Annotated in this window: 53 protein-coding genes (1 of these 53 running past the window's edge); 22 read left to right on the top strand and 31 right to left on the bottom strand. The window is 41.7% G+C overall.

The genetic code is table 11. The features are described from left to right. A partial coding sequence (locus tag AC4E92_RS07075; RefSeq protein ID WP_490239897.1) for a MurR/RpiR family transcriptional regulator occupies positions 1-527 on the top strand: 527 nt, incomplete at its 5' end. Then, positions 517-1,914, top strand: a complete 1,398-nt coding sequence (locus AC4E92_RS07080) for a xylulokinase (protein WP_490239898.1) — start codon at positions 517-519, stop codon at positions 1,912-1,914. The genes AC4E92_RS07075 and AC4E92_RS07080, both read left to right, overlap by 11 nt. Here AC4E92_RS07080 and AC4E92_RS07085 read toward each other — a convergent pair whose 3' ends face one another. From AC4E92_RS07085 to AC4E92_RS07120, 8 genes are all read right to left on the bottom strand, one after another. Then, complete coding sequence (locus AC4E92_RS07085) at positions 1,915-2,880, bottom strand: histone deacetylase family protein (RefSeq protein ID WP_490239899.1); 966 nt, start codon at positions 2,878-2,880, stop codon at positions 1,915-1,917. Continuing rightward, positions 2,877-3,314: a ribose 5-phosphate isomerase B gene (rpiB, locus tag AC4E92_RS07090; RefSeq protein WP_490239956.1), complete on the bottom strand. Its 438-nt coding sequence runs from the start codon at positions 3,312-3,314 to the stop codon at positions 2,877-2,879. Before rpiB ends, AC4E92_RS07085 begins: the two co-directional genes overlap by 4 nt. A 6-nt stretch (positions 3,315-3,320) precedes the next feature. Then, positions 3,321-3,674, bottom strand: coding sequence for an STAS domain-containing protein (locus AC4E92_RS07095; RefSeq protein WP_490239900.1), 354 nt, complete (start codon positions 3,672-3,674; stop codon positions 3,321-3,323). Then, a complete protein-coding gene (gene lexA / locus AC4E92_RS07100) occupies positions 3,667-4,266 on the bottom strand; it encodes a transcriptional repressor LexA (protein ID WP_490239901.1) in 600 nt (199 codons plus the stop codon). Before lexA ends, AC4E92_RS07095 begins: the two co-directional genes overlap by 8 nt. Continuing rightward, positions 4,263-4,640, bottom strand: coding sequence for an archease (locus AC4E92_RS07105; RefSeq protein WP_490239902.1), 378 nt, complete (start codon positions 4,638-4,640; stop codon positions 4,263-4,265). Before AC4E92_RS07105 ends, lexA begins: the two co-directional genes overlap by 4 nt. Beyond that, positions 4,625-7,051, bottom strand: coding sequence for a DNA gyrase subunit A (gene gyrA, locus AC4E92_RS07110; RefSeq protein ID WP_490239903.1), 2,427 nt, complete (start codon positions 7,049-7,051; stop codon positions 4,625-4,627). Before gyrA ends, AC4E92_RS07105 begins: the two co-directional genes overlap by 16 nt. A gap of 12 nt (positions 7,052-7,063) precedes the next feature. After that, positions 7,064-8,947 carry a methionine--tRNA ligase gene (gene metG, locus AC4E92_RS07115; protein WP_490239957.1) on the bottom strand — a complete coding sequence of 628 codons (1,884 nt, stop codon included), beginning with the start codon at positions 8,945-8,947 and terminating at the stop codon, positions 7,064-7,066. A gap of 268 nt (positions 8,948-9,215) precedes the next feature. Further along, positions 9,216-10,775: an MBL fold metallo-hydrolase gene (locus AC4E92_RS07120; RefSeq protein WP_490239904.1), complete on the bottom strand. Its 1,560-nt coding sequence runs from the start codon at positions 10,773-10,775 to the stop codon at positions 9,216-9,218. 159 nt (positions 10,776-10,934) lie between these two features. On the opposite strand from AC4E92_RS07120, the gene AC4E92_RS07125 reads away from it, so the two are divergent. Genes AC4E92_RS07125 through AC4E92_RS07135 form a run of 3 tightly spaced genes read left to right on the top strand, consistent with a single transcriptional unit; the run spans position 10,935 to position 14,009 of the window. After that, positions 10,935-12,236 carry an ABC transporter substrate-binding protein gene (locus AC4E92_RS07125; RefSeq protein ID WP_490239905.1) on the top strand — a complete coding sequence of 434 codons (1,302 nt, stop codon included), beginning with the start codon at positions 10,935-10,937 and terminating at the stop codon, positions 12,234-12,236. A 51-nt stretch (positions 12,237-12,287) separates the two neighbouring features. Next, a complete protein-coding gene (locus tag AC4E92_RS07130; protein ID WP_490239906.1) occupies positions 12,288-13,169 on the top strand; it encodes a carbohydrate ABC transporter permease in 882 nt (293 codons plus the stop codon). A gap of 3 nt (positions 13,170-13,172) precedes the next feature. Continuing rightward, positions 13,173-14,009, top strand: coding sequence for a carbohydrate ABC transporter permease (locus AC4E92_RS07135; protein ID WP_490239907.1), 837 nt, complete (start codon positions 13,173-13,175; stop codon positions 14,007-14,009). Positions 14,010-14,013: 4 nt separating this feature from the next. On the opposite strand, the gene AC4E92_RS07140 is transcribed toward AC4E92_RS07135, so the two are convergent. Both AC4E92_RS07140 and AC4E92_RS07145 read right to left on the bottom strand, forming a co-directional pair. Beyond that, on the bottom strand, positions 14,014-14,361 hold the full coding sequence (locus tag AC4E92_RS07140; protein ID WP_490239908.1) for a hypothetical protein: 348 nt from the start codon (positions 14,359-14,361) through the stop codon (positions 14,014-14,016). Between the two features lie 3 nt (positions 14,362-14,364). Next, a complete protein-coding gene (locus tag AC4E92_RS07145; RefSeq protein WP_490239909.1) occupies positions 14,365-15,597 on the bottom strand; it encodes a DUF1576 domain-containing protein in 1,233 nt (410 codons plus the stop codon). A gap of 99 nt (positions 15,598-15,696) precedes the next feature. Between AC4E92_RS07145 and AC4E92_RS07150 the strand changes: the two genes are divergently transcribed. Both AC4E92_RS07150 and AC4E92_RS07155 read left to right on the top strand, forming a co-directional pair. Then, entirely contained in the window at positions 15,697-16,125 is a 429-nt protein-coding gene (locus AC4E92_RS07150) for a 4Fe-4S binding protein (RefSeq protein ID WP_490239910.1), read from the top strand. Further along, positions 16,109-17,875 (top strand): aldehyde ferredoxin oxidoreductase N-terminal domain-containing protein, encoded by a 1,767-nt coding sequence (locus AC4E92_RS07155; protein ID WP_490239911.1) that lies wholly within the window; start codon positions 16,109-16,111, stop codon positions 17,873-17,875. The genes AC4E92_RS07150 and AC4E92_RS07155 overlap by 17 nt, the downstream gene beginning before the upstream one ends. Positions 17,876-17,908: 33 nt before the next feature. On the opposite strand, the gene AC4E92_RS07160 is transcribed toward AC4E92_RS07155, so the two are convergent. The 9 genes from AC4E92_RS07160 to AC4E92_RS07200 all read right to left on the bottom strand — a co-directional run bounded on the left by AC4E92_RS07160 (position 17,909) and on the right by AC4E92_RS07200 (position 27,726). Beyond that, a complete protein-coding gene (locus AC4E92_RS07160; protein ID WP_490239912.1) occupies positions 17,909-19,165 on the bottom strand; it encodes a glycerate kinase type-2 family protein in 1,257 nt (418 codons plus the stop codon). Positions 19,166-19,197: 32 nt separating this feature from the next. After that, on the bottom strand, positions 19,198-20,529 hold the full coding sequence (iscB, locus tag AC4E92_RS07165) for an RNA-guided endonuclease IscB (RefSeq protein WP_490239913.1): 1,332 nt from the start codon (positions 20,527-20,529) through the stop codon (positions 19,198-19,200). Between the two features lie 264 nt (positions 20,530-20,793). After that, positions 20,794-21,387 (bottom strand): DUF2238 domain-containing protein, encoded by a 594-nt coding sequence (locus tag AC4E92_RS07170; protein ID WP_490239914.1) that lies wholly within the window; start codon positions 21,385-21,387, stop codon positions 20,794-20,796. A 59-nt stretch (positions 21,388-21,446) separates the two neighbouring features. Continuing rightward, positions 21,447-22,409, bottom strand: a complete 963-nt coding sequence (locus AC4E92_RS07175) for a TRAP transporter substrate-binding protein (RefSeq protein WP_490239915.1) — start codon at positions 22,407-22,409, stop codon at positions 21,447-21,449. A gap of 58 nt (positions 22,410-22,467) precedes the next feature. Then, on the bottom strand, positions 22,468-23,649 hold the full coding sequence (locus tag AC4E92_RS07180) for a Gfo/Idh/MocA family protein (RefSeq protein ID WP_490239916.1): 1,182 nt from the start codon (positions 23,647-23,649) through the stop codon (positions 22,468-22,470). An 11-nt stretch (positions 23,650-23,660) separates the two neighbouring features. Further along, complete coding sequence (locus AC4E92_RS07185; protein WP_490239917.1) at positions 23,661-24,758, bottom strand: M24 family metallopeptidase; 1,098 nt, start codon at positions 24,756-24,758, stop codon at positions 23,661-23,663. Further along, positions 24,755-26,251 carry a tripartite tricarboxylate transporter permease gene (locus tag AC4E92_RS07190; protein ID WP_490239918.1) on the bottom strand — a complete coding sequence of 499 codons (1,497 nt, stop codon included), beginning with the start codon at positions 26,249-26,251 and terminating at the stop codon, positions 24,755-24,757. Before AC4E92_RS07190 ends, AC4E92_RS07185 begins: the two co-directional genes overlap by 4 nt. A gap of 12 nt (positions 26,252-26,263) precedes the next feature. After that, a complete protein-coding gene (locus AC4E92_RS07195) occupies positions 26,264-26,713 on the bottom strand; it encodes a tripartite tricarboxylate transporter TctB family protein (RefSeq protein ID WP_490239919.1) in 450 nt (149 codons plus the stop codon). A gap of 44 nt (positions 26,714-26,757) precedes the next feature. Continuing rightward, positions 26,758-27,726 carry a tripartite tricarboxylate transporter substrate binding protein gene (locus AC4E92_RS07200; protein ID WP_490239920.1) on the bottom strand — a complete coding sequence of 323 codons (969 nt, stop codon included), beginning with the start codon at positions 27,724-27,726 and terminating at the stop codon, positions 26,758-26,760. A gap of 357 nt (positions 27,727-28,083) precedes the next feature. Here AC4E92_RS07200 and AC4E92_RS07205 point away from each other — a divergent pair, with 357 nt between their 5' ends. Genes AC4E92_RS07205 through amrB form a run of 8 tightly spaced genes read left to right on the top strand, consistent with a single transcriptional unit; the run spans position 28,084 to position 36,554 of the window. Beyond that, a complete protein-coding gene (locus AC4E92_RS07205) occupies positions 28,084-29,277 on the top strand; it encodes a type II secretion system F family protein (RefSeq protein WP_490239921.1) in 1,194 nt (397 codons plus the stop codon). 6 nt (positions 29,278-29,283) lie between these two features. Then, positions 29,284-29,685 (top strand): hypothetical protein, encoded by a 402-nt coding sequence (locus tag AC4E92_RS07210; RefSeq protein ID WP_490239922.1) that lies wholly within the window; start codon positions 29,284-29,286, stop codon positions 29,683-29,685. Between the two features lie 4 nt (positions 29,686-29,689). Then, the gene (locus AC4E92_RS07215; protein ID WP_490239923.1) at positions 29,690-30,676 is read left to right on the top strand and encodes a hypothetical protein; all 987 of its coding nucleotides are present in this window, start codon (positions 29,690-29,692) and stop codon (positions 30,674-30,676) included. After that, a complete protein-coding gene (locus AC4E92_RS07220) occupies positions 30,648-31,226 on the top strand; it encodes a hypothetical protein (RefSeq protein ID WP_490239924.1) in 579 nt (192 codons plus the stop codon). The genes AC4E92_RS07215 and AC4E92_RS07220 overlap by 29 nt, the downstream gene beginning before the upstream one ends. A 2-nt stretch (positions 31,227-31,228) precedes the next feature. Next, positions 31,229-31,693 carry a hypothetical protein gene (locus tag AC4E92_RS07225; RefSeq protein WP_490239925.1) on the top strand — a complete coding sequence of 155 codons (465 nt, stop codon included), beginning with the start codon at positions 31,229-31,231 and terminating at the stop codon, positions 31,691-31,693. Next, entirely contained in the window at positions 31,690-32,160 is a 471-nt protein-coding gene (locus tag AC4E92_RS07230) for a hypothetical protein (protein ID WP_490239926.1), read from the top strand. The genes AC4E92_RS07225 and AC4E92_RS07230 overlap by 4 nt, the downstream gene beginning before the upstream one ends. Before the next feature lie 12 nt (positions 32,161-32,172). After that, the gene (locus AC4E92_RS07235) at positions 32,173-35,718 is read left to right on the top strand and encodes a type II secretion system protein GspD (RefSeq protein ID WP_490239927.1); all 3,546 of its coding nucleotides are present in this window, start codon (positions 32,173-32,175) and stop codon (positions 35,716-35,718) included. Continuing rightward, positions 35,715-36,554 (top strand): AmmeMemoRadiSam system protein B, encoded by an 840-nt coding sequence (amrB, locus tag AC4E92_RS07240; protein WP_490239928.1) that lies wholly within the window; start codon positions 35,715-35,717, stop codon positions 36,552-36,554. Before AC4E92_RS07235 ends, amrB begins: the two co-directional genes overlap by 4 nt. Here amrB and murJ read toward each other — a convergent pair. The 6 genes from murJ to AC4E92_RS07270 are packed head-to-tail and all read right to left on the bottom strand — an operon-like array spanning position 36,535 to position 43,310. Further along, positions 36,535-37,977 (bottom strand): murein biosynthesis integral membrane protein MurJ, encoded by a 1,443-nt coding sequence (gene murJ, locus AC4E92_RS07245; RefSeq protein WP_490239929.1) that lies wholly within the window; start codon positions 37,975-37,977, stop codon positions 36,535-36,537. The genes amrB and murJ overlap by 20 nt on opposite strands. A 3-nt stretch (positions 37,978-37,980) precedes the next feature. Further along, positions 37,981-39,174: a pyridoxal phosphate-dependent aminotransferase gene (locus AC4E92_RS07250; protein ID WP_490239930.1), complete on the bottom strand. Its 1,194-nt coding sequence runs from the start codon at positions 39,172-39,174 to the stop codon at positions 37,981-37,983. A 5-nt stretch (positions 39,175-39,179) separates the two neighbouring features. After that, positions 39,180-40,337 carry a class I SAM-dependent rRNA methyltransferase gene (locus AC4E92_RS07255; protein ID WP_490239958.1) on the bottom strand — a complete coding sequence of 386 codons (1,158 nt, stop codon included), beginning with the start codon at positions 40,335-40,337 and terminating at the stop codon, positions 39,180-39,182. Further along, positions 40,333-41,421 carry an iron-containing alcohol dehydrogenase family protein gene (locus tag AC4E92_RS07260; RefSeq protein WP_490239931.1) on the bottom strand — a complete coding sequence of 363 codons (1,089 nt, stop codon included), beginning with the start codon at positions 41,419-41,421 and terminating at the stop codon, positions 40,333-40,335. The genes AC4E92_RS07255 and AC4E92_RS07260 overlap by 5 nt, the downstream gene beginning before the upstream one ends. Positions 41,422-41,433: 12 nt before the next feature. Next, entirely contained in the window at positions 41,434-42,114 is a 681-nt protein-coding gene (gene nfi / locus AC4E92_RS07265; RefSeq protein WP_490239932.1) for an endonuclease V, read from the bottom strand. Further along, entirely contained in the window at positions 42,114-43,310 is a 1,197-nt protein-coding gene (locus AC4E92_RS07270; protein WP_490239933.1) for an LCP family protein, read from the bottom strand. Before AC4E92_RS07270 ends, nfi begins: the two co-directional genes overlap by 1 nt. Positions 43,311-43,371: 61 nt before the next feature. On the opposite strand from AC4E92_RS07270, the gene AC4E92_RS07275 reads away from it, so the two are divergent. The 6 genes from AC4E92_RS07275 to AC4E92_RS07300 are packed head-to-tail and all read left to right on the top strand — an operon-like array spanning position 43,372 to position 48,332. Next, positions 43,372-43,767 carry a hypothetical protein gene (locus AC4E92_RS07275; RefSeq protein WP_490239934.1) on the top strand — a complete coding sequence of 132 codons (396 nt, stop codon included), beginning with the start codon at positions 43,372-43,374 and terminating at the stop codon, positions 43,765-43,767. Continuing rightward, the gene (locus AC4E92_RS07280; RefSeq protein ID WP_490239935.1) at positions 43,764-44,240 is read left to right on the top strand and encodes a restriction endonuclease; all 477 of its coding nucleotides are present in this window, start codon (positions 43,764-43,766) and stop codon (positions 44,238-44,240) included. Before AC4E92_RS07275 ends, AC4E92_RS07280 begins: the two co-directional genes overlap by 4 nt. Before the next feature lie 17 nt (positions 44,241-44,257). Beyond that, positions 44,258-45,514: a lysine 2,3-aminomutase gene (gene kamA / locus AC4E92_RS07285; RefSeq protein ID WP_490239936.1), complete on the top strand. Its 1,257-nt coding sequence runs from the start codon at positions 44,258-44,260 to the stop codon at positions 45,512-45,514. After that, entirely contained in the window at positions 45,502-46,389 is an 888-nt protein-coding gene (locus tag AC4E92_RS07290) for a hypothetical protein (RefSeq protein WP_490239937.1), read from the top strand. The genes kamA and AC4E92_RS07290 overlap by 13 nt, the downstream gene beginning before the upstream one ends. A 3-nt stretch (positions 46,390-46,392) precedes the next feature. After that, a complete protein-coding gene (gene dnaN, locus AC4E92_RS07295) occupies positions 46,393-47,493 on the top strand; it encodes a DNA polymerase III subunit beta (RefSeq protein ID WP_490239938.1) in 1,101 nt (366 codons plus the stop codon). A gap of 2 nt (positions 47,494-47,495) precedes the next feature. Next, the gene (locus tag AC4E92_RS07300) at positions 47,496-48,332 is read left to right on the top strand and encodes an ABC transporter ATP-binding protein (RefSeq protein ID WP_490239939.1); all 837 of its coding nucleotides are present in this window, start codon (positions 47,496-47,498) and stop codon (positions 48,330-48,332) included. Here AC4E92_RS07300 and AC4E92_RS07305 read toward each other — a convergent pair. From AC4E92_RS07305 to AC4E92_RS07325, 5 genes are all read right to left on the bottom strand, one after another. Further along, positions 48,310-49,041, bottom strand: a complete 732-nt coding sequence (locus AC4E92_RS07305) for an amino acid ABC transporter ATP-binding protein (RefSeq protein WP_490239940.1) — start codon at positions 49,039-49,041, stop codon at positions 48,310-48,312. The two genes, AC4E92_RS07300 and AC4E92_RS07305, sit on opposite strands and share 23 nt — an antisense overlap. After that, on the bottom strand, positions 49,038-49,757 hold the full coding sequence (locus AC4E92_RS07310) for an amino acid ABC transporter permease (RefSeq protein WP_490239941.1): 720 nt from the start codon (positions 49,755-49,757) through the stop codon (positions 49,038-49,040). Before AC4E92_RS07310 ends, AC4E92_RS07305 begins: the two co-directional genes overlap by 4 nt. A 16-nt stretch (positions 49,758-49,773) precedes the next feature. Further along, positions 49,774-50,532, bottom strand: a complete 759-nt coding sequence (locus tag AC4E92_RS07315; RefSeq protein WP_490239942.1) for a transporter substrate-binding domain-containing protein — start codon at positions 50,530-50,532, stop codon at positions 49,774-49,776. A gap of 238 nt (positions 50,533-50,770) precedes the next feature. Further along, a complete protein-coding gene (locus AC4E92_RS07320; protein WP_490239943.1) occupies positions 50,771-52,102 on the bottom strand; it encodes a TldD/PmbA family protein in 1,332 nt (443 codons plus the stop codon). Then, the gene (locus tag AC4E92_RS07325) at positions 52,099-53,487 is read right to left on the bottom strand and encodes a TldD/PmbA family protein (RefSeq protein WP_490239944.1); all 1,389 of its coding nucleotides are present in this window, start codon (positions 53,485-53,487) and stop codon (positions 52,099-52,101) included. Before AC4E92_RS07325 ends, AC4E92_RS07320 begins: the two co-directional genes overlap by 4 nt. Positions 53,488-53,579: 92 nt before the next feature. Here AC4E92_RS07325 and AC4E92_RS07330 point away from each other — a divergent pair, with 92 nt between their 5' ends. Further along, on the top strand, positions 53,580-54,653 hold the full coding sequence (locus AC4E92_RS07330) for a THUMP domain-containing class I SAM-dependent RNA methyltransferase (protein WP_490239945.1): 1,074 nt from the start codon (positions 53,580-53,582) through the stop codon (positions 54,651-54,653). Between the two features lie 21 nt (positions 54,654-54,674). On the opposite strand, the gene AC4E92_RS07335 is transcribed toward AC4E92_RS07330, so the two are convergent. Continuing rightward, positions 54,675-57,671: the 3' portion of a DNA-directed RNA polymerase subunit beta' gene (locus AC4E92_RS07335; RefSeq protein WP_490239946.1), read on the bottom strand. Its footprint extends 1,956 nt past the window's final position; only the last 2,997 of its 4,953 coding nucleotides appear in the window; its start codon lies off the right edge, out of view; its stop codon occupies positions 54,675-54,677.

Genomic DNA, 57,671 nt, shown 5'->3' on the forward strand with positions numbered 1-57,671 from the left:
TTCAGCTTGTGAGTGAAGATCAAATAAAAAATGCGGCGGAAACGATTCTAAAAAGCAAAGTGATAGAAATTCTCGCTTATGGATTCGATGGTGTTGCGGGCAAGGATCTGTTTTTGAAACTGAAGGAGTTTGGTTTTCAGGTGAATTTCTTTGACAACCCATTTTTGCAGAGTATTTCCGCTGCACATCTTGGCAGTGATGGATGTGCCGTGGCAATATCGAGCAGCCATTCTTCAACTGATCTTCTCGATTCTATGAACTACTCAAAAAGCTCCGGCGCAAAGGTTATAGCAATAGCATCGCCCGCTTCAAAAATTGCACAGGCGTGCGATATACTATTACCCACTTATGTTGAAACTGAAGTCCTATCAGAAGGCGGTTTTTTGACACGATATTTACAATTGTTCGTCGTCGATCTTTTGATTTTAAAGATGTTCGAGCTGGATGAAGCAAAACTGGAACAAAAATACAGGGATTTCGAACGGATACTGGCTTACAAACGAAGGGGAGATAGAGGTGTCTTCTGAGCTGTTTGCAGCCATAGACATAGGCACAACCAATGTAAAAGTGGCGGTTTTCGACCAGAATGGCACTGAATTGTTCAGTTTCCAGCAAAGATGTGCCCAGTCTTCGAAAAACGACCTGCACGAAATAGACCCGGAAAGATGGTGGAAGGCTGTTGTTCAGGCTTTCCACGCTATGGACGACAGTTTAAGAAAAAAGATCGTCTCGATCTGCACAACAGGGCAGGGACCGACGATCGTATTGGTTGATGAAAACGGCAAAACCGTGAGAAAAGCCATTACATGGCTTGACAAAAGAGGACTTGAACACATGAACTCAATAATTCAAAAAGGTATTGACGAACAAATCGCCACAGTCATCTGTCACCTTCTTGCCGTTAAAGACACTGTAAAAAAGGCTTATCTCATTCAACCGAGTGATTATGTAATTTTGAAGCTGACCGGATCCATCGTGAACGCAACCTTTCCATTCCAGGGATACCTGCCGTGGGATCGCAGAACCTTTGAGCTCTTTGATCTATCCAAAACTTTTCTCATACCAGAATTGATACCAGCCGGGACTTTAATCGGCAAAATCAACAAAACGGCTTCAAAAATTCTGCAAGTGAACGATCACGTTCAAATCATCGCCGGATCACCGGATTTTGCCATGGCGCTCATCGGTACAGGTGTTCTTGAAGATGGTATGCTGTGCGATCGCGGTGGGACATCGCAGGGCTTAACGCTGTGCAGTAAAGACAAATTTTGCTGTCAGGGTCTTATGATAACGCCCTTTTTCATAGAAGATCACCACAAGATCAGTGCTGTCATGACGACAACGGGAAAATCATACGAATGGTTCTCAAGATATGTAGCTCGAACAAGACTGGTCGAACTTTCACAGCTGATTGCGGTGAAAAGACCAACAGGTGTGATTTTTTTGCCTCACCTGAATGGTGAAAGAAGTCCGTACTGGAACAAAGATCTCAAAGGAGTATTCTTTGGTTTGTCTTTGAGAGACGACTGGAAATCGCTCTTAGTATCTGTCATAGAAGGTGTTGCTTATGCGATGAAAAACATCATCCAGATAATGGAATCATGCGGATATAAAATAAAAACCATCAGGTCAACAGGCGGTCAGGCAATGAACGATCTGTGGAATCAAATAAAAGCCGATGTACTGGGAAGGGAAATTGAAATACCACAGGTCTTTGATTCAGAATTACTTGGCTGTGCAATAATTTCGATCTCAGCTCTGACAGGTGAAAACTTTGTCGATCTGAGCAGAAAAATTGTCAGAATTTCAAAGATATTTTCTCCACTGGCTTACAGACACGATGAATACGAAAAATACTTTTATGTGTATCAGCAACTGCACGAGCGCAACATGGATCTTTTCAGCAAACTCTGATCATTCAATGCTTGAAAAGAATTTCACAGCCGCTGAAGCATTTGATTTTGGATTGTATCCTCCTTCTTGAATAATGAGCATTGGCAGTTTGAGCTTTGAGATCTGTTTTGCCATTTTTGCGTAGTCTTCATCGTTCAGATTGAATTTTCCAACCGGATCTTCCGCGTGCGTATCAAAACCAAGGGAAATTATGAGTACATCAGGATAGTAATCTCTTATCTCTCTGATTGCGTAGGAAAGCGCCTGAGAATATTTCTCCCAATCTGCGTGGGGTGGTAAAGGCAAATTCAAATTGAAACCTTCACCCGGACCTTCTCCAACCTCGCTCTCTTTACCGCTTATCCAGGGATAAAAAATTCTCGGATCACCGTGAATCGATATGTAATAAACAATATCGGTGTCATAGAAGATCTGCTGGGTACCATTACCGTGATGAAAATCAAGGTCGAGTATGACTATTTTTTCTGCTCCTCTTTTTATAAAGTAGCTCGCGGCTATTGCGGCGTTGTTGAAATAGCAGTAACCTCCACACAGATTCTGCGTTGCATGATGACCGGGCGGTCTTAGTAGTGCATAAGCCATGCCAGCACCTGATTCCACAATCGATGCGGCTGTTAATACAACATCCACAGCCCTTTTTGCGATTTCAAAAGTGTTGTGAAGAATCGGTGTTCCCGTATCAAAACACATATCATAGCCGAAGACTTCAGTTATATACTCTTCATTTTCCGGCACAGAGGACGATTTTGTCTTCAACCATTCGACGTACATTTCATCGTGAACCATGTAAATGTAGTTCACGGGATATTTACCCGGTGGGACAAGATTGTCAAAACCGTGCAAAATCAGCGCTTCTTTTATCGCATCCACTCTTTCTGGTTTTTCAGGATTTTCTATGAATCTCCCATTGTCAATTTCCTTGGTTGGTTTATAAGTCGAGTGAAATGAATCGTAGACTATTTTCACCCGCCCATCTCCTCGATCTTTTTCACGCGTTTCTCATGCCTTCCGCCTTCAAATTTTTCGCTCAAAAACACTTCAGTTATCCACTGTGCCAGTTCGACGCCTATGAATCTACCGGGAAGTACGAGTACATTCGCATCATTGTGTGATCTTGCCAGTTTCGCCATCTCTGGAAACAAACAGAGTGCGGCACGTATGCCTTTTATTCTGTTTGCCGCTATGCTCATACCAATACCTGTACCGCAAACCAGTATTCCAAAATCCGCATTTTTGGTTTTTATGTCTTCTGCCACCTTTTTTGCAAAATCCGGATAATCAACGGCATCTTCGGAATAAGTCCCTTCATCAAGGACTTTGAAATTTCTGGATACCAAAAACCCTTTCAGCGCCTCTTTAAGCCTGAACCCGGCGTGATCTGACCCAAGGGCGATTTTCAATCGCAATCACTCTCCCAAAAACACTTTTAACGCTTCCTGAACATTTTCACGAATGGAGAAAATCGAATCCAGCGATGTCATTTTAAAAATCCTTCTCAAGTTGCTCTCAAGACCGCAGAGTACAAGAGCACCACCGTTCATTCTACATGATCTCTGAAGGCTTATCAAAACACCGAGTGCCGTACTGTCCATGTAATTAACCTGAGATAGATCAAGAATGATGTTCACTTTACCTTCCTGTACAAAGTTATTTCTCATATCCTCTTTAAAATCCATGGCGTTGCTCATATCAATTTCTCCGGTTGGACGAATTATCCAGACATTTTTGATATTGGTCACGTCATAAAGTTTTTTATCCATAGATTCTTATCACTCCCACTATCTTTCCGATGATTTTCACTCGCGTCGAATCTAACTCTAAGGGCTTCAATTTGGAATTTGCAGGCTGAAGAATCACCTTTTTCTCCTCAAAATATACCCTTTTCAGAGTGCTTTCAGTGTTATCTATCAATACAGCCGCTATATCACCGTTTTCAACAAATTCCTGTTTTCTAACGACTATATAATCTTTGTCGATTATGTGTTCTTCTACCATGCTGTCGCCTTTCACTCTGAGCAGAAAATGCTCAAAACCGCTCTTCACCATACTGATAGGAACTTCAACAAGTTCAGTTGGATTTTCTATCGCTTCGATTGCAGTTCCTGCGGCAATGGTGCCTATCACGGGTAATCTGACTGATTCAGATCTACTGAGAATTCTTATGCTTCTTGCTCTTCTGCCTCTGGTGATATAGCCCTTTTTTTCCAGCGCATCAAGGTGAATCATCGCACCTCTTGGAGTTATACGAAAAGCCCTTGCGACATCTCTGACACTTGGAGGGTATCCATGTTTATCTACATAGGAAACAACAAAATCGTAGACCTTTTTTTGCCTTTCTGTCAATTCCTTCATGTATCAAACACCACCTTCAGGATTATCTTACCTTCTTTTTGTGCAACTTTCAATTCGTGATACGTGAGAGCTTTCAATTCTATGCCGTGAAGTTCAGAAAAACCGACAAAGTCACAGTACAAAAGATTGCCGATTCTGCAGTTATTTGGAAAGAGTTTTCGTGCATCGATCATGTATATCCAGTCATTGACTGTGTCAAAAACCATATCTTCAATTTCTTTGATCGGATACTCTTTTTGAAAAAAAACATCTTTTTTGAGCACCGGTCTGTAGTTGTCCTTTAAGATCTCTATCAGGTCAGTAAAAAGCGATTCGAAACTGTCGCAGATCAACTCGTATCTAAGGTCCGCCGTGTGATCTAATTCTCTGTACATGATTCTACCACCGCGAAACGGGAAACTTCATCTGATTCTGAAAGTTCAACTATTTTGACTCCTCTGGCTGTTCTGCTCAGCAAACTCACCGTTGAAACCTTGAATCTTATAGATTGACCATTTTTGGTCATTACTATCACATCGGAATCTGGATTGGTTACCACATCTATACCGCACAAATAACCAGCCTTTTCCACACCCGGCATTGTTTTTATTCCAACACCGCCTCGAGTCTGAACCCTGTACTCACTCAGTTTAGAACGTTTTCCGAAACCTCTCGCCGTTATGGTGAGAATCTCGCAGTTTTGATCAGAAACATTCACCATACCAACCACTTCATCTGCTTCTCTGAGTTTGATACCTGTAACACCCATGGCACTTCTACCCATCTGCCTGACCTCTTTGAGCTGGAATCTTATGGACATTCCGTGTTTTGTCGCAAGGATTATGTGATCGTTCTCGTCTTTCGACAGTCCCGCAGCGACAACTGTATCGCTGTCCTCAAAGGTTATTGCTCTGATACCGCGACTTGTAACATTTTCAAATTCTTTCAGCGGTGTTCTTTTTATCTTTCCATTTTTGGTCACCAGAACCAGATCACCCAGCCATTCGTCAAAAGAGATCATAGTCAGCACAGATTCATCTTCTTCCAGATTCAGATAAAGCCTCACCGGTTTTCCTTTGCTATCTCTCCCGGTGATCTCTATCTCGTAATTCTTCAACAGATAAGCCTTGCCTTTTGACGTAACAAACAGGGTCTGAGAGTGCGTTTTACTTGTACAAACATTGAGTATTTCATCGTCTTCAGCCGTCCTAACACCGACGATACCCTTGCCTCCCCTTTTCTGACTGCGATAATCTTTCAAACTGGTGGATTTTAGATAACCTTTCTCGGTCAATGTGATCACTATCTCTTCATTCGGTATCAGGTCTTCTGGCATATATTCCAATTCATCAGATGCGTTTTCGATCTTTGTCTTTCTTCTATCACCATATTTTTTCTTGAGCTGTTCAAGTTCCTGATACATAACTTCGTAAACTCTTTCATCGCGTGTGAGAATGTCTTTGACATCCTCTATCTTTTTGATCAGTTGAGAATATTCACTCTGGAGTTTTTCGACTTCAAGACTTGTCAGTCTGCCAAGTCTCATGTCAAGAATGGCTTTTGCCTGTTCTTCTGTTACAGAAAGAGTCTCAATCAGGTTTTTCGTGGCATCATCGCTGTCTTTACTCGATCTGATTATGTCCACCACTACACCAAGAGCCCTCGCGGCTTTCATAATACCTTCTACCACATGTGCCCTTTTCGAATATACATTCAGTTCATACTGAGATCTTGCTCTGATCACATCATATCTGTGTTTTATGAATGCTTTGAGTAATTGAGAAAGATTCATCAACTTTGGCTTTCGGCCGTCGATCACAAGCATCTGAACGCCAAAAGACGTCTGCAAAGATGTATGTTTATACAAATTGTTCAATATGATGTTGTAATTTGCGTTTTTTGGAAACTCTATGACGATTCTCGTACCGCTTTTGTCTGATTCATCTCTGATGTTTTTGATCATCATTTTTGGATTTCTTTCGGCATAGGCGGCTATTTCTTCTATCAGTGCGGCTTTGCTGACATTGTAAGGTATCTCGGTTATCACAAGTTTGTCGTATTTCTTGCCCTCTTCAAACTCAACCTTGGCTCTTAAAATTATCCTGCCCTTTCCGGTTGCATAAACCTCTGGCAGTTCGCTGGCATTCACAACCAGCGCACCTGTTGGAAAATCTGGACCTTTGATCTCTTCAAGAAGTTCAGAAATGGTCGCATCCGGATTTCTTATCAATTTCTGTATGGCGTTTATGACTTCTGTCATATTATGCGGTGGTATGCTCGTTGCCATACCAACTGCTATACCATTTGCACCGTTGATCAGAAGATTTGGCACCTTCGCCGGCAGGACAACAGGTTCATCGAGCGAATCGTCGAAGTTTTTCATCATCGGTACAGTTTCTTTGTCAAGATCCTGCAGCATCTCTTCGGCAAGTTCTGATAACTTTGCCTCGGTGTACCTCATGGCTGCTGGCGGGTCTCTGTCTATGGATCCAAAATTTCCCTGACCGATCACCAGTGGATATCTCATCGTGAACAGCTGAGCAAGTCTTACAAGTGCATCGTACACAGAAGCATCACCGTGGGGATGGTATTTTCCCAGAACCTCTCCGACAATTCTTGCACACTTTTTGGATTGAGCGTTGTGGGTCAGTCCCAGTTCATACATCGCGTAGAGTATTCTGCGCTGAACTGGTTTCAATCCGTCGCGCACATCGGGAATCGCGCGCCCGATGATGACGCTCATTGAGTAATTCATGTAAAGTTCTACGAGTTCTTCTTCTATGTTTTTTGGAAGAACATCTGCCACTTTTAGACCCTCCTATGAGATCGTTGCGCCGGGTGCAATGTCTCCATCCACAGTCAAGATTCTCAGATTGACGCCGTCTTTTGCCGCAAGCAGCATTCCCTGTGATTCAACACCCATGAGCTTGGCTGGTTTGAGATTTGCGACTATAACGATGGTTTTGCCAACAAGATTCTCAGGTTCGTAATACTTTGCTATTCCAGCCACGATCTGTCTCTGTCCAAGTTCACCAACATCGAGTATAAGCTTGAGCAATTTATCAGATTTTGGTACTCTTTCAGCCGAAAGCACCTTTGCCGTTCTCAACTCGACTTTCTTGAATTCGTCAATTTCTATGACGTTAACATTCTCCATCTTTGGCTCACTCTCCTTTTTTTCAAAACTGAATTCCTTCTTCTCAAACAAAGGCTTACCATGAATCACTTTTACAGATGGTTTCAGAACACCCCACTTATCGAGAAATTCTCTGGAAGGTTTTGAGTCAAAACCAAGTCTTGTCAGAACCTCCCTGGATGAGTCAGGCATCACAGGCGAAAACATCACGGCAACCTTTAACAGAGCTTCACACACGTTGTATAAAACCGTCGAAAGTTTTGAAAAATCCTTTTGTTTTGCCAAAACCCAGGGCTTTTTTTCGTCAAAATACTTGTTTGAAAGCATCAAAACTTCCAGAATCTTTTCTACAGCCTGTGTCAAAGAGTACTCGTCCATCAATTTTTGATATTCTTTGATGCGTATCATAACGTCCTGTTTGAATCTCTCATCGACATCGTCGCTACCTTCACAAGCAGGTAAGATTGATGAATAGTGCTTTTCCACCATCGCAAGGGTCCTGTGCAACAAATTACCGTAATCATTTGCCAGATCCGAGTTCAACCTGTTTACGAGATTTTTCTCGGAGAAATCTCCATCTTTACCGAAGTTTATGTCTCTGAGAAGGTAGAATCTGAGAACATCGTTGCCGTACTTTTCAATGAAATAAGTTGGATCTATGGCATTACCTAAGGATTTTGAAATTTTCTGTCCATCGACTGTTAGCCAGCCGTGGGCGAAAACAACCTTTGGCAAAGGCAGTCCCACAGACATCAACATGGCAGGCCAGACGATGGAGTGGAAACGATTTATCTCCTTACCTATCAGATGTAAATCAGCCGGCCAGTATTTGTTGAACTTTTCCATATCAAACGGATAACCAATCGCAGAAACATAGTTTATCAGTGCATCGACCCAGACGTATATAACATGCTCCGGGTCATTCGGCATCGGAACTCCCCATTTGAATGTGGTCCGCGTTATACTCAGATCTTTCAATCCACCTTGAAGTATTTTGAGCATCTCGTTCCTGCGAAAATCTGGCTGGACAAAGTCTGGATTTTCCTCATAATGCTTTAAGAGTGCATTTGTATATTTCGAGAGCCTGAAGAAATAGTTTTCCTCACTTATATACTTCAACTCTCTGCCACAGGAAGGACAGAGTTTTTCAGCACCTATTTCATCCTCGTTCCAGTAAGTTTCGCACGGTACACAATACCAGCCTTTATACTCACCTTTGTATATATCACCGTTTTCTAACATTTTCTTGACAAAATACTGGACTACTTTCATGTGGTTTTCATCTGTGGTTCTTATAAAACCATCATTGGTGATCCCAAGCCTATTCCAGAGCTTTTTGAATCTACCCGCGAGCTCGTCGCAGAAATCCTGTGGGCTTTTGCCAGATGCATTCGCGGCTTGCAAAATCTTCTGACCGTGCTCATCTGTACCGGTGAGAAAAAAGACGTCATATCCCATCATGCGTTTATAGCGCGCTATTATATCGGCAACTATCGTCGTGTAAGCACTGCCGACATGGGGATCCGAGTTGACATAGTATATCGGTGTAGTGATATAAAACTTCAGAAAAATCACCTCCACTGCTTTTTTTATTTTACCGCATTTTCGTCGTTTTTCAGCGCTGTCAACCCAATTTTCTACAATATGCAAAAAAATGTACTCTTTTCTAAATTTTTCTTGCCTTTTCTATTTGTCAGGGCACCTATTGCAAAATGTCCGTTGCTTGTTAATTTTAAAAGATAATCGAAAGGCTTTTGCCACCGGCTGAAGCTGAATAAGCGGCGGGTAGTTGACTATAAGAAAATTTCAACTCACATTGAGTTTTGCTTAAAATTCACAGCCAAAAAACATCATCCAAAATCACCTTTTGTCCCCATCGACTCACAAACCACTGTTTATTTGTAGTGTGAACGGGCAGTATCAGATCTGGATTCAATTCATTTATGATCTGTTCAAGTTTTGCAGCCCGAACATGTCCCGAAGCGTGGAATTGTTTTGTGAATTTTGCTTGACCATTTTCATCAATTTCAAAACCGTATGTTTTTATGGAAAACCTTTTGATCCAGTTGCCGAACCTTAAAAAATCCATCTGTTGTTCTTCTGTATATGCTTCGCTCGAAGAATGAATGTAAATCGATCCTTTCAGGACTTCTTCGTCCAGATCGAGTATATTGTGAAAATCCCAGTAACCTGCCGAGATCATGTAATTCGAAGGTTTTAAATTGATCAACTGTGGTAATAACAAAATCCCATCGGCTTTTGCTTTTTCCATAATTTCTTTTTCGAGACCGGCGAACGACGATTTGGCTGTGTGAAACACCCTCACATGTTCCATTTCTCGATCAGACAACCTCCAGATCGGCTCAACTTCACCCATTTTGACAAGATAGGCATAATCCTTTGGCATTAAAACAAGCGACCTGTCTGTCTGCATTGCGATTTTCAAAAAACTCATCAACCTTTCAAGGTGTTTCACGGAAAAATCGACTATCACAAGCCTGTCAGTATTTTCAACAAGTTCAAGTGCATTCAGATAAACATCTCTTTCATTAGCCGATACGTCCTCTCTTGACACAGTCGTTCCTTCTGTGATCAAAAGCAAAGGGCGTTTGTCTTTTAAAAACTGGAAAAAATTTTCAGTTCTCTTTGAGAGATCAAGCCTTTTTTCTCCCAAATTCTGTTTCCAGAAAATTTCTTCTTCATCTGTCTCGGGTCCTGTCCGAAAATCTCCGGTATAGGCAACCCACCAGTCATCTACTTTTACAACTAAACCTGCCGCTCCGATCACCGAATGATAAACAGGAAGGACATATAACTCATCTTTCCACAGATCCGCAGAACGCAATAAAATGAAATAATTCTCATCCAGATCACACATGCCAGAAGAACTGCTGTGCACGCATATTTTTCTTTTAATATATGCCTTTTTCTCCGTTTTGAGTACATCAAATCTGTATATATCGTCTTCCTGCGGTCTTTGCCTTTTTCTCAAATACAGTTCATTCCACACTTCCTGTCTGATTTCAGCGTTGGTCCTGAGAATGGCAAGTGTTTCATTGGTGGTCAATATGGGTATTGTCTCACTTATCAAACCGTTCAAGCCAGTGTGATCTTCATGACCATGGCTTAAGAAAAGAAAATGCACGCGTTCATTCGTTCCAAATTCAGGTGGCTCAAGATCCTTTCTGTATATGTTGAGCTTTGGTAAAAGCCCGAGTTTTAGAAGATCATGCAAAATCTTGCCAGTACGTGGTTTCAAGTATTCCTCAAAATACAAAGACCACTTTGAGAAATTCAAACCAAAGTCCAGAAGAAAACCGTCATTTGAATTATCAACAATCAGGATTTTATTACCACCTATACAGTCATACCCATCCAAAACGCTGATTTTCAACTCATTTCCCTCCAACATTTATGATGCCACAACATCTTGCCAAAAATTCCTGAGAACCCCGCTGGATTTCAAATTTTGCAAATTGCCTGTGAACTTGATTTATCCGGCAAGAAAAATGTAAAATAAAAACGCCACAAACTTTCGACAGGGGGTGTAAACATGAAGCGTTTGATCCTGGTTGTTCTTTTTGTGACCTTCCTGGTTATTTTCGCAACCGCAAAAACAACCATCACGTTCTGGCATGCTATGAGCGGAGCAAATCTCACAGCCCTTGAACAAATCGTCAAAGATTTCAACGCCACTCATCCAGACATCGAAGTTGTGCCGGTTTTTACTGGAAGCTATGCGGAAACACTCACCAAAGCCATTGCGGCTTACAGGAACAACACACAGCCGCACATAGTACAGGTATATGAAGTTGGCTTGCAGACGATGCTTGACAGTGGAGCCATCGTACCGGTTTTCGAGCTGGCTGAACCAGATTTTGACTGGGGCGACATAGTTGTACCCATTCTGAATTACTATTCTGTGGATGGAAAACTCTATTCAATGCCGTTCAATTCATCAACAGCGATTCTATATTACAACAAAGACATCTTTCAAAAGGCTGGTCTTGATCCAAACAAACCACCAACAACCTTTGACGAGGTCTTTGAATATGGAAAGAAAATAGTTGAATCAAAAGCTGCCCTGGGTGGTATTGCCTTTGGCTGGCCTGCATGGGTGTTTGAGCAAATGCATGCAATTCACGCTCAATTTTATGCCAATAACGAAAACGGAAGAAAGGCAAAAGCAAGCGAAGTTTACTTCAACAGAGATTTCGGTGTGAAAGTTTTCAGCGAATGGATCAAATGGGCGCAGAATGGCGTGCTCGTTTATGGTGGAAGAGAATACAATGCCAATAATGCATTTTTGGCAGGACAGGTGGCAATGCTCATTCAGTCCACATCCTCAGTTGGTTCAATAGAAAGCAAGGCTAACTTCAAAGTCGGTACAACTTTCCTGCCAAGAATACCCGGATATCCAAAAGGAAACTCGGTCATCGGCGGTGCAACTCTGTGGGTAATGAAAGGCAAACCGAAAGAGGATTACAAAGCAGTCTGGGAATTTTTGAAATACGTTGCAAAACCGGAAGTTTCCCAAAAATGGCACAAAGCCACAGGGTATTTCCCGACCAGTAACAGTGCTTTGAAGGCACTGCTCGATGAAGGCTGGTTCTCAGAACACCCAAATCATCTGACCGCTTTTCTGCAGATTTTGAGTGGAATTAACAGACCGGAATCTCAAGGTGTGAGACTTGGCAATTTTGTTGCAATAAGAGATGTTGTGGATTCCGCGTTCGAGAAGGCACTGCAGTACAAAGGACCGGATATTGAAAAAGTAGCAAAAGCCATACTCGATGATGCTGCAAAACAGTGTAATCAAATTCTCAAAGATTACATTTCGCTGTATGGCAAATGATTCACAGGGGGCTTCTGCCCCCTTTCTGGTTAAAAATGGATGGTGATTTGAGTGCACAGCAAATTCCCAAACAAAATCATGCCATATATTCTTTTACTACCATCTATAGTGGTCATAGTGATCTTCTTTTTGATACCAACAGTCCGTTCGATATACCAGAGTTTTTTCAGAGTATCGCCTTTTGGTGATCGCCGCATTTTCGTCGGATTTGGGAATTTTTCAAGACTTTTCAACTCACCAGCGTATGTTGATAGCCTTGTAAGGACATTGATCTTTGCCGGTTCTGTTGTCTTAATTGGTCTTGTCTTTTGCATCATCGTCGCCGCTTTGCTCAATCAAAGACTCAGAGGAATGACCATCTACAGAACCTTTTTCATATGGACATACGCGATTTCTCCTGCAATAGCAGGCACTCTGTGGGCTTTGATGTTCAATCCAGCGACAGGTCCCGTGGTCTATCTTGTGAAACTGCTCAGTGGCAGGACGATCAACTGGATGAACGATGGAAACCTTGCTCTGGCTATCGTCATTATTGCTGCTGTGTGGAAAATGATGGGATACAATATAATCTTCTATCTTGCAGGTTTACAGACTGTCCCAAATGAACTTCTGGAAGCGGCGGCAATAGACGGTGCAAATGGAATAAAGAGATTCATCAAAGTAACTTTGCCATTACTTTCACCAACAACATTTTTTCTGCTCATAATGAACATGCTGTATGCCTTCTTTGAAGTTTTTGGCTTGATCGACATAATGACAAAAGGCGGTCCAGGTAATGCAACGGAGATACTGGTGTACAAACTGTACAGAGACGGTTTCATTGCTATAGACATTGGTTTTGCATCGGCTCAGTCGGTGGTACTGTTTATTTTCGTGACGATACTGACAATTTTGCAATTCAGATATACCCAGCAAAAAGTCTTTTATGGTTAGGTGATGTACGTGAGGGCTTACAGAAAACAGAAAATTCAGGTATACACGATACTTACTATCCTGACTCTCGTAGTGATGTTTCCAATCTACTATGCGTTTGTCATGGCAACACTCAGTTCAATTGAGTCTTACAGTTATCCCCCAAGATTCACACCGGGCACTCATCTTCTGGAAAACATGAAAGAAGCTTGGAAAAATGCCAAAATGGGCAGGTTGATGTTCAACAGTGCTTTTACTGCAACCGTAGTGGCTGTGGCAAAGATATGTTTTTCAATCCTTGCGGCTTTTGCTTTTACCTACTTCGGGGATTTTAAGGGAAAATATTTGTTTTTTGGGCTCATACTGATAACCCACATGTTGCCACTTCCGGTAAGGCTTCTTCCAACGTATGATATGATGAAAGCCTTCGGGTGGGTGAACACTTACTACGCTCTGACTATACCGTTTTTTGCAAGTGCCACCGGCACACTTTTGTTCAGACAACTTTTTCTCACCGTTCCACCGTCTCTTGCCGACGCCGCAAGAATAGATGGTGCCGGACCGATTAGATTTCTCTGGCACATTCTCATACCCCTTTCTAGAACCAATATGGGTGCTTTGTTTTTGATTGAGTTCAACTATATATGGAACGAATACCTCTGGCCACTTGTGATAACCACCACAAAAGAAATGAGAGTCGTACAGATAGGAATAAAAATACTTCTGGCATCTGAAGCCCAGGCTGCCGACTGGAACATAATAATGGCAGGAACAATTATGGCAATGCTGCCGCCTCTGGTAATGCTGTTAATCTTTCAAAAAACGTTCATGGAAGGTTTCAGCATGAAAGAAGAAAAATGAAAATTCAGCTTGAGCTGACAACAAAACTCATTTTCAAAATAGATTTTCCTTTATCATAATCGATCTGCACTGATTTCACCAACATTGAAATGAGCATTAGGTCCTCATCCGAACCGTATTCACCGGCTAATGGTAGATAATAATACGCCATTTCCTCGTGGCTTTCAACTTTAAGATAACTCTCAAGAAGTTGAAGATCCTGATCACTCAGCATGACATTTGCTTGTATCACAACCAGAATATCATCCTTCTGGGCATTGATATCTATATTCAGTTTTTGAGCAGATCTTGAAAAAAGAAACCTCATCAACTGCGTGGACAGTTTTGTTATAACTTCGATCTTTCTTGGCATAACTCATTTTCCCCCCTTGCGAAGAACTTGAATGAGCGGCACCAAAAACATGGCAACCAGTCCTCCCGCAAAACCATTGTTGTAAAGATTAAGACCACCGTGTAAAAATCCCACGTTGTTCACCACGGCAGTGTGAACAAAACCGGCTATTATACCCCAAACCGGTCCGAATTCACCGGCAATGGGTGCAAGGGTTGTTCCAAACAGCGCAGCCAAGACATTGTTTGGTTCGCTGAGACTGTATTTATTGGTCACAGCGCTGATAGTCACTCCTATGACAATCGGTAAAACATTTCTTGGATGTTTACCAAATGCCGAAAAACCCACCACTGTCATGATGCCTCCAATCGTAGGACCATTCAATTGACTGCCTGTTAAGAGCACATACAGGGTCATTAAAAAGCCAAGAATTCCCATGTTGACAAGTGTTATGGGAAAACCTTCCATTATGATGAAATCGCTGACAAGTCTGCCGGAATGTTTCATCAGTTTTCTGTAATTTTTGAAAGATTTTCCATTCAATTTCCAGCCATAATACGTGAGTGAAAAAAAGATCAAAAACATGAAAATAGACAGTAAAAGATTGTTCCCGCTTGACCAGACCATTCTGGAAGGTATTTCATACCCATAGGTTCTCATAAACGCGGCGGCAACCATGCCTATCATTCCACAGGTAAAACCTATATTGTACAGATTGTAGCCTTTGTGGACTGTTAAAAAATGAGCGGCAAGGTCTGTCAGGAAAAAACCAATGGCTATCGCCACGACGTATGAAAATACCACCTGTTTAAATCCGCTCACCGGCAAGAAAAACGCAAGCTGTGTTACAAGGGGTGATATGGCTGTGCCAAAGTACGACACATAAATATATCTGGCAAATGGTTCGCGTTTATAAAGAGAGTAAAGATAGACTCCTATGATTATGGGCCAGACATTGAAGATGTTCTTGCCAAAAAGTGCAAAACCACCGACGGTGAGAACACAGGCAAAAGACAGACCGGTAACGGGAAGTTTCAAAAGCTGGAGCAACCAGGTGAAAATGACCATCAAAAGACCCGAATTGACAAACGCCGCCGAAATACCACCTATTTGAATGTAATCCGTCAAAAGATAATCTGGCACAGTGACAATTTTCACCAAATTTCTGCACAGATCAACCGGATGCCATAACCCACCTGTTATCAGACCAAAAACGATAAAAGCCAAACCGATTGAATAAAGAAAAGTTCTTCGCATAAAAGACCCCCTTTGTTTTTCTAATTCATTTATACCAGAAGTAACTGTATAAAAGTGCTATAGTTATTGGTGATGAAAAATTTAAATGGGGGAATGAAGATGGGAAAAAAACTAACCGTAAAGGATAGAGAAAGGTGTATAGGCTGTTATTCCTGCATGTTTGCGTGCAGTAGAGCATGGCACAATATCATTGGCATAGAAAAAGCGGCACTGAGAGTAAAAAATTATCCTGGAATTGAAGGAGCTTTCTCGGTGAGAGTTTGTCAGGCTTGCCTTGACCCAGAATGTGCGCAGGTTTGCCCAACAGGTGCTCTGAAACCGTCAAAAAGAGGTTATGGAGTTGAACTGGAAAAGGAAAAATGCACTCACTGTATGAAATGCGTCAAAGCATGCAGTGCGGGTGCATTGCAGTGGGACGAGGAAACAAAATTACCCCTGCCATGCCTGCACTGTGGAATCTGTGTGATGTACTGTCCGACAAATGTTTTGCAGATGCAGGAGGTGATAGTCAATGTACAGAATGCTTGAAATAGATCTGAGCACTGGTGAAACAACAGTCAAAGACATATCTGAACTTTTCTCAAAATTCATAGGTGGTACAGGAGTTCTGACCTACATGGCTTTTAAAGAATTAACAAGCCACCTTGACCCTCTATCACCACAGGCACCCATTTTCTTTGGTATAGGACCTTTCAACTGCTATTTTCCAAGTGCCTCAAAAACCATAGCCATCTTCAAATCTCCTCTGACAGGTGATCTCGGCGAATCGCACGCCGGTGGAAGACTCTCAATGGCAATGCTCGCCGCCGGATTTCATGTGATCAGGATAACTGGTAAAGCAGAAAAACCTGTTTACTTATCAATAGATAATGAAAGGGTGAATCTGGTCCCGTGCCGATCTTTGTGGGGAAGGAGTGCTCTTTCCGTAGAACGAATCTTGCGTGAGAAGGAAGACACAAGAAAAGGCAAAAAAAGCATCATGAGGATAGGACCTGCCGGGGAGAGATTATCACCGATTGCCTGCGTCACCGTCGATTCGTCAAGGCATTTTGGAAGACTCGGACTGGGTGCAGTCTTGGGATCCAAGAATCTCAAAGCAATTGTGATCTCAGGAAACAGATATGCATCTATTTCGAACAAGAAAGAATACCAGGCATTCTACAACGACCTATTCAAAGACCTCGCTTACTCGGAAAATACTTACAAATACAGAGACCTTGGAACATCTGCAAATGTCATACCACTTTCAAAAATACACAGTCTACCGACGAGAAATTTCTCTCAGGGTTTTTTTGAAAGTGCTCAGAGAATCAGTGGAGAATTTTTTGCAGATAATTTCCTTGCCCAGCAGATATCATGCTCACACTGCCCAATCGGATGTATCCACATTGCAACATTGAGAGAACTTTTTGCAGACCCTCACATGTACAAGACAATAAAAGTTTCTTACGATCACGAATTGATCTACTCGATAGGTTCAAACCTGAGTATAGCGGATGCATCAGAAATTCTGAAGTTGTTGCAATTCATCGAACGACAGGGCTGGGATGCCATAAGTATCGGAGTTGTGCTGGCATGGGCAACAGAAGCCTTCCAGAAAGGAATAATCAATCTCTCACACACCGATGGTCTTGCACTGAGTTTCGGTGATAGCCAGACCTATATGAAAGTTCTGGAAAATATCGCATCTACTAAGAATGAGTTCTACCAGGATCTTGAAAAAGGTGTTTACCACTGTGCAAAAAAGTACGGAGCAGAGGAATTGGCAATACACTTCAACAAGAACGAAGCACCCGGTTATATGACAGGACCGGATGCCTTCGTGGGTTATGCAGTCGGTGTGAGACATTCTCATCTTGATTGTGCCGGCTACAGTACTGATCAAAAGTTTCTGGGAAGAGATCAGGATCCTGAAAAGGAAGTCAAAATGATGTACGAAGAATCGCTCTGGAGAATGGTTACCAACTCACTGGTTACCTGCCTTTTTGCGCGCAACACTTACACACCGAACATCGTCGAAAAAGGATTAAAACTGCTCGGATACGATGTAGATTTGCAATGGCTCGCCAGAACTTCTCGACTCATCCACGGAATGAAATATCTGCTCAAAGAAAAACTTGGCTTTGAATTTGAAAAACTTGAACTTCCAGCAAAACTCACCAGAATCTATACTGGTAGAGGGATGATAACTACAGATGACTTCAAAAATAGAGTGAAAATTTATGAAAAATTGGTCCAGCAGGACAAGCAACTTGCAAAGGAGTTACTCACAAATTAACCCGTTGAAATTGAGCTTGCTTTGGTAAAAGAATCAGCCGTCGATCAGAGCAACAATCAGATCATTGACATTTGTGCCCGTCGGACCAGTGATTAGAAGGTCATCACTGGCTTTCAGTGCGTTATAAGAATCGTTGTTCAAAAGCATTTTCACAGGATCAATTCCAAATGATCTAATCTTTGCGCAGGTTGTGCCGTCTACTATTCCACCTGCCGCATCGGTTGGTCCATCAGTTCCATCGGTACCGGCGGAACAGATCACAATATTTTCAGTCCCATCTATTTCAATGGCTGCCGAAAGCGCCAGTTCCTGGTTTCTGCCACCCTTACCAGTTCCCCTCACCTGTACAACTGTCTCGCCACCAAGTATCAGCGCGGCAGGTTTTGAAACGGGTCTGTTGTTTTGCAAAATTTCCTTTGCAACAGAAGAAATGAACCTACCAGCTTCTCTTGCTTCGCAAGAAAGCGTGGTGGTAAGGATCATCGTGTTGTATCCAAGTTGTGTGGATATCTTCTGCGCATTTTCACAGGCAATTTTGATACTGCCTATCACATAGCTCTGAACATTGGACAGATGCTTGGGTGTCTCTTCCTGCAACTGTTTGAGAATATAATCATCAACTTTTATATTGTACTTCTCGATTATGTTCATCGCCTGCTGACTTGTACTGGAGTCTGGCCAGGCAGGACCGGAGGCAATGCTATCGAGCCTGTCACCAAGAACATCTGATAGAACAAGCGAGATCACCCTGGCAGGGTAAACTCTCTGCGCAAATCTTCCACCTTTCACCGAGGAAAGGTGTTTTCTGATCGTGTTTATCTCTACAATACTCGCACCACTTTTTAAAAGCTGCTCTGTTAAATCCTGCAGTTGATGCAACGAAATATCTCCTTTTGGTTTTTCAAAGAGCGCAGATCCACCACCGGAGATTAAAAACAAAACAGTGTCATTCTGTGTCAAACCATCCACAATCTGCAAAGCTCTCTGCGTGGCAATGATTGTGTTCTCATCAGGTACAGGATGCCCGGCTTCGTAAATTTCAAGACCATCTATCTGCCCCTGACTGTGACCGTATTTGGTGATAACTATTCCCTTTGATATTTTGCTTTTAAGAATTTCTTTTGCACTTTTTGCCATTCTCCAGGCTGCTTTACCTATAGCAACAAGCACGATATTTGTTGAAATGTCCATATTTACAAGAGCTTTTTCAACCAGTTTATCCGGTAAAACAGACTCTATCGTCTCATTTACTATTTTCATGACATGCTCTCTGAGCTTCTCATTTGCCATCAGATCTGATCCTCCCTTTGACCAGCTTTACCTTACTGGCACATGGTGGCTCCAACATCTAAATGCTGGAGAGGAAATGTGCCGGAAATTTTTGGTCGTTCTAATTCGTAACTGTACCCATCAAACCGCTGAATTACCCTGCAGTATTTGTAAGATATTCCCTGAACAATCCTTTTCCCATTTCTGCCCTTTATATCAAAATATCCACTACTTCTACATGCTACTGTTCCTTTCCATGTACCTTTGTACTTACCTCTTTTGACTACTGCCCTTACCATATCACCTGTCTGAAAACCAAAGAAAAATTTCTGTCTTGCTCTGTGCCCTATAGCAAAACCATATTTATTGACATTTGCCATTTGTCTTGTGCCTCTACCTTTTGCTGTTACATGTAAAATAGTTTTTGTCTTAAACCAAATCCTTTCAGGCGTTGATTGCCCTATGCAAATTGCGTCAAAATGATGATCTTTGGGTAAACCTAATTTAGCTCTGTTCATCTTTGTCAATACACCACTTCCACATTCTATTTGAAGTCCTGTTCTTTTTAGAACTTCGTATATCTTCCATCTTGTGGAGTTAACTAATGAACAGTCTTTTAAGGGTTCTTTGACAAGTTTCTGAATTTCAGCATACCCAAATTCTTCTGCTGTCCTATTTCCCTTTTTCTGATTGCACTCATGGCAGGCTATAACAAGGTTATCTATTCTATCTGTCCCACCTCTTGATTTTGGAATGACATGTTCTATTTCCAGGGGCACATTTGTAGCTCCACAGTACACACATCGCCTGTTGAACTTCTCTAACAGATACTCTTTTATCTCATATCCTAAAAGTGTTCCTTGTTGATATTCCACACCTGAAATTTCTGGGTTCCTTAATTTTTGTGTATCAAATTTGGCATTCTCGTACGAAATAGCATTAACAGGACACAGTTTACATAGCCTTTTTACCCACGTTTCAATGTTGTTTACTCTGCTTTTTAGTGTTGGTGGTAACCGATCTTTGTCCCTTTTCCTGTTCAAAAACCTTGGTTTTCTATACCTTGTTTTTCTACTTCTCCTGCTGTGTCGTAGATTGCGCCTTGTGTCCATCTTCTCTTTTATGTCTGTTTTGTGATGCAGTTGCATCATGAAGATTACTTCAGAATTGTTTTTCAGTATAGCGATGCCTGTGTGCTTGCTCCCGTAGTCTATTTTGAGTCTATAGTCTGGTTTGAATGTTGAGGTATCTTTTAGATCTTTGAGCCGTATAGTGAAAGGATAGATTCTGTGTACAACTGCTTTTCCTTCTTTTAGAAGTTTTCTGGCAACTGCTTCATGGCACGGTGATAAAGGTTTCTTGTTCTTGTTCAATACAAATACCATTTTACAGAGTTTTCCTCCTTCTCCAGTAGGTTTTAAATCTACTGGGTGACGCACAGGCTGGACTACACCTGTATCTCCCATCGCCAATGTTATCCCTGTTTGTTATGTACAGACCACTGTCCCTACCACTTCAGGACTGTTTAAGCCTGTACGGCATTGTCTGGAGCTTGGGACGCACCCCAGAGTGCCATGACAGGGATAACGTAGGAACATCGTCCCCTTGTCCTTCGGGTCAGTCCCTTAGGCTGGTCAACCAGGGCTCCTTCAAGCCTCCGCCTCTATAGGCGGGTGGTAGTTGACCAAAAATCGGCTACCAGCATAAGCACCCAGGATGTTGAATATTAAATCCAACATGGTGTCCTGCAACCCTCTTTGTGCATTAAGTGAGAAAAACTCATCTGCTATAAATTCTGCTATCTCCCAGATAATTCCAGCAAAATTGGTGAGCAGAAATGAAATGAAAACTGCTCTTTTTTTATCTAATTCAGCTTTCCAAAATTTCGAGTTTGTTGCCACAATGAAATAGAAGAAAATCGATCCAAGAGCTGAGCCCACAAAATGCAAGCCCTTATCAAAAAATGGTACAGAATCATAGAAACCCAGAAACTGACCAAAAAACGAATGAAGGAGTATATGAATTCTAAATAGTGTTTTCAAATTCTGCGGAATTTGCTGGTTCACGGTTTTTTCATAATAAAATTCAGGAATACTGCCAAAAAAGAAAACAAGATAACCCACACTCTGAACAATCTTCATTCGAAGTACTGAAAAAACTACAGGTATAAAAGAAATGGCAATGAGCGATTTATCTAAAAGCGACATACTTGACCTTTCTGCTGTCTCAAAGGTACCTTTCATTCCTGTTCACCCATTTTAGGATTATAACATACAAAAAAGGCTGCCTTCCGGCAGCCTTTTCATTGTGCCAAAACTTCGTCCCAGGTTGTGACGGGCCAGGTGGTCTTAAAGAGTTCCTCAATGGCAGGTTTTGCCATATCTCTAATTTTTTGAAGAATCGAAGGTTCAAGAGTGATTACTTTCATACCATTTTTTTCAAGCTCAGCTATGATGTTACTTTCGTTGTCTTTTATTTTTTGCGTAGCCCATGCGCAGACTTCATCTATAATTGTTTCAACAAGCTGCTGGTCATCTTTGGACAATCTTTCATAAGTTGTCCTGTTCATTGTAACCCATCCCACTCCACACAGGTGGTTCGTTAGAGTGAGATAAGACTGTACTTCGTACAATTTGAAAGACAGTATCTGAGTCAGATCTCCTTCAGATGCCTCTGCTCTCTTCTCTTTAAGTGCCTGATAAAGCTCTGTCAGAGGCACAGTAACGGGTTTTGCTCCAATTGCCTCCCATATCTTCACCCAGGTTGGTACAACTGGCAGTCTCAATTTAATATCCTTGAGGTCTTCTAAATCATAGATGGGTTTGTTCGAAGTGAATTGCCTGTAACCACGATAGACCGTCCCGAGGCATATCATATTACCTTTCTCTGCCACCTGAGCTTTTGCCTTTTGACCAAGAGGACCGTTCCAGACTCTTAAAAAGTGTTCGTAATCTTTGATTATAAAAGGTGCGTTGACAAAAAAATACTGTGGTGCGAACACTTCAACAGGACGTCCACCTGTGAATTGAAGATCGACAATACCTTGAGAACACTGGTTGTTCACATCTTCTTCCGAAGCCTGACCGATGATCAGCTCAACACTGATACGCCCATTGGTTTGAACTTCGATTTTGTTTTTGAACAGCTCCATGGCATCAGCCAGTACATGACCTTTCTGGAATGGTGTGGAAGCTTTGAGAGTGATCTGTGCACTGAAGGTAACTATTGAAAAAAGTACCACCAGGACAAAAATACATCTTTTCATCTCTAATCCCTCCTACCCAGAAGATTCTCCCAAGATACACCCCCACACGGCTTGAGGGCTAATCGATTTTCACTTTTCTTTGTAGCTGAGCGGAGACATAAGCAGCGTAAATTACCTGGACAGTCTGTTTGGCAAGATCAAAACCAGATATGGGTTCTCTGTTCTGGAGTACAGCCAGTGCAAAATCTTTCATTTCCTGAGGATAACCTCTCGTCCAGAATTCATCTGCCGATGGGAAACTGTAACCCGCCTTGGTTTCAAGTTTTTCACAAATGTACTCATCTTTCCAGACATCTTCACCAGGCGCAAAAGCAATCATAGAATCGTTCGGAGTCATATTGGCAATGATCATGCCGTTTGACGCGTACAGTTCCATTCTGTTTTTCACACCACCAAGGCTCAGATCTGTTGAAAATATAGTGGCTTTTGAACCATCCTCGAAATCGATAACAGCTATCGACCAGTCTTCGACGTCTTCCCAACCCGTTGCAACGTGGCAGGGTCGATTTCTCAGAGTTTCCATCTTCGTGAGGGATGCCACCTCTCCCATTACTGCAACAGGTTTTATTGGTTTACCATAACGTACAAGCCCCTCAAAATGCTTTATGTGCAATGCAGCACCTATTGGATGAGAGCCAAGCCTCATCAAACTCCCCCCACCTGATGTTTTCCACTTTCTCGAATAAGATGCCTGTGAACCCGAATGACTGCACTCGGCTCTCAGTTCAAAAACAACTCCATCCGAAGCTTTGAGCATCTTCTTCATTTTTTCGATCGCAGGTGCATAAACCCAGTTCTCTGCGTACATAAACTTGATTGCGGAATTTTTGAGCCTCTTTTCCAATAAGCCGATCTTTTCAAGAACCTTTTGATACATCTCTGATTTAGGTATCTCTATTCCCACTCTTTCCAGTTCAGGATGGTCTTCTCCGTAGTAACCGAGTAAGGGCTTTTCACATATTACATGTTTTCTGTTTTCACACGCACAAAGAATCACCGAATCATGCAAATTTGTAGGAGTACATATATCGACAACATCTATTCGATCACTCATACACAATTTTTCAAAATTATCAAATACAAGCGGGATATCATATTGAGCAGCGAATTTTTCTGCATTTTCTCTTCTCGATGCGCAGACACCGACGACTTCTATATATGGATAATTCTCTCTAAAAGCAGCCATATGAATCTTCGCTATGAAACCAGCTCCAGCTATTCCTATGCGAACCTTTTCCACAAAAATACCTCCTACAAAACGAGAATGTCTGGACGAACGAATCTGGTACCATTAACCTGCAGTTCTATCTTTGGAAATACAAATGGTTTTGTTATCATAACAGGTCCAGATTCGGTGATTATAAAACCATCTTCTGACTTTGTGCCGCTGATAGTTGGATTCCAGCAGAAAGCCTGATTTTTCCTCACAAGTTCTTCGCAGGTGGGTGTTACTCTTATATCTCGTGCGTAATATCCCATAGGTCCACCCTGGTGGTGCAATTTCCATTCATCAGGATAACCACGCTTTTTGTATTCTTCGATCGCTGTGAGAACAGGTATGTTCATTTTCTCACCGATCTTTGTTTTTTCAATCATTGCACATTCAATTTCAACATTTTGCCTGTACTGATGAAGAAAATTCTCCGGTATTTTTCCAAAATAAACCATGCGAGTAACAGTTGTGATTAAACCCCTGTATCTGGCATTCACGGAAACCATCACAGATCTCTCGATTTTTTTCATCGTCGGAATCGGATGGCGGTACAATTTTGCCCTTTCATCGGCTGCAATCATAAAACCTGTGGGATCTATTCTGTACTTCCACAGTTCTGCGCTGATCCTTCCGGCAATTTCTGCTTCACTATCACCCGGCTTTGTAAACAACAAAATGCTTTCAAGAGATCTTGAAAGTTTCTCACCAAGATACAGATACCGTTCGATTTCAGCTTCTGTCAATTCATATCTCAATTTATTCAGATCAGATTCAACGTACTCAAACCCACCGATGGGCGTATCTGAACCAACAGTACCAGTAACTATTTTTCTCACTATATCTAATTCTTTATTCTCAAACCATTCGTATGAAATCACCTCAAAACCAAGTTCACTTACCTCCTCATCTCTCATCCTGGGCGATTCAATACGGTTTGTTATCACATAACAGTTGTCTTTCGTCACGAGAACAGAAGCAACTCCCATCTCCGTGGCTATCCCGACCATGTTCAGTCCACCGGCGGTTATCCAGGAAAAATTCGGCTGTTTTCTGAAAAGAACTGCCGGCAAATTCTTTTGCTCGAGAAATTGTCTGACCCTTTTCAACTTGAGAGCGACTTCCTCCAACCTGTTCATGAACTGACAGCCCCTTTCTTTTTTGAAGATGCATAAGAACCCAGCAAGCTGAACACCACAGACAGCAATGCCAGAATCAGCAATGTCAGCGATATGGGACGTTTAAAAACTATTGTCCAATCGTTCTTTGAAACCAGCAGAGCTCTGTTCAAATTCTGTTCTGCCTCTGGACCAAGAATCATACCAAGTACAAGCGGCGGCATTGGGAAACCACCTTTCCTCAATAAATACCCTATAACACCAAATATCAGTGCAACAGCCACATCGTAAAGGTTGTTTCTGAGCGAGAAAGAACCAACGATACACAGTACTAAAACTATTGGCATCAATATCCTGTCAGGAATTTTCAAAATATTTGGTGCTACAACGATTGAAGCAAAACCAACCATGAGCATCAGAAATTGAACAATGAACCAGCCGGCGAATATTGTGTAAATCATATCAGGATTCTGCGAAAACAAAAGAGGACCTGGTCGCACCCCTATGAGTATCAGTGCGCCTAACATCACTGCGGTAACAGCATCTCCAGGTATGCTCAAAGACAGCATTGGCACCATCGCTCCACCAGTGACTGCATTATTCGCCGTTTCACATACAGCGACACCTTCAAGGGCACCCTGACCGAATTTCTCTTTGTTCTTTGACCATCTACGAAGTTCATTGTAAGCAAGAAATGTAGCAATAGTCCCACCCGTCCCGGGTATCACACCTATGACTGTACCTATCACAATACCAAACAAAATAGGTATCAGAATCGAACGAAACTCTTTCCGATTAAGCCAGAAACCAGCAACGGATTTTGTAATCTGCTGTGCCTGTTGTCTTCTCTCAAGTTTATCTATAACCTCTGCGACCGCAAAGACTCCTATCAATACTGGAAGAAATTCAAAACCATTCTCCAATTTTGGGATACCAAGAGTCAATCTTTCAGTGCCTCTGATGTTATCAATACCAATCATTGCGAGCAGCAATCCCAATAAACCAGAGATTGCACCTTTTAAAAGACTTTTCCCAGATACACTTGCGATGATAGTCAACCCAAAAACAGCCAGCGAAAAATACTCGGCAGGTCCAAACTTCAGTGCCATCCTCGCGAGAAATGGTGCAAGAAAAACCATACACACTCCACTCGCAATTCCACCAACAAATGACCCAATCAGAGCCGCACTTAAAGCTTTCCCTGCTTTACCCTGTTGTGCCAGGGGATATCCATCCAGAGCTGTTGCGGCGGCAGAGGGAGTACCCGGCGTTCGAAGTAAAATTGCAGATATAGACCCACCAAACATTGAAGCACAGTACATCCCTATAAGCATCAGCAGTGCTACTTTTGGATCAAGATAATAAGTAAAAGGAAGAAGAAGAATTATACCCATCGAAGAAGTTACTCCAGGTAAAGCACCAACTATTACACCACCAATAACCCCTAAAAGCATTAACATGAAATTCGAAGGCTGCAGAGCGATTTTTATCCCTTCAAGCCAGTAGTTAACCATCTCATGCACCTCTCAAAAAGAAAAATGAGGCAGAGGAACTTTAAAGATTTCCGAAAAAATGTAATATACAAGAAAAGTCGTGCCGATACTTACAACAATATTCAGAAAAAACCTCTTCATACCAAAAATATATGCCGCACTGAAGACAAAAAATGGAGTAAGCCATAAAAAACCTATCACGTCAAGTAGCAGAACATAAACAGCAAACAAAACAATCAACGCAATGAATTTTTTCACAAAATCAGGATCAATTCTCCCATCAGAAACTTTCTGTTTTGTAAAAAGGCTTTTGATTATCAAAGCAACACCACAAATCATCATAGCAATAGTTATGAGTCTTGGAAAATCAGCAGGACTGAGACCTCTTTTCACAGGTTTTATTCCAATTGTACTCAGGAAGAAAATCAATCCTGTGAGTGTTACTGCTGAGCCAGAAATTAAATCAGACTTCTTAACTGCCATGAGTTATCCTCCGACAATCTCCGCCCCGAAGGGCGGAGAAAGATTCATTTACCATATTTTTCACCGAGTTTCTTTGTTTTCATGAGATTTTCCCAGAACTGATTCTGCTGTCTGACGAAATTCTGGAAAGTTGCAGAGTCCATGTAAAATAAAACACTACCAAGCTCTTTTGCCTTCGAAACGAACTCCGGATCATCCATGCATTTTTTGAAGATATCATGCAGTGCTTTAATTGTTTCAAGCGGAGTTCCTCTCTGTACAGCAACGCCGCGCCACATACCTAATCTGAAATCGTAACCCTGTTCGAGGGCAGTTGGTGCATCTGGGAAGACGCTCAATCTCGTTGGTCCCATAACGGCAAGAACTCTCAATTGTCCACTCTGGACATTTGTCACTCCCTCTGGAGCGGCAGCCATCACACAATCAACGTGTCCTCCTACAAGCGCCGTGACAGCCGGTCCTCCACCATTGTAAGGAACATGCACAAATTTAACACCGACAAAATCTTCAAAAGCAACTGCAACAAGGTGGTTACCACCGCCAGCACCACCATTGCCCATGGTAATTGTCTCGGGATCTTTGCGTGCAGCTTCGATCAAATCACTGAGTGTTTTATACGGTGAATCTGCCCTTACCAGTATGTAACTTGGGTCGTTGACGATGTTAATAACCGGCACAAAATCATCAACGGTGAATTTAACCTCGCTCCAGTGAATCTTGGTTATAATTGGTGTCGCCAAAGAAAGCAGTGTGTAACCGTCTGGTTTTGCGTTTAAGAACTCCATCGTTCCTGTTACCGCACCAGCACCCGGTACATTGTTGATGACAAGTGGTTGACCGTTGGCGTATTTTGGAAAAACCGTTGCTATTGCCCTGAAAAGTACATCAGTTGCCCCACCGGCTGACCACGGGACAATGATAGTCACAGGTTTTGTGGGAAAATCCGCTGATACTACCATGACAGGGATAAACGCAACAACTAATAAGGCAAGCAAAATCATCCTACTTCTCATATACTACACCTCCCCCTTAAAAATAATTTTTTCTTTACACCAACTATTTTACTATCTGTAAAAGAATTTTATCCAACCAATGTTTCACGTATGCAACCTTGGTATTGTTTATATTACAATAATATTACTTAAAAGCAACAAAACTATTACTCCGTAACCTGTGCAAGATCTCAGTCGAATTTACAAAAATGTAGTTTCCACAGAATTTTTTCTGAGTAGAGTCTTCCGGTTTGAATGAAAAATCACACAAATTGAATGATATAAACTATAATATATTCACCATCAACCCTGAACAGTATTTGTAAAGAATTTTATGTTTTACAAAGTGGTATACTATATGACAAAGAAGGTGGCTGCATGGCTTTTTATAAATACACCGCCGTCGATAAAACCGGCAAGAGAGTAAAGGGTGTTTTAGAAGCCGATAGTGAATCTCAAGTCATAGATTTGCTGAAAAAAAGGCAGTATGCTGTTTTAAAAGTCGAACGTGCAAGCTCAAGGAAAGAACATGTGTTCTTCGGTATATCACTTGCCGAACTTGTGATCTTCTCAAGACAGCTTTCAACAATGGTCGGTGCTGGTGTGAGAATAAAAGATGCACTGGCAATACTTTCAAACCAGATGGTTTTCTCAGGTAGATTTCGAAAAATCATCACACACCTTGTTATCTCACTGGAAACCGGTTCGACTTTCTCTGAGGCTTTGAGGAATGAGAAAGTCTTTGATTCGATTTTCATAAACCTGGTTTCTGCGGGCGAAGAAGGTGGAGTTTTAGACAAATCACTCGAAAAAGCAGCTGATTTTTATGAATCTTCTAAACGTTTACAGGATGAAGTTAAATCAGCCATGGCTTATCCAATATTCGTCCTGATATTCGCAATAGGTGTGATATTTATAATATCCTTTTATATACTGCCAAGATTGATCAGTGCCTTTGGAACCATTCCGACTTCAGGTATCATAAACTTTCTCATCAAAACCAACAGGTTTTTGAGCACCCACTGGCTTGGCTCAATAATAACGGTTGCTCTTGTAGCTGTGGGATTGACGATTTTTATGAGGACAAGGTTTTCAGCTTATGTGAAAGAATTCCTTTCAAATCTATTTCCGCCAGCCGCTAAATTGCGAAAGATGATGGGTATTGAGCGCTTTTGCAGAGTGCTCTCCGTGCTAACAGGCAGCGGTGTTTTACTGACAAAAGCCGTTGAGATGGCTGCCGCGGCTTCAAACAGTCCACGAATCATAAATAAAAGCAAGCAGGTGAGCGAGAGAGTCAAAGAAGGTGCCAGTTTGAGACAGGCAATGATAGAAGCGGGAATCTTTCCTCAAATTGTCTATGAACTGGTAGGCACGGGAGAAGAAACGGGAAAACTCGAGGAAGTGCTCGCAAAGGTCGCTGATTTCTATGAGGATCAGTTAAGGGTTGGTGTGAAGAAACTGGTGTCTTTGATCGAACCGATGCTGATCGCCGGAGTTGGCGGATTCATAGCCTTTATGGCTTTCACGATGTACAGCACCATCTTTCAATTGCAGCAGACAATTGGAAGGTGAGCGCATTTGTTAATAGAAACGCTCATCAAAATCATCGTGGTTCTTGGTTTCATATGCTCTATGCTTTACAGTCTTTTCTGGATAGACAAGATAAAAAATGAAGTTCAACCTTATTACATCAAATGTACCGTTTTCAAAGCTTTAGAATGGGTGGACGGTGAGATACCAGGAGCAGTAACAGTTGGACAACATGAAAAAGGTGTTAGAATCAGAGCAGTTCCAATCAAGAGTGAAAGACAGGCAAAATCACTTTCAATTCAAATAGACAGCCGTGTATCAGTAAAGGGAAAAGACAATCTGGCTATAGAACTTTCACCAAACGGTGTTCTGAGAGCAGGAACTGTTGAAGCATCTGACTGGACAATCACATTTCCACCTGTTGTGGCAAAGATAAATGTAAAGAGGTGATTGAATGCAAATATTCCACAAAATGATCACAGCGATAGATATAACAAGCCGCTATGTGGCGGTTGCAAGAGGCAGAAAATCCAGGGGTATTTTGTCCTTAATACAGAGCTTTTACAAAGATCTCAAAAAAGATGAAAATCCATCTGAAGTACTCACAGAATTTGCTAAAAAGATCAAACCTGATGTCGAAGACATCGTTACTGTGAATTTTCCAAATGAAAGTCTACTTTTCTACACCATAGACATACCACCAGCCCTTGCACCGAAAGAAGATAGAGATTATGCTCGAACTGAAGTTTCAAGATTGTTGAATCTACCAGCTAATGAAATTACTGTGGAAACGATCAGAAACACATTGAACAAGATGCTCGTTGTGGTTTCAAGAAATAAAGACATAAATGAAACTGTTTCCACAGTCGCTCAGGCAGGTTTTACGGAGCCAGATGTCGTCTTACCCGACCTATTTAAATATCTCCAGATACTCCAACTGCCTACCAATTCCACATCTGTTCTATTGCTTTTCACCCCTGAGTACGGTGCGGTTGTGATATTCATATCAAAAGTTCCTGTGGCAGTCAGAAGTTTTGCATACTCAACGTGGGAAGTGACAGATATCATCTTGGAAGAAACCGGTATTACACAGGAAGATATCTACAAAAAGGCGGATGTATTGAACGAATCAAATATTTCATCTCTAGCAAATTCATTATTGGCAGATCTACCTTACACTGTGGAGCGCGAGATAATATTTCTATTGAACACCGTGTTGTCCGACACATCTATAAGAGAAGTGTCTAATTTCTATGTTCTGTGCGATCCACCGGCATTGGCTGAATTTTACGTGAGAGCTTTTAACCAGTTTGAATCCTTCCAGGGTAAGGTTGAAACTGCCAAGTTTTCTGTAAAATTTGATCAGGTGGGAATCGGTGTACTTGGGCTTCTTGTGAGGGGTGGTGCTGAGTTTGGAAAAAATAAACTTGTACAGGCGTAAAAGGCAGATACTGAAATTTTCGTCCTTTCTCGTATTATTGATAGCGCTCCTTGCTCCGGTTTTTGCGGTCAGATTCACCAGCGAATTTTACAAAAAATCCGTGATAGATTCTCTCAAATCACAGCACAGCTATGTACTGCAAAAGTACAAAATCGAGTTGAGTGTACCTGAAATAAAAAACCAACTGAACAATGTGATCACTCAAAATCAAAATCTCTACACTTTGAGCAGAAAACTGCAGGACAGAATAGACTTACTTGAAACCCACATGGTAAAATATTCCAACAGCAGCAGCCACATAAAGGAAGTATTGAGCCTGTGGAACAAGGATCAAAAAGACTGGATGATGCTTTCACAGATGGTCTTTGACGGGCAGTTTTTGCTCACAATCTACGAACTGTACCAACCAAGCTTACAGCCAACAGCTGAGAAACTTTCCCAGAAGTTGATTGACCTTGGTTACAAAGTTGACAGATTGGTGGAATACAACACTTCGATGAGCTTTTTGTCAATGCAGCTTATGAAAATCACTGTTCAGGGCAGGCGATGATCATGCCGCGCAGATTTTCAATTTTACTGACTGTTTTAATTTTCGTGGTCTTTGCCGCCTATTTTGATATCTACGACTACTTTAGATTCAGCAGTCTTTCCAAAAAGATCGATGCCGAACTTGTCAGGCTACTTGAATACGATAAAAATGTCACGGCGAAAAAAGATTACATTGACCAGCTTGAGAAAACGATAGAACCGAAGATAAAATTAAACCAGATCAAAAACCTTGCAAGCAAACTTGGATTGAATTTCACAACAGATAAAGACGGAACGTACATCATACAGGGAGAAAGTTCATCTGAGGATTTTTCAGATATACTTTACATGATCCTGAATTCAGCAAATGTGAGCATAAAATCGCTGACAGTTACGAACAATCTCAAAGTTCCAGTAGAGATCTCTGGTATTACAGGCAAAGGTTCTGTGAATTTCAAAATCGTTTTTACGGGTGTGATGGTTGAATGAACAGAAGAATCGTTTTTCTATTGATCTTACTGGCTGGTGTGTGGAGCGGAGCCATCTATTTTCTGTTTTTCTATGCAAAGACGCCAAAACCTGTCAGTGTCGTTCAGACCAGTCAGCAAATCCCACCGCTCAGAAGAAGGTTAGGACCAGAAGATTTGAAAAACATATCGCAAAAATTTCAGCAAAACGTGCAAAAGATAAACCCGCTTGAACCTTATTCGCTGAAGTTCGATAAAGAAAAACTGAACGCCGATATGCTTTCATTGATTGAAACCCTTCCTGGTTATAAATTTTCAGGTTATGCAAAAGGCGAGAACGACAGGTTCATCCTTTTGAGTAGCGGCGGTCAGGTTTTCAAAAAATGCCTGGACGATATTCTGGATGGAAGGTATCTGATTCTGCATGTAACGAGTTTTGCCGTTGCAGTTTTAGATCTGCAAACCGGAAATCTGTTAACAATAAGGTGAGGGGGGACATATATGAAAAAAACCCTTGTGCTGGTTTTTGTACTATTGATAACCATTCTGTATGGAGCGCAGATTACCAGTATCAGTCCGATCTTTCAAGATGGACAGGTAACCTTTCGCATCGACACAGATGTGAACCTTTCCAAGGACAATGTTTTTGTCGAGAAAAACGCCGCAGGTTCACTTGTTTCGATTCACCTTAAAAATGTGAATCTATCAAGCTCTCCTTTCTTCTTACCTGTTGCCTACGGACCCGTTGATTCATTGAGGGCTATTGGTACCTACCAGGGTTCACTGGTTCTATTTCAACTATTGATACCAAAAGAACCATTGATCGAATTTGATGGAAAAACTCTGAAAGTGACTTTTAAAGGTTCTGAGAAACATATAGATCTTGCTTTAACCGAAGGAAGCAATCTTGAAACCGCCGTGAAATTTCTGGCAGAAGAGCTCAATTTGAACGTTGTTCTGTCAGACACGGTGAAAGCGGCTAAACTGGCTCTGAAACTTTCGAACATAACACCGGAAGAGGCTCTGAGAAACATATTACTGACCATCAGAGTGGGCACAGAGCCGATGGCTTACAGCTACATGCCAGATGGTACACTGCACATAGGAACGAAAAAAGAGATCTCCCAGAGATTTGCTCAGTTCTGGGGTATATACGAAGCCAGCGAAGACATCGTTCAGAAGATAGAAAAAATCCTTTCTCCAACAACCGTCATGACTTACCTGCCAAACAAAGCACTGCTGTTCATTTACGGAGATATTTACGAACAAGAACTGATTTCTAAGATACTTTCTGTTACACCACCTTCTGTCACAAGAGAAATCACCGTATCTGCACCAGTAGAAGATGTTTCAAAACTGCTCAATTCACTGAAGAACGTTTACACCTTCCAGTTCAATCTCCTTGAAGGACTTGATAAATTCATAATCACCGGTGACTCCAAGACAGTTCAGACCGTCGTGAATTACGTATCACAACTGGAAGAAAGATTTAGAAAATCACAGACAGAAACATCTTCAGTTGAGCAGACAAAAACACAACCACAGGTGCAATCAAAACAGATCAAGGTGATATATCCAAAGGAAGCTTGCGATGTTCTTAAGGCAATTGGAATCGATGCTGTGCAATTACCATTTGGTGTACTGGAGCTCAAAGGATCACAGATTCAATTAGAAATCGCACAGGGTGTGCTGAATGACCTTGGTTTTACAGGAACGGCAGAGGTTGAACTTCTGGATATTCCAAAGCAAATACAGCAAAAGGTCTTATCAGCACTCAGTGTGGTCTTTGATGTACCTTCATCGCGGTTTGTCGATTTGCAGGAAGGTCTGTTTGTCATAGCTCCATCAGAGATCAGAAAAGGTATTAAAAATATCGCCTCTGAACTAACCCGATTTTATTACACTCTCAGGCAGTCTGAAGTTTTCTTCTTGAATGATGAGCAGACAGCAGCGCAGATATCACAGATACTGAATCAAATATATGGAATAGAGAGCGTCACAGTTCAAAACATCCTCAAAATCACCGGATCCGAGGAAGATCTGAACAAAGCCAGAACCTTTCTCAGAACATTTGTCAAAGATAGATTTATAAGAACTGTAAATGTCTCATTCAGCGATGAAACTTACAACGAAGTCAAGACACTCATAGAAAAAACACTTGATGTCAAAGTCGAAGCCAATCTAAAATCCCTTGGAGTTGTTCTAATCAGCTCCTATAACCAGGACGATCTGCAAAAAGCCGTAGAGGAATTGCAGAAGATTTATTCGTCAATCACACCTGTCGCTGCTCAAAAAATAGTAAAAATCGTACCACTGGTTGAAAAATTCAATTTTGAGGATGCAAAATTATCACTCTCAAAACTGTACGAAGTAGATCTTGAAAAAACAGATCTGTTTTACATAATGACGGGTGAGGAAGAAAAGATACAAGAAGCTGAAAAGTTCCTGGAAAGGATTAGAAATTACTTGCACAAGGAAGAAACCTACACCATAGTCCAGGTCCCAGAAGGCTTCGAAGCAAAAGATATATCAGATATATTGAGCAAATTAACACAAATCAACATTTACACGGCAAATCGGATGATGATATTGCACGGTGAAAAACAAGCAATAGAAAAAGCACAGGATTTTCTGAATCAAATTCAAGTTGTCGTGTCCAAGATAAAACCAGAAGAACCAAAAACAGAGTCGATTGTGAGAATCCTTGAATATAGAGAAGATATACCTGATGATGAATTCAAAAGTTTCTTACAATCCATTAATAACAACACGAAATTCGATGCGTTTCCAAAACTTGGTGTAGTTGTCTTCTCTGGTACATCCTTAGATGTACAAAAGGCAGTCGAAGAGTACGAAAAATTCTCTGAAAAAATCAAGCAAAAAGCCGAAGCACAAAAAGTGGAAAGTCAGCCGATCCAAATAAAAAGAAATCCAGATGAAACCGTTTCGATCAAATGCGATAACAAACCATTGAAAGAACTGATATCAAAAGTGGTGGAAGAATTGGGAGTATCATTTGTTTTTGTAAACACACCGGATGAAAATGTGACAATGAACATCTCATCTATAAACTGGGAAGATTTTAAGAAGTTCATTGAAGAACAGTATGGATATTCTTTCATTGAAACCAAGGATATCACAGCACTTGTCAAACCAAAGCCTGTTGCGGACACAACCCCACAGCAAAAATTTGTATACACACTGCCGCACAACCTTGACAGAGTTAAATCTTTGGTTGAATTCTACGGTGGAAAAGTATACGTGGACGATTTGAAAAATCTCATCGTAATAACCGGGTTGAGCAAAGAAAATATTCAGCAGATAGAGAGCCTGATGCAGGATATCTCAAAACCAATGAAGCAGGTTGAAATTGAAGCAAGGTTAGTGGACAGGTCTTTGATAGACAGTTTGGAAAGATCTTTCTCGTTCAGCATATCTTTACCGGGTATTGTGAATCCCGAGATAAGTCTCAGCGATTCAGAGCTGAATATCACAACAAGTGTGATAAATATGTTTGACTACCAGAGATTATTATCTTTTCTCAAGGATGCTTCTGTGACTGTTTCTTCAAAAATAAATGATTCGAATAATTTGAACAATATTCTGGCAAGTCCAAGAATCGTAACAAGCAGTGGTAAAGAAGCAAGAATATTAATAGGAGACAGAATACCATATCAAACAGTCGATCAAAATGGCAATGTCTCGGTGAATTTCTTAGATACAGGTATAGAGCTTAAAATAACTCCATACGTACAAAACGATGGAACTATTGAACTCAATGTGTTCACCAAAGTCAGCAAGGCGACCTACTATCCGAACATAAGTATACCCGGTGAAAGCACGCGCGAAGCACAAACACAGGTAACCATCAAAAACGGTGACACGCTGGTGATTGGTGGTCTGATCAGAGAAACAAATGAACAAACTGATTCAAAGATACCCGTTCTTGGAGACTTACCTTTCATCGGACAGCTTTTCAGAACCAAAACTGAACAAAAAGACAAGCGCGAGCTGATAATTTTCATCACAGCTAAGGTGATAGAATGAAAAGACCTGCTGTGGTAGCCGGCAGCTTTTATCCAGATTCGATTGACAGGTTGAAATCCACCATCGAAGAATGTTTTCTGTCGCCGATTGGTCCTGGATATATTCCAGAAAAGATCGATAAATTGCTCGAACAGAATCTGGCAGTGATTGTGCCGCATGCAGGTTATGTTTACAGCGGACCTGTTGCGGCACATGCCTATGCTCAAATCGCCAGATCTGGAAAACCAGAACTCGTGGTTCTAATTGGTCCTAACCACACCGGATTTGGCTCACAGGTGAGTGTCTGGAATCAGGGTGAATGGCTCACTCCATTTGGATCCTTGCAGGTACACGAACAAGCCGCAGAGATATTTCTTCAAAACTGCGATGAAGCTGCTGCCGACTGGCAGTCACATATGTACGAACATTCGCTTGAAGTTCAACTGCCTTTTTTGCAGTATCTATTCGGTGAATTCAAGATATTGCCTATTTGCGTTTCCCCGGTTTTTATAAACACCTGCCAGAAGATAGCATCTGCTCTTGATGAGATCGCAAAAAAATATTCATCGGTTCTGTTTGTTTTTTCGACAGATCTCAACCACTATGAAAATGATCAAATAACAAATCAAAAAGATCAATGGGTGATAGAGAAAATAAGTCAAAAAGATCCTGTGGGACTTTACACCGTGGTTGCAAAACAGAAAGTGACAATGTGCGGTCTTTCATCGATTGCAGCTTTGCTCTTTATGAAATATTTTGGCAGACCAAAACTGCTGAAACACGCAACAAGCGGTGATGTTACAAAAGACAGAACACAGGTAGTTGGGTACGCCAGTTTCATCTGCGAACGAGCCTGAAAAGTTCAGAAAGTTCAGAAAATTTGAGTAATTTGCATATCAACATATAAATCAGCATACCAAACAGGACAAGAAAAATAGTGTAAAGTCTCGATGTACTGAAAAAAGACAAAATCAGTACACCTGTGGTCATGACGGCTGATGCACCAAATACTTTTGCAATATAAACCCAATCAAACCTTGGTTTGACCTTGTAAATCAGATAGAGCATTCCACAAAAACCCGCGATAGATGTTGCCGCAGCAATTCCAGCCACTTTGAATGTGAGTCCGAGTGCGAAATCCAAAATACCATTTACTGTGAAAGAGATAACCGTCGCTTTGAACGGCGTTTTCATATCCTTCTTTGCATGGCAGGCTCTTGAAAGAACAGCCATGATCGAGTAAAGCGGTAATCCCATTGAATAATAAAACAAAACCACACTTGTTCTAATGGTATCCTGATGAGTGAAGGCACCATGCTGGTAAACAAGAACGATTAATCTTTCGCTCAAAGCCATTAAACCAGCCATCGATGGCACAGTCAGGAACAACGATAGCTTCACCGAGTCAAAAAGGTGCTTTTCAAAACTCTGAGCTTCATTCACCATCATGGGCAGAACCACCGTTGCCATAGCAACGCCGAACACACCAAATGGCAATTGATAGAATCTATTGGCATACTGCATGGCTGAAACATTACCCGGTCCAAGCAAAGAAGCGACATTCACATCAATCAGAACGTTGAACTCCGAAACTGTCATAGCCAAAAGAGCCGGAAAAAACAGTTTCAAAAACTCCTGAATACCTTCAAAACCTACCTTGTATTTGAACCCGACTTTTTTTGAGCCGGGTATCAAACAAATAAACATGAAAAGTCCACCAAGCGTAAAACCCAGAGTTGGACCAACCGTTCTGACCCTGAAGATATCCGCAAATAATGTCCCTGTGATCACACCTATATTCATCAAAGTTGGTGAAAGTGCCGGAACAAAAAAGATGTTGTGAGAATTCTGGATGGCGTACAGAACAGCCCACAAAAAGATGAAAACCACAAACGGCATACTTATTCTCGAAAGTGATGCTGAAAGAATCTTGGTCTGTTCATCGGCACCACTGGACAGCACCATCGGTACGATCTGTGGGAAGATCTCGATTAAAATCGTCAGCGAAACTGTCACAATCCCAAGCGTTGTGATAACAGAGGAAGCAAATTCATTGCTTTTGTTTTTCTCGTTGTACAGAGGTACAAATGCCGAAGTCATTGCACCTTCGGCAAAAGCCCGGCGAAGCAGGAATGGAAAGGAAATGGCAATCACATAGGCATCGAATTCCACACCTGCACCGAATTTATGTGCAAGCAACATATCCCGAATTAATCCGCTCACCCGGGAGATCATAGTTGCTATGGCAAACAAAAAGCCATATCTGAGCATCTGTGTCATTTTCTATCTCTTTTCTGAATACGCTTTTAGACCTAAAGCCAGAATTTTCACAGCATCACGAAGTTTTTCCTGATCAAGTACGTACGCGATTCTGATCTCATTCAAACCCGCATTTGGAGTTACATAAAAACCATCCAGCGGAGCCACCATGGTTGTTTTGCCTTCTACTTCAAAATCAGACAGCATGAATTTGACAAATTCCTCAGAATTGTCCACGGGAAGTTTCACGGAAACATAAAAAGCTCCATGTGGCTTTTTGAAAACCGCTCCTTCTATTTTTTTCAGCTCTTCATAAACTGCATCTCTTCTTTTTCTGTATTCTTCTCTGATCGCTTCGGTGTAATCGTCGTTGAGCTTCAAAAGCCCGATCGTTGCATACTGCGAAGTCATGGAAGGGCACAATCTTGCCTGAGCAAATTTCAGTGCGGCTTGATAGTATTCTCTGTTTTTGGTCAAAAAGGTACCTATTCTTGCTCCACATGCGCTGTATCTTTTGGAAATGCTGTCCACAACAATGGTTTTATCGATGATCCTGTCAAAGGTCATCATAGATATTGCTTTGTAGCCATCAAAGGTGAATTCTCTGTAGACTTCATCGGAGATCACACAAAGGTTTTTCTCAAGAGCCACATCCGCAATTATCTGAAGCTGGTGTTCATCATAAACAGCTCCTGTCGGATTGCACGGGTTAGAAAAAATTATGGCTTTTGTTCTGGGACCTATCTTTTCAAGAAAGGCTTCTTTTCTGGGTACAGAGTAGCCATCTTCCGGATATGTCCTGACTGGAACCAGTTTTATTCCAAGCTGTGCTGCAAAACCAGCATAATTGGCATAGAAAGGTTCCAAAACCAGTATCTCATCATCCGGGTCTGCAACAACAGCCATGGCAAACAGTACGGCTTCGCTTCCTCCATTTGTCACGATGATCTGGGAAGAAGACACATGCACGTCGAATTTTTTATAGTACTCTGTGAAGGCTTCACGAAGCTCCAAAAGCCCTGCGGAATGAGTGTAAGCAACGACCTTTGGTTTGTACATCTCTGCATATTCAAAATAGACAGCGGGAGTTGGAATATCAGGTTGTCCGATGTTCAGATAATAAATCTTTTTACCTTTTTTAGCAGCTTCTTCTGCAAATGGTATTAATCTTCTTATGGGACTTGCAGGAGCCTGCTGTGCCCTGTTAGAGATATTCATCATGCTCACCTCCAGATTTGCATTATATGAAACTTCAAATATCTCGTTTCCGGTACATCGAGTAAAACCGGATGATCAGCCGGTTGAGATCCTCTGTAAAGTATACATGCTTGAACTTTACAATCTTCTGCAGAGTCCTGTAAAACCTGCTCGAAATCCTGTTCTGATAGAACTTGTGTACAGCACGAACTGACCAGAATACCAGGCTTTTTCAACAATTTCATCGCTCGAAGATTTATCTCTTTGTGACCTCTTTGGGCGGAAATTTTTGAACTTGAAGATTTTGCAAAAGAAGGTGGGTCAAGTACGATAAGATCGTATTTTTCCTGTGAAGATTCTTTTCTCAACCAGTCAAAAGCATTTTCCCTTATCAGTTCATACCGCCCATCAAAACCATTCAATTTCAAAAGTTGCTCGGCGATACTCAAAGAACGTTCCGAATAGTCGATCAGTTTCACATGTTTTGCACCGTATTTCAACAGATGCAGGGAAAAATTACCTGTGTAAGAGAACACATCCAGACACACCCTGTCTTTTGCATATGGTAGAACGGCTCTTGCGTTGTACCTTTGATCCAGAAAGGCACCGGTCTTTTGACCTTTTAAGTCTGCAGCAACTGTCAGATCCTCTGAGCGATAAAATATCACTTCTGGTCCTGAGCCATAAAGCCATTCACAGATCTGACTTAATCCCTCTTTTGACCTCACGGGAGAATCAGATTTCTCGTAGATACCACTGATTTTCAGTTTTTTCAAAAGGGTCTTCACAATCAGGTCCTTGAGTTTTTCCATCCCAAGGGTGTTGATCTGAACAACCAGATATGAATCGTATTTATCGACGATCAAACCGGCGAGCCAGTCAGACTCACTGTAAATCAACCTGCAAGCTTGTTCAGAATTGAGTATGTGTTCACGTCTCTTTATGGCTTGATCGATTCTTTCCTCGACGATTCTTTGAGCTGTTTTCGGTTGAGTTGTCAAAAGCCGAACAGTTATCTTTGACTTTGTGTTTATGTAACCGCGACCAAAGAACTTCCCGTTCTGAAGAAGAACATCTACAAGCTCTCCTTCTTCAAATTCTCCATCTATTCTGGATATTTCAGTAGAATATATCCATGGATGATAATTTCTCCTATTTTTGTTCAGAACAACGTATGCACTAATTTGTCCTCATCCTCTCGTATAATTTTCTGATGCTCGATTCATCAAATGTACCACGTGTGAACTGTATATGTTTGGCACCAATGGCTCTTTTTACCCATTTTTCGAGTTCTTCATCATCGATCTGCAATTTGATTTTTAAACCGCACGATGCAATAAAATCTTTGATATCACCAAAGATCTGATTGATCTTTTTCACCTTCTGGGGAACTTCATCTTGTGCTGCTTGAACAACAACATCGAGAAATGCGGCCGTTGCATCGCCATGTCTGATTCCTTTGAATGTGCTCAGAGGATATCCAAGTACATGGGCAATAGTTGTACTTGTCTGACTTATCACCATGCCAGCCAGGCATGAAGCCAGAGACATGGCTGATCTGGCTTCAAGGTCATTTTGATTTTGAAGAACTTTCGGCAGATTTTCCTTTATCATCTTCATCGCTTCCTGCGCATACAGATCAGACATCGGGGTAGCCCTCTTTGAGAGAAAACCTTCCACCGCATGGCATAACGCATCAAGACCTGTTGATCTTGTCAACGACACGCTCATACTCACGGTATAAGAAGGGTCCACCATAGCAATAACAGGGAAAATCACATCATGTGCAAATCCCCTTTTAAAACCACTATCATCTGTGAGAACTGAGTACTGAGTCACTTCGCTACCCGTTCCAGATGTCGTTGGGACAGCTATTATGGGAAGCGATGAACTGTACTTAGAGGCATCGTACAAATCTTCCACGGACAGGGATTTATTTTTCAAAAGAACAGCTATTGCCTTTGCCGAATCAAGTGGACTGCCGCCGCCTACACCTATGACAAAATCGAAATTCTGTATTTTACATTCTGCTACTGCCTCTCGAATGTGATCAAATGTGGGATTTTCTTCTATTCTGTCGTACACGTAAAATTCTATTCCCAGAAATTCGAGTGCATCTTCAATATCATTCAAAGACCCATTTATCCTGGATGAACTTTTACCCGTTACAATTAAAGCCTTTCTTCCAAAATTTTTGAATATCTCCCTGTTTTTCTCAACTACTTTCTGTGAAAAGAAAACCCTTGTTGGCATGAAATATTGCCACATTTTCGATACCTCCTAAAAAGAAAGTTTATCACTTTTGTACCGCCATTTTTGAGAAATCAGATGTGCAATTCTTGTTGGTTCCGGTAATCTGTAGGATGTACAGCACTTCATGACGATATCGATCGACGACTCAAGATCAATCATATGACCGGGTGAAACAAAAACGGGTTTGAATTTGCTGTGAGTCCTGAGAACAGCACCGATGATTTGATCATTATCGTCATACAGATATTCATAATCTCCCTTCTTCAAACCCGGTTCTTTGTATTTGCCGTAAAGATGGGACTTTGCAACACCTATCGTGGGAAGCTCCAGAAAAAGCCCCATGTGTGCTGCTATACCCATGTGCCTTGGATGAGCAATCCCCTGTCCATCAAACATAACCACATCTGGTTTTGACCGCAGTTTCTCCCATGCCTTGAGAAAAGCAGGACCTTCTCTGAAGGCAAGCAGTCCGGGGATATATGGAAATGAAATTTGAGAACTTTCTGTGACGTATTCGACCATCTGCATCGATCTGATATCCATTACCACTATAACTGCATATCCCTGATCAACTCTGGGAAAAGACAGATCCACACCGGCTATTAGCTCTGCGTTTTTCAGCGGTAATTGTTTGAGTAACTGTCTCAACCTCAACTGTTCTTGCTTAGCCTGTTGCGGTGTCAGATCCCATGAATGAAGTTGTCTCATCACTTGATCACCAGCACAACTGCGTCGTATGGAAACGATGGATATATCCTGTTTTCAGACATTTTCTTTATGATAGATAGATACTGTGCAAAGGTGTCCTGATCCGAAGACAGTTTGAAAACAAAATCGTAATCTGGATATACTTTTTTTATCAGAGACTTCACTTCTTCCTGATTTGTTCTGTTGAGAATTATAACTGTGTTCCTATTAGAACTTATTCCCACATCTTCCCACACAATTTGATTTGGTAAAACACCGGCGTTCTTATTCCACAGGTCCTGAGTGCGCACAAGAAATCCCCTTGATTTGTCAGATGAACAGTTTATCAAAAGAACGCTCGGTGCTGACTTTTTCTGAGAAATGTTCAAAGAAGAGAGAGTATTTTTATAATCGACAATTCTTTGCGTGTCTACGACCACATCACCATCTTTGTTGATCAAATACGGAAAGGACACAAAACCAATACTCATGTTCTTTTTCAAACGCAAGAAAAGATAGATCAACTCACCTATATCCATATTCATGGAAACACTCTTTCGAACACTCAAGAACATAGATGCGATCTGCAAAACATCAAGACTCCTTGCCTTGTCAGCAAGTTTTATCAAAACCTCTTTTTGTCTCTCTATTCTTGCAAGATCACCCATTGCCTCTCTACGATACCTTATGTAAGCGAGTAATTGGTCTCCCATCATTTGATAAATCCCGGGTTGAAAGTCGATGTAAAGGTTTTGAACGCTATCTGTATACTTCATCGGTTCTTTCACCTGTATTTCTATCGGTCCAAGTCTATCGCCAAGGTATTTGAAAACCTCGTAGTTTATAATCGCATATCCATCGATTTCGATGCCCAATAATTGCTTGATCACTTCCTCAAGACCTTTTATACCAGATCTCTCATACAGTGAATTTATCTTGTTTGTGCCGATCAACAAATCTCTGGGAATATTGCTTATTAGAACCTTTCCAAGCTGGTGGTCGATTAACACAACCATGATTGCATCTGTCCTGACCGTTTTCTCTATAATGGCATCTGTTCCCACAACGAGCAAACAATACGGATTTTTTTCAACCTTTTTGTATAGAATCTGCATCAATATTCTGCCCGGCACCAAAAAACCAAGTACGAGCACAAGAACAGTAACGGCAACGGTCGAAAGTAGGATAATGAATGTTGACTTTCGCAGTTTGTGCACCTCCAATGGAATTTTACCATTCAAAGTTGTACAATTTGTATATGGTAGCGGAGTGATACAGTTGCTTTTGCTTAAATTGGTCATTTTCACAGTATTGAGCCTGATACTGATAAAAGTTGCAAGAAAATCATTAAAAAGCCAGAAACCATTGAAATCACAGGTACAAAAAACCTTTCAGGAAAATGGCTGGAGCTGCTCAATGCACACCTACTACGGTAAAAGCTGGATAGCCATTTACAAAAGATTGCTGCAAAGGCAGGTAGTCCTTGTCAATGAGGACGTGCTCACATTCGACGATCTGAGAAAGGCTGTGATCATTTCACTACTGTCAAATGTGAATCAGATGAGAATATACTGTTATCAGATCACTCCCCATACCAGGAAAGCAATCCACATGCTCTCAAAATCTCGAAGACTTCATGGAATAAAACTCACCTCACGGGAGCTTATAAAATGACAATAATGGTAATACTGTTAGCGATTGTTCTGATCATCGCACTGTATTTGATCTTCAAAAAAAGACCACCAAAATCATCGGATCTGAGGAAAAAATGGCAGAATGGTTTCAAAGATGGATGGGCTTTTGAACAGTTTATGGCAGATCTTTTTAACAGCCTTGGATACAGAGCCATCGTGACCAAGGGATCCCATGATTTTGGAGCCGATCTGATTGTCAAAAACAAAAGGACTACTTATATTTTTCAGGTGAAATACTACAGCAACTCAATATCACCAAAGGCACTCGAAGAAGCTCTCATGGCAGCAGCATTGTACGGAATTGATAAAATAGGAATAGTCACCAACGGTGAGATACCTCAGGCTGTAAAAAACTTCGCCGAGCAGATTTGCAGAAAAACTTTTGTCAAAAAAGTTGCCTTGATAGGTAGACCAGAGATAGAAAAGATGCTAAAAGGAGAAAAACCCATTTGATTAGGAGGGATTTAACCGTGAGAGACTACAGGCAGATCCCTATATGGAAGGATGTAACACCACAGGAATGGAATGACTGGCACTGGCAGTTGAGCAACAGAATAATGGATCTTGAAACACTGCAAAAAGTTGTCAATCTGACCGAACAGGAACGGGAAGGTGTTAAACATTCTCTGAAGTTCTTGAGAATGGCTATAACACCTTACTACGCGACTTTAATGGACCCAGACAACCCAAAGTGCCCAGTGAGAATGCAGGCTATTCCAACTGCCAAAGAACTGAACATTTCCAGCGAAGAGATGGCTGATCCACTACACGAAGATGTCGACTCACCAGTCAAAGGATTAACACACAGATATCCAGATCGAGTGTTATTGCTGGTAACAGATCAATGTTCGATGTATTGCAGACACTGCACCAGAAGAAGATTTGCCGGAGAAACCGACGCACCGCTTCCCGAAGAATATCTGAACAAAGCCATTGAATACATAAAAGATAACAAAAAAATCAGAGATGTTCTGATCTCAGGAGGAGATCCTTTAACCCTTTCAACTGAAAAACTGGAGAGTATAATTCGCAGAATCAGAGAAATAGATCACGTCGAGATCATAAGAATAGGTACACGTGTTCCGGTTGTACTGCCGATGAGAGTGACTGAAGAGCTCGTCAATATGTTAAAGAAATATCATCCAATATGGATAAATACACATTTCAACCACCCAAAGGAATTCACCGAGCAGTCAACCAGAGCTCTTGCAATGCTGGCAGATGCCGGTATCCCGCTTGGCAATCAGAGCGTTTTGCTCAGAGGAATAAATGATTGTCCGCAAATTATGAAAAAATTGGTACACGAACTGGTGAAAAACCGCGTACGGCCGTATTACATATACCAGTGTGATCTCTCCAGAGGTCTGTCACATTTTAGAACCACTGTCTCAAAGGGTATAGAGATTATAGAATACCTCAGAGGTCATACGTCGGGTTTTGCCGTGCCAACGTATGTGATCGATGCACCCGGTGGAGGAGGAAAAATCCCGATTGAACCCCAGTATCTGGTCTCGATGGGTGAAGGAAAAGTCGTGATCAGAAATTACGAGGGAGGTTTCTTTGTGTACCATGAACCAAGAGATTACAAAAGCGAATGCAGTGAAGATTTCATCGAAGAGGAAAGAAAAAGTCAGGATGGTATTGCTTCGCTGTTAACAGGTAAGCGCAGGTACTTGATTCCCAAGGAAAGCGACAGAATTCGGAGGTCAAAAAATTGGCAAGAGTGATTTACGTTGTAGGCAACACGAAAAACGCAGGCAAAACAACTGTTGTTAAACATCTATTACGTGAAATGGACAGTGTCTGTGTTACGAGCATTGGCTTTGATGGAGAAGAGACCGATAATATAACTGGCTCACCAAAACCCCTGGTGGATTTAAAAGCCGGCGACTTTGTCCTGACCTGTGAGAAGTTTCTCGATGGTTTACACTTTTCAATAATCGAAGCAATCGATGAAAATCCCCTGGCTGGAACTGTTTTTCTGGCTCAGTCCATACTTTCCACCCATGTGATGATTGCCGGAGCAACACCCAGAGCCATCGAAATCACGGCCAGAAAAAATTGTTTTGACACGCTCATAGTCGACGGTGCCTTGGATAGACTTGTGCATGCCGGATTCATCGAAGATGCACATATCATTTTTGTTATTGGTGCACAGCAGGGAGAAATAGAATTTCAAAGATCTGTTGAGCGTGTCCTTGGAGCGATTCAAATACCACTTGCACCGCAGTTTGTGCGGGAAATGTTCAAAGATTGTAACAGCGTCTGTGGATTGAAAAACAACGCGGTGGAAAAAATCAGTCTATCACTGCTGGATAGTAAAATTTCAGGCAATTACGACTGGGTTTTTGTCCCCGGCGTACTCACAGAAGAAGTGGTGAGAAAATCTTGCCAGATAAAATTCTGTCTGGCAAACCCTTTTTCTTTCTTCGGAAATCCTTTGAAATTTGATAATATATATACCGTGAAGAACTTACAGCTTGACAGGGTGTATGTGAACCTTTTCGACAAACCGTGGCTAAAGCAAAAGTTTTTAAAGATTGTGAAATCATTCGGGTATGATGTATACGATGTACTTTCTGTTGACTCTCAGGAGGGATGAAAAATGAAAATCATCGTGGAGGCAAGTGAACTTTCGAATAAGATCTCCATTGTCTCAAAAACCGTACCTTCAAAGACGATCAAGCCAATAATGGCATGCATTCTTTTCGATGTCTCGCAAAATGGTACATACTTACATGCTACCGATCTGGAAACCGGTGTCAAGGCACGTCTTGAATGTGAGCCAGACACCGAGGGAAAATTTGCCGTTGATGCAAAAATCCTCTATGAAATAGTTAAAACTCTGCCAACTGAAGGAAAAATTCAGTTGAATCTTTCATCAAACCTGCTGTCTCTTGAGTGCGGACGCAGCAAATTCAGAGTTCCCACCATGGATCCGAGCGAATTTCCAGAAGTATCTTTACCATCAGGTGGATACGCATTGAATATAGAAGCCAAAACACTTTCAGAAATGATTGAAAGAGTAATCTTCTGCGCTGCCAAAGATGAATTCATGCGAAACCTCAACGGCGTTTTCTGGGAAATTGGAAACGGCTTTCTCAGGTTAGTAGCTTCTGATGGCTTTCGCCTGGCTCTGGCAGAAGAAAGGCTCTCAGCACAGAGTGAATCAAGTTTCTTGATCTCGCTCAAGAGCATGAAAGAACTTGAGAGCATACTTTCAAACTGCTCTGAAACAACCATAACCATTCAATACGATGGAAAACGATTATCTTTGAGCACTCCAAATATAGAAACAGTTATGAGAGTAGTGGAAATAGAATTTCCAGATTACAAAAAAGTCTTACCCAAAGCCTTCAAAAGCAAGGTAATTCTTCCAAAAAACGATCTGATCGAAGCACTCAGAAGAACAATGGTCATAGCAAAAAGAGGCAGCGAATCAGTTAAGGTCGAAGTGAGCGAGGACACATTATCGCTGAGCAGCAGAAGTCCAGATTCCGGTGAAATGAACGAAGAAATTCCGGCCAGAAAAGAAGGCGAAGACATTGTTGCCGCATTTAATCCTATTTTCCTGATGGAGGCTCTCAGACATATTCACACAGATGAAGTTGAATTCAACTTTGTGGACAGTACAAGTCCATTGCAGGTAAATCCGCTGAATGTGGAAGGATACCTGTACATAGTGATGCCTATAAGGATAGTTTGATCATGAAAATACTCTGTGAAAACGTCAGCAAATCTTTTCGGACCAAAAGAGTTCTTGAAAACATCAGCTTTCAATCGCAAGAAAACTGCGTAGCAATTCTGGGAGCCAACTCAGCAGGTAAAAGTACTTTGCTGAAAATCTTTGCCACCATTCTCAAGCCCGACAATGGTTCTATAGAAATCGATCAGATCGATGTGATAAAAAAACCTGCGAAAATCAGACAGATGCTCAGTTTTGTGCCGGAAAATCCTTCATTATTGAAGGAATTGAGTCCTGTCGATAACATAAAACATTTTGCCTGTCTGAGAAAACTGTCAGTCGATCCAAAACAGATCATGGAGAAATTCAGCATACCATTCACGAACAATCCTGTCAGAAACCTTTCTAAGGGCATTCAACAAAGGTTGATGCTCGCCATCTCTTTGATGGCAAAGCCGAAATTGCTGATACTTGATGAACCCACAGATGGTCTTGATCGCGAATCAAAACAGCTTTTCTGGAAAATGCTCATTAAGATGAAAGATGAAGGCACGACAATATTGCTTAGTACACACGATGAAGAAGAAGTACTGGCAGTCGCAAGTTATTTGATCATACTGGATAAAGGCAAGGTTCTTTTCGCCGGACAGGTGCAAAATCTCCCTGTGGGAAAATTCTACGCCGTTCAGGTTGAAGGAACTTTCCCACAAAACCATATTCTGTCGAACCTGAATGGAAAAACTGTAGTACTGGCAAAAGACGAAGAATTACCAGAACTGGTCAATCAGTATAAAATTTTGAATGTTAAGAGCATCGGTCTGAGAGAAATCGTCGAGCTTAAGAATAAACATTTGCTATGAAATTTTTCGCATTTTGGGAGATCGGCTGAGTGAAAAAGCTAATTGGGTCTGAATCTTCCACGATGACACCGTCCTCCATGTACAGTATTCTACAAGCCACACTTTTTGCAAAGCTGACCTCATGAGTTACCACTACCATGGTATGACCTTCTAAGGCGAGTTTTTTCATCACTTGGTTCACTTCCCCAACCAGCGTTGGATCGAGTGCCGAAGTTGGTTCATCAAAAAGTATGAGATCTGGTTTCATTGCCAGCGCCCGTGCTATAGCCACCCTCTGTTTCTGACCACCCGAAAGTTGCGATGGATAGCTGTGTTCTTTTTCAGACAATCCAACGATCTTTAGGCATTCTCTGGCTATCTGACAAGCCTGATCTTTCGAGAGCTTTTTAACCTTTATCAAGCCGAGCATGACGTTCTCCAGAGCAGTCATGTGGCTGAAAAGATTGAAATGCTGAAATACAAAACCAATCTGCGATCTCACCTGCCTGAGGATCGATTGATCATTAACAACCTTTTGACCTTTAAAGAAGATCTCACCTCTGTCTGGCGGGATTAAATAATTTATCGTCCTGAGCAGAGTTGATTTGCCAGCACCCGAAGGTCCCATTATGACAACAATTTCTCCTTTCTTCACCTCAAAAGAGACACCTCTTAAAACCTGCGTTTTTCCATAACTTTTGTGGACATCAACAACTTGGAGCAAGCTCATGGTATGGCAAGCCTCCTTTCCAACCAGTTGCCAAGCACCGAGAGAATACTGGTAATGCCGACGTAAAAAATCGCTATGGTCAGATAGCTTTCAAAAGAAGCCAGCGTCTGCGTTCCAACCTGTCTACCAGTCATGGTCAATTCCGCCAGAGCTATGACAGATGCCAATGAACTGTCCTTTACAAGGCTGATAGACTGTCCAACAAGAGCCGGTAATGAAATTCTGATGGCTTGTGGAAAATGAATATATAAAAACACCTCAAATTTTGTCAAGCCCAAAGAAAAACCAGCCTCAAGTTCTCCTTTATCAACTGCATCAAGACCGGAGCGAATAATCTCGGCAAGGTATGCACCCTCAAAAGCTGACAGTCCAAAAACCGCCGCCCAGAATCTATCAAAAGGCAGGATACTGCCAAGACCATAGTAAGTCAGAAGTATCACAACTAACAGCGGAGTATTCCTGAAAAAGAAAATATAGAGTATGGCAAATTCCCTGAAAATTCCCGAAGATCTTCTCATCAATGCAAAAACCATTCCAATCAAAAGCGATATGAGCAGTGAAAAACCACTCAAATTCATGGTTGTAAACAACCCGTGCAGGAACACTGCACGGTATTTAAACACAACTGTCCAGTTGAATGGATAAACCTGAGCTATTGAAAAATAAATCGCGAACAAAACGACCCCTGTAATGAGTACCGCATAAACTTTCTTCACTATCGCACCTCCAAAATCAATCGCCAATGAGCCATTTTTTGTAAAGCTCATCTATCAAACCTGTGGTTTTAGCCCACTGAACAAAGGTATCAAGCCATCTGAGTGTTTCAAAATCACCTTTTCTCACTGCGATACCCAGATCTTCCAGACTGAGCAATTCCTGAACCATTCCCAGTGTGTCATATTTCTGCGTGAGAAACTTCACGTAGATCGAATCGTTAACCATGATATCTGCGCGCTTTGACACAACCTGAAAGGCTGCCTCATCCATTGTTGAAAAGGTCAGTATCTTTGCCTTTGGAAACATCCTTCTTGCCGTGAATTCTCCCGTGGTACCAAGCTGAACAGCTATGGTTATCTGTTTTTGAGAGAGTTCCTGATAAGTCGGTGGTGTTTTAAAACTGGTTTTGTTATATAATATAGCCTGTCCGACAGTTAAATATGGTATCGAAAAATCCACTTTCAGAGCGCGTTCGGGTGTAATTGTCATACCGGAAAAGATCATGTCGAATTTCCCAGAAAGAAGAGCCGGTATGATACCATCCCAGTTGACAATGACAAACTCCACTTTAACACCGAGAATTTCCGCCATCTTGTTAATCAGTTCAACTTCAAGCCCGACGCGCTCACCTTTCTCATTTGTGCCATATAGCGGCATGTAACCCTCGTCCTGACCGATTCTCAAAACACCTCTTTTTTGAATATCTTCGATCAAAGAAGCAAAACTCAGTACCACGACCAGAACCAAAACCACTGCCACTAAGAACCTTTTCACCTCGACCACCTCCATATAAAAAAACCGGGCTGTTTTTCACAGCCCGGTTTTTGTTTCCTACCTATCAGGTGGCATCTAACGAAGTACCACCCGGGGGATCAACCGGGCTGTACCTCGTATGATGCTTTATTTCAACTATTGAAGGTTGGAGCCAGTAGTAAAAACCAGTCACAACTAAGCCACCTTTCAATCTGTTTGCATAATCATACTATGACAAAAACTGTTTGTCAAGAGTCAATCACAACCCACTACCTGCCACATCGATATTTTCAATCAAAACAGATGGGAAATAATTAGAACCTGAAACCAGTTCCGAATCATTGCCAACTTCTTCAATCTTTTTGAGCAGCTCAAGAATATTTCCAGAAATGGTTATCTGCTCAACAGGCTTTACAATTACACCGTTTTCAACATAATATCCCAGTGCACTGACGGAAAACTCTCCAGATACGGTCCTGACTCCTGAGTGCAAACCATCAAGAGCAGTTATTATCAAGCCTTTATCGAGTTGTTTTATCAGCTCTTCATAGGTTTTGTTTCCCGCTTTGACAACGACATTCAGTGGGACACATTTATAAGTGAAGACATTGCCAGTTGGTTTGACGTTGTCTTTTTTCGCAGATTTCAACGAGTGAAAATACGTTGTCAGAATACCCTGATCGATGAAAGACTTTCTCCTTGTGGGAACACCTTCATTGTCAAACGATCTCTTTATCGGTGCTTTTTCAAAAAATGGATCATCTACAACGGTGAGTTTCTCACTGGCAATTTTCGAGTTGAGTTTGCCTTTCAATGGAGACAGACCTTTTTGAACTGATTCCGCCGAAAAGATCGGCATGAAGGCTGAAAACAGTTCCGAAAAGACATCACGCCTGAGAATCGCCCTGTACTTACCACTTGGAATGCTCTCTGCTCCAAGTTGAGAAAGTGCTTCCTGCGCCGCCTCAGCAACTATCTTCTCTGGATCGATCTGGTCCGGTTTTGATCCAAATTGAACCTTGAAGCCTCTTTTTGGTTTCTTGCCATCTGATGCAACAAGATACAGATAAGCCACACCAAGACCTGCGCTTTCCGAAAGATCGAGTCCTTTTGTGTTGAATATACAAATCTCATACTTTTCGTGAGAATATGCACTCATAATTACCATCGCAATGCGCCTGTCGCGCGCCATCGCTTTCTGCTCCATAGCCTTTGCAAGGTCGATTTTGCTCTTAACTGGAACTTTTTCAAATTCATCTTCAAAATGCTGCGGCTCGAGATACTCACCAGAACCATTATGAACAGAATCTTCTTCCAGCGTATCTGTCACAAGAAGATTCTCATAGGCACTATCCACCAGAAATTCAGCAGATTTTTCATCGATGATTTCACACGATGAGAAAGCGGCTTTTGAACCTTTGAGCCCTTTGAATGTAACTTGGAAAGAATCTGCATCGGTGTAATTGTCAACATTTTGTTTGCTCACAACTACGCCAAATTCCCTGTTTCTCATAAAACGCAGTTCACACTCATCAAAACCCTTCTTTTTTGCATAAGAAAAAACTCTGTCTTTGAAATCTTCTATTCTCATTTGCTTCGCCCCCCAACTATGAGCTCAGTCACCCTGATCGTTGGCTGCCCAACATCTGCCGGGATGCTACCAGAAATAGAACCGCACATTCCCTGACCACGTTCCAGGTCATTTCCAACCATATCAATCTTTTGTATTACTTCAGAACCTTTACCTATGAGCGTTGCGCCGCGAACAGGTTTGGTTATCCTGCCTTTTTCTATCAGATATCCTTCTGCAACGGCAAAATTGAATTCGCCTGTGGCTGGATGTACCGAACCACCGCCCATTCTCTTTGCGTATAATCCATATTCTGTTGCGGAGATTATCTCTTCTGGTAAATACTTTCCTGGAAGGATGAAGGTGTTGCTCATTCTCGAAGTTGGTGCAAATTTGTAATTTTGCCTTCTGCCACATCCATTGGGCTGAATACCCATCTTTCGTGCATGGAACCGATCAACCAGGTATGTTTTGAGAATACCATTTTCTATGAGCAAATTTCTTCGTGTCGGGATTCCTTCGTCGTCTATGTTGTTAGATCCCCACGCATTCGGTATTGTGCCGTCATCAACAGCAGAGACACATTCTGATGCTATCTTCTGACCTATCTTACCTGCAAAGACAGACGCACCTTTTGCAACAGAAGTCGCTTCCAGTGCGTGACCACATGCCTCATGAAAGATAACCCCACCAAAGGCATTTGCAATGACAACCGGCATTTTACCGGCAGGTGCATATTCTGCTCTGACCATTCTGTCTGCGATTCTTGCCGCTTCAACACCCACGCTGTAAGGATCAATTATGTTAAAGAACTCGATTCCCATGGCTGCCCCCGGACCGAAAAATCCAGATTCCTGTTCTGAATCCTTTGATGCAACAGCGTTGACCATTAACCTCGTCCTGACACGACGATCCTGTGAGATCAACCCTTCTGAATTTGCTATGAAGACCTTCTGGTCATAATCCCAGTATCTCACAACAACCTGACTTATGAGACTTGAATAATTTTTTGCCCCTTCGTGTGCCTTTTTCATCACTCTGACTTTTTCAGACTTTGAAACCTCCTGAGGATAGAAAAAAACAATATGGGAGTTTTTGACATCTTCTTTGATCATGTTAATCGATCTTTCAAAATTACCTTGGATTTCAAGGGCATCTATCAATCTATCGAGCATCAAAAAAAGCTGATTTTGTGAAAAATCATTTGTGTAGGCATAAACCTGCTGCTCACCCTTGAAAATCCTCAAGCCAATCCCAAACTCACGCCCACTGCTTGCTGTCTCTACCCTGCCATCGATCATCGTCATCTCTGTGCTCACTCTGTCTTCTGCAAAAATCTCCACAAAATCTGCTCCCTTGCTGATGCCTTTGTTAATCAACCCCTCAACGACTTTGCTGTCTATCAAATAACTCACCTCCTACAGTAATTGTACCACTCAATTTCTTAGCAGAGCTAACTAAACCATTATCTGCTAAAATCAACCACAGAGGTGAAAAAGTGGAATTTGTAGCTTTATGCAGTGCGGGACTTGAAGGTGCCGTTTGCGCCGAGTTAAGAAAACTTGGCTTGAAAATAAAAATGGTCACAGCAGGACACGTACATTTTTATGGACAGCTACAAGATATCCCCGAACTGAACTTGAAACTGAACAGCGCAGATAGAATAATGATACTCATGGCATCCTTCCAGGCTCAGAATTTTGACGATCTTTACAGTGGAACCTACAGCGCACAGTGGCAGCAGATTGTTCACAAACACGGAAATCTCACGGTTGAAAAGGTCAAGGTTAGAAACTCAAAACTTTCTGCAACCGGTGCCATTGCATCTGTTGTAAAAAAAGCCATTTACAACAGAATAAAGTCCGATGGTACGACCGATGGAAGAAATTACCCTTTGTATATTTATCTGAAAAATGACATTGCATCAGTGATGATTGATACGACAGGAAAAGATGCGTTGAACAAAAGAGGATATAGAATCAAAACCTCGGCTGCACCGCTGCGTGAAACAATAGCAGCAGCATTGATTTTGCTCAGTCACTGGGATGAGAAAACCACTCTTGTGGATCCATTCTGCGGAAGTGGCACAATACCAATCGAAGCTGCAAGAATGAGTCTTAAGATTTTAAACAACAAAAGATCTTTTGCCTTCCAGCAATGGCCCATATTCAGTGATTTTTCCATCAACATCACAGAAAATTCCAGCACAAATCACATCATTGCCATGGGTTTTGATAAAGACAAACAGATACTCAAAGTTGCAAGCCAGAATGCTCAGAGAGCTGGTGTGAAAAACAATATAATCTTCCAGAATATAGCTTTTGAAGATCTAAAGACATTCAAAGGTCGTTTTCACGTCTTGACCAATCCACCTTTTGGAATCAGATTGAAAGAAGGTGATTCAAAATTTTACAGAAACCTTCCAAGGTTGAGAGAGCTGTTTTTAGATTCAAAGGTCTGTCTGATCACGCCAAAAGAAGATCTGGAAAAATTCTTTGGTGAAAAGGCAGTCAAGAAATTCAGGTTTCAGAACAGCGGTATCTGGACATGGTGTTACATTTTTGATAAATAAAAAAGGGGCAAATGCCCCTTTTTATGCCATCTTTTCAGCTTCTGCCGCTCTTGGAGTTTCTTCTATCTGGATATTCGCAAAGGTCTCAAGACCGGTACCCGCAGGTATGAGCTGACCGACTATGACATTTTCTTTCAAACCTTCTAAGAAGTCTACACTACCTTCCACAGCAGCTTCTGTGAGAACCTGAGGTGTCTGTTGGAACGACGCGGCGCTCAGCCATCCTTTTTGTTCCAAGGAAGCCTTTGTTATTCTCAAAAGTCTTCTTCTGTATCTCATAGGTTCTTTCGGTGCTATCTGATAGAAAGTTGGTTTGCCCTCGTCGTAGATACAGACTTCTTTTACTCCTGCCTGAATCGCTTTCTCAAGTACTTCTTCAACCAGTTCTGTTCCTTCGGCTGCTATTTCCTCGATCTGATCACCAATCTTTGCAACTATCTTTTTTGCGAGAATCTTACCAAGCACAAAATTCTTGTTGCTCTGAACATTTGCATTGGCTTTCAATATCTCTTCGTTTATTTTCTCGGCTTCGGAAATAGCCAGAAGTTGACCGGGTAAGTAGTCTGTATCACCTGGATCGATGACTTCAACCTTTCCAAGCATCTGTTTTATGATGATCTCAAAGTGTTTATCGTGTATTTCAACACCCTGTTCCACGTAAACCTTCTGCGTTTCCGTGAGTAAATACATTGCTGTCGCCTCAACTCCAAGAGTATCCATCAACTTTCTCAATCTCACAGCGCCGGTTGTTAGCATCATACCCGGTAATACCTTCTGTCCTACTCTAACCTTGACCTTTGTTTTGTCGGGGACTTCATACTCGTGTATACCGCCAAGGTAATCCTCGATGTATACCTTCTGTTTACCGTCAACATCCTTTATATCTTTCACAAAACCGGCTTGTAGAGCGAAAACTCCTTCTGGCTCTTTGAGCTTTTTCCTTGCTTCGAAAAGCTCCTCTGCTCTCGGTAGACCTTGTGTGATGTCGGCAGTTGTTGCTATACCACCTGTGTGGAATGTTCTCATCGTAAGCTGAGTTCCCGGCTCACCTATAGACTGCGCGGCAATTATACCCACTGCTTCACCAACCTGCACGATCTTGTGGTTAGACAGATCCATACCATAACACATCGCGCAGACTCCTTTTTCAGCTTCACATGTGAGCACAGAGCGAATGTAGATATTCGGTCTCACCATGACACGACTGATGCCATTTTCTTCGAGTAATTTTGCCGTCGTTTCGTCTATTTCTTCCTGAAACACAAGTAGCTGTTTTTCTCCTTTGTTGTCATTCAAATCCTGCTGTGAAATAGTCCCTACTACCGGGTACATTTTTATCTTCAAAGATCTTCTGCCTGCGTTTCTTGCCGTTCTCACAACATCCCATGTGAGTTCTGTTCCCACTTCTAAATAAGTACCATCTGTTCGTACCTCTTCTGCCAGTTCAGAGTAACAGTGAGGCAAGTGCAAGCTCTGTAAATCCAGCGTCTGTTCAACACAAACTGGAACAGACACAGTGTAATTTGCAAGAAATTCGGCATCGTCATCAGAAAGCATTGTGTTTCTGAGATATTCTCTACCGGTCTGTGGATTTTTCACAACCTCTCCGGTCAGTGGATCAAGGACATCTTTTGCCAGAGTCCTTCCAAAGAGAAAATCTTTCAGTTTTTGTACATCCAAATTGTCACTGCTCACGAGTTTAATGGCTTTTATACCATTTTCTGTACCACAATCGGTTGTTGTTATGACCACACTCTGAGAAACATCCACCAATCTGCGTGTTAAATAACCAGCCGAAGATGTTCTCAATGCTGTGTCTGCCGCACCTTTTCTTGCACCGTGCGTTGAGATGAAAAATTCCATGCTGGTTAGACCTTCACGGAAGTTTGAAATGATCGGTATTTCGATAGTTCTACCAGATGGGTCTGCCATCAATCCGCGCATTCCCGCAAGTTGTTTGACCTGATCTATGTTACCCCTTGCACCTGAATTAACCATCATATACACCGGATTGAACGGATTTTCACCAAGAGCACTGTAAGTTGCATTCTGAACATCTTCTGTGGCTTTGTTCCATACCTTTATTATTTCTCTGTATCTTTCCTCAAAATTGAGAAATCCCTCGTTGAACTGATCTTCAATGTACTCCACTTTCTGTCTGGCTTGTTCAATTATCTGGTTTTTCTTCGGTGACACTATTAAGTCTTTTAGAGAAATCGTCAGTCCGGAAACTGTGGCATAATGGAAGCCAAGGTCTTTCATGTCGTCCAGTAAGTCTGCTGTGGCATCGATACCGTGTCGCTTGAAGGTATCATATATCACGTTTTTGATTTCTTTTTTGCCGAAGGTACGTTCATAATCTCTCAGGTCTGGCGGGATGATTTCGTTGAGAATGATCCTTCCAACTGTTGTTTTGACTATCTGTTCTTTATCATTAATTCTCACCTTCGCCAGTACCGGTGTGTGAAGCTTAACATATCCCAGAGAATATGCGAGTACAGCCTCTTCAGTTGATCCAAAACGATATTTTATTTCCTGTGGTTTTACCTTATCAAAATCATTTCCTACAGCCGTCAGATAGTACACTCCGACGATTATATCCTTACCTGGCATCGATATCGGTTTTCCATGTGCCGGTGATATTATGTTATATCTGGAAAGCATCAAATATTTTGCTTCAGCCTGTGCAGCAGCCGAAAGTGGCACATGCACTGCCATCTGGTCACCATCGAAGTCAGCATTGAACGGTGGACAAACAAGCGGATGAAGCTGGATGGCATTACCTTCTATCAGCTTTGGCTCAAAAGCCTGTATGGACATCCTGTGAAGTGTAGGAGCTCTGTTGAGCAAAACCGGATGACCTTTTATAACCTCTTCAAGTATGTCCCATGCCTCAGGCATTTCTTTTTCTATTATTGCTTTTTTCATTTTACGAGCCGCTTTGCTTGACTCTCCACCTTCTTCAAGGAGTTTTGACAGGACGAATGGCTTGAACAATTCCATAGCCATCTTCTTCGG

The organism is Pseudothermotoga sp. (assembly GCF_031962025.1).
Taxonomy (GTDB): Bacteria; Thermotogota; Thermotogae; order Thermotogales; family DSM-5069; genus Pseudothermotoga_B.

What these genes read in the sequence shown, in the direction of transcription:
- AC4E92_RS07095 (WP_490239900.1), bottom strand. Translation starts at nt 3,674, where the DNA reads ATGGATAAAAAACTTTATGACGTGACCAATATCAAAAATGTCTGGATA.
- lexA (WP_490239901.1), bottom strand. Translation starts at nt 4,266, where the DNA reads ATGAAGGAATTGACAGAAAGGCAAAAAAAGGTCTACGATTTTGTTGTT.
- AC4E92_RS07105 (WP_490239902.1), bottom strand. Translation starts at nt 4,640, where the DNA reads ATGTACAGAGAATTAGATCACACGGCGGACCTTAGATACGAGTTGATC.
- AC4E92_RS07125 (WP_490239905.1), top strand. Translation starts at nt 10,935, where the DNA reads ATGAAGCGTTTGATCCTGGTTGTTCTTTTTGTGACCTTCCTGGTTATT.
- AC4E92_RS07135 (WP_490239907.1), top strand. Translation starts at nt 13,173, where the DNA reads ATGTACGTGAGGGCTTACAGAAAACAGAAAATTCAGGTATACACGATA.
- AC4E92_RS07140 (WP_490239908.1), bottom strand. Translation starts at nt 14,361, where the DNA reads ATGCCAAGAAAGATCGAAGTTATAACAAAACTGTCCACGCAGTTGATG.
- AC4E92_RS07145 (WP_490239909.1), bottom strand. Translation starts at nt 15,597, where the DNA reads ATGCGAAGAACTTTTCTTTATTCAATCGGTTTGGCTTTTATCGTTTTT.
- AC4E92_RS07150 (WP_490239910.1), top strand. Translation starts at nt 15,697, where the DNA reads ATGGGAAAAAAACTAACCGTAAAGGATAGAGAAAGGTGTATAGGCTGT.
- AC4E92_RS07155 (WP_490239911.1), top strand. Translation starts at nt 16,109, where the DNA reads ATGTACAGAATGCTTGAAATAGATCTGAGCACTGGTGAAACAACAGTC.
- AC4E92_RS07160 (WP_490239912.1), bottom strand. Translation starts at nt 19,165, where the DNA reads ATGGCAAATGAGAAGCTCAGAGAGCATGTCATGAAAATAGTAAATGAG.
- iscB (WP_490239913.1), bottom strand. Translation starts at nt 20,529, where the DNA reads ATGGTATTTGTATTGAACAAGAACAAGAAACCTTTATCACCGTGCCAT.
- AC4E92_RS07170 (WP_490239914.1), bottom strand. Translation starts at nt 21,387, where the DNA reads ATGAAAGGTACCTTTGAGACAGCAGAAAGGTCAAGTATGTCGCTTTTA.
- AC4E92_RS07175 (WP_490239915.1), bottom strand. Translation starts at nt 22,409, where the DNA reads ATGAAAAGATGTATTTTTGTCCTGGTGGTACTTTTTTCAATAGTTACC.
- AC4E92_RS07185 (WP_490239917.1), bottom strand. Translation starts at nt 24,758, where the DNA reads ATGAACAGGTTGGAGGAAGTCGCTCTCAAGTTGAAAAGGGTCAGACAA.
- AC4E92_RS07190 (WP_490239918.1), bottom strand. Translation starts at nt 26,251, where the DNA reads ATGGTTAACTACTGGCTTGAAGGGATAAAAATCGCTCTGCAGCCTTCG.
- AC4E92_RS07195 (WP_490239919.1), bottom strand. Translation starts at nt 26,713, where the DNA reads ATGGCAGTTAAGAAGTCTGATTTAATTTCTGGCTCAGCAGTAACACTC.
- AC4E92_RS07200 (WP_490239920.1), bottom strand. Translation starts at nt 27,726, where the DNA reads ATGAGAAGTAGGATGATTTTGCTTGCCTTATTAGTTGTTGCGTTTATC.
- AC4E92_RS07205 (WP_490239921.1), top strand. Translation starts at nt 28,084, where the DNA reads ATGGCTTTTTATAAATACACCGCCGTCGATAAAACCGGCAAGAGAGTA.
- AC4E92_RS07215 (WP_490239923.1), top strand. Translation starts at nt 29,690, where the DNA reads ATGCAAATATTCCACAAAATGATCACAGCGATAGATATAACAAGCCGC.
- AC4E92_RS07225 (WP_490239925.1), top strand. Translation starts at nt 31,229, where the DNA reads ATGCCGCGCAGATTTTCAATTTTACTGACTGTTTTAATTTTCGTGGTC.
- AC4E92_RS07230 (WP_490239926.1), top strand. Translation starts at nt 31,690, where the DNA reads ATGAACAGAAGAATCGTTTTTCTATTGATCTTACTGGCTGGTGTGTGG.
- AC4E92_RS07235 (WP_490239927.1), top strand. Translation starts at nt 32,173, where the DNA reads ATGAAAAAAACCCTTGTGCTGGTTTTTGTACTATTGATAACCATTCTG.
- amrB (WP_490239928.1), top strand. Translation starts at nt 35,715, where the DNA reads ATGAAAAGACCTGCTGTGGTAGCCGGCAGCTTTTATCCAGATTCGATT.
- murJ (WP_490239929.1), bottom strand. Translation starts at nt 37,977, where the DNA reads ATGACACAGATGCTCAGATATGGCTTTTTGTTTGCCATAGCAACTATG.
- AC4E92_RS07250 (WP_490239930.1), bottom strand. Translation starts at nt 39,174, where the DNA reads ATGAATATCTCTAACAGGGCACAGCAGGCTCCTGCAAGTCCCATAAGA.
- AC4E92_RS07260 (WP_490239931.1), bottom strand. Translation starts at nt 41,421, where the DNA reads ATGTGGCAATATTTCATGCCAACAAGGGTTTTCTTTTCACAGAAAGTA.
- nfi (WP_490239932.1), bottom strand. Translation starts at nt 42,114, where the DNA reads ATGAGACAACTTCATTCATGGGATCTGACACCGCAACAGGCTAAGCAA.
- AC4E92_RS07280 (WP_490239935.1), top strand. Translation starts at nt 43,764, where the DNA reads ATGACAATAATGGTAATACTGTTAGCGATTGTTCTGATCATCGCACTG.
- dnaN (WP_490239938.1), top strand. Translation starts at nt 46,393, where the DNA reads ATGAAAATCATCGTGGAGGCAAGTGAACTTTCGAATAAGATCTCCATT.
- AC4E92_RS07300 (WP_490239939.1), top strand. Translation starts at nt 47,496, where the DNA reads ATGAAAATACTCTGTGAAAACGTCAGCAAATCTTTTCGGACCAAAAGA.
- AC4E92_RS07305 (WP_490239940.1), bottom strand. Translation starts at nt 49,041, where the DNA reads ATGAGCTTGCTCCAAGTTGTTGATGTCCACAAAAGTTATGGAAAAACG.
- AC4E92_RS07320 (WP_490239943.1), bottom strand. Translation starts at nt 52,102, where the DNA reads ATGAGAATAGAAGATTTCAAAGACAGAGTTTTTTCTTATGCAAAAAAG.